Genomic DNA, 57343 nt, shown 5'->3' with positions numbered 1-57343 from the left:
AATAATGCGACATTACAAGACCCAGAAATGGTCTTTGTAACATTCTCAAATATTTTATTCCATCCGTACATTACAGGATTTTTATTATCAGCTATTTTGGCTTCGATTATGAGTAGTATTTCCTCACAATTACTTGTTATTTCAAGTGCAGTAACGGAAGACTTTTATAAAACATTTTTCCGTCGTAACGCAAGTGACAAAGAACTTGTATTTATCGGTAGATTATCAGTATTAGTAGTAGCTATGATTGCAGTTGTTTTAGCGTATCATCCAAGTGATACAATTTTAACACTTGTAGGTTATGCTTGGGCTGGATTTGGTTCAGCATTCGGACCAGCTATTTTATTAAGTTTATATTGGAAAAGGACGAACAAGTGGGGCGTTCTTGCAGGTATGATTGTTGGTGCAGTAGTTGTTATAGCATGGGTACAAATTCCAAGTTTAAAAGCAATTATGTATGAAATGGTACCTGGATTCTTCTGTAGTTTATTAACTGTTATCGTTATAAGTTTATTAACGAAAGAACCCGTTAAGGCAGTTCATCGTGAATTTAATGAGATGGAGGCAGTACTGGAAGAAGAAACGAAATGATTTGCAAAAAGAGTAAACGATGAATAGCGTTTACTCTTTTTACATGTAAAATGAAAGTAAGGACTTATTGACAATAAAAAATAAGTAACTTATAATAAATCTTGATTTCGAGATAAATAACATTCATAATAAAAATTTATGATGGTTATAAATCGAACAAATATTTTTTAGAATTTATCTTGAATTCAAGATAAATTAGTTGGTTAGGCGCAGATACGTAATTTTATAATTAATATCTCGAATTCAAGATAAAATTGCAATGACAGATTTTACTTTGTAGTATGGACAAAATGAATAATGAATTTAAATGTAAAACAATTTTTATAATGAAATAAAAAAGGAGTGGAAGAAATGGAAAAGAAAACAATGGGAATCCATCACATTACAGCGATTGTAGGGCATCCGCAAGAAAATGTAGATTTTTATGCTGGGGTATTAGGGTTACGTTTAGTGAAACAAACAGTGAATTTTGATGATCCAGGAACGTACCATCTTTATTTTGGAAATGAAGGAGGAAAACCTGGAACAATTATTACGTTTTTCCCATGGGCAGGTGCTCGTCAAGGTATTATTGGGGATGGTCAAGTAGGAATTACGTCTTACGTTATACCAAAAGGTGCAATGGAGTTTTGGGAAAATAGATTAGAAAAATTTGATGTTTCGTATACAAAAATGACTCGTTTTGGAGAGCAGTATTTAGAATTTGATGATCCGCATGGTTTGCATATAGAATTAGTTGAAAGAGAAGAAGGTGAATTAAATAATTGGAGTTTTGGAGAAGTTACACCAGAAGTAGCAATTAAAGGTTTTGGAGGTGCTGTTCTTTTATCTACACAGCCTCAAAAAACAGCTGAATTGTTAGAACATATTATGGGTCTTGAGAAAATTGGAGAAGAGGGTGAATTTGTTCGATTCCGTTCTTCTGCTGACATTGGGAATATTATTGATTTGAAATTATCAACAATCGGTCGTGGCCAAATGGGCGTTGGCACAGTTCATCATATCGCCTGGAGAGCGAGTGACGATGCTGATCAGCTAGACTGGAAAGAGCATGTATCGCGTTTTGGATATCACGTAACTCCTGTACAAGATCGAAATTATTTTAACGCGATTTATTTTAGAGAACATGGTGAAATCTTATTTGAAATTGCAACAGATCCTCCTGGTTTCGCTCATGATGAATCGTTAGAGTCGATGGGTGAGGAATTAAAGTTACCGGAACAATATGCACAACATAGAAAACAGATTGAACAAACGCTTTTACCATTTGAAGTGAGAAATTTAGATTAAAGTGATTGAAGGGGGAACAGAATTATGATGAAACATGTTTTTCAAAAAGGAAAAGATACGTCAAAACCAGTGTTGTTATTACTTCATGGCACAGGTGGTAATGAATTAGATTTACTACCACTTGCAGAAATAGTTGATCCGGAATCGGCGGTATTAAGTGTTAGAGGAAATGTGCTAGAGAATGGGATGCCGCGTTTCTTCCGCCGATTAGCAGAGGGCATTTTTGATGAAGAGGATTTAATTTTTCGTACGAAGGAATTAAATGAATTTTTAGATGAAGCGGCTAAAGAATATAAATTCGATAGAAATAACATTGTAGCTATCGGTTATTCGAATGGAGCAAATATCGCAGCAAGCTTATTATTCCATTACGAAAATGCATTGAAAGGTGCTGTGCTTCATCACCCAATGGTACCTAGAAGAGGAATGCAATTAGCAAATTTAGCAGGGAAATCTGTGTTTATTGCAGCTGGGACAAATGACCCAATTTGTTCATCAGCAGAATCAGAGGAATTGAAGGTACTATTAGAAAATGCAAATGCGAATGTAACAATGCATTGGGAAAATCGAGGGCATCAATTAACGATGGGTGAAGTAGAAAAAGCAAAAGAGTGGTATGACAAAGCATTTAAAAAAAGAAGCATCTGCTAACGATTAGCAGATGCTTCTTTTTTATTTAAGACTGGATTGCAAGATGAGATGAAGAAAGTGGTAGCTCAATATCAACAATCGTACCTTTATTTAATTCGCTTGAAATGTGTAATCTACCATGATGTTCTTCAATTATTTTGTAACACATCATTAATCCTAGTCCTGTACCTTTTTCTTTTAAACTATAAAAAGGTTCGCCTAGACGGGAGATACGATCTTCTGGAATGCCGCAACCTTCATCGATAATTCGTATTAAGATGAAATTATCCTCTAATGGTTTTGTTTGGATGAAAATATTTCCGCCATTTGGCATCGCTTCTATCGCATTTTTTAATATGTTTATAAAAACTTGTTTTAATTGGTTACCGTCACATTGAATATCATATACGTAATCAAAATGATCCATGATGATATGAACGCTATGCATAATTGCAGTCGGTAAAATAAATGTAACTACCTCTTCAATTAAAGTTTGTATGTTACAAGTTTGGATAGATAATACTTGTGGCTTAGACATCGCCATAAATTGACTCGTGATGGATTCCATTTGTGAAATCTCACTTAACATAACATCGATATACCATTGTTGCTCCTCACTTATTTCAGGGAGGAGCAACGTTAGAAAACCTTTTAGAGAAGTGAGTGGATTTCGAATTTCATGGGCAATTCCAGCTGTCAGTTGTCCGACTACTGCGAGCTTCTCAGATTTTCGTAGTAACTTTTCAGTTTCTTTTAGCTCAGTAACATCTCTCCCCATTACGATAAGACCTTTGCGAGAACCGTCAGGATGATAAAGCGGAACTTTTGATATACTTAAGATTAGATCGAAATCATCTCTATGTATAATAAATTCCTCGCCATGAAGAATTTGTCTTTGTTGCCATGCTAGTTCATCGATTTCTTCACAATGTAAAAAAGCTTCTCGGTATGCTTCATTATATTGAATGAGTTCGCTATCTTTTTTCCCGTGGTAAGGTACATGATGGAAATTGAAGCAAGAAAGTGCGTAGTCATTTGCCTCAAGCCAGCGCCCTTCATGATCTTTAAATATAACAAACGCAGGCATGGAGTTTACTAATGTACGTAATCTCTTCTCACTTTCTTTTAGCATATTCTCAATTCTTTCTGATTTTTCAAGCGGCTTCATAATAGCATATACGCCAGTAAGACGATTTTGAACAAAAATAGGAACTAGTTTTGTCACAACATCTAATAAGAATCCATTTTTATGATAAATAGATAAGATATATTCTTGTTGATTATCCGCTTCAGTATTCTTTATATTTTGTAATACTTGCTCAGAAATATGGGCTTCTAAAATAGAGGTAATATTTTTCTGTTCTAATTCTAAAGAAGTGTAACCTAATATTCTTTCGGCAGAAGGATTTATATGTAGGATAACTCCTTCTAAATTTAATGAAATAATACTATCAGGATTGTGTTCGAACAGAGATGCGTACATTTCTGTTAATGAACGATCTTGTATATGGTTTCGTAAACGTCTAGAAATGTTCGGATGACGTTTTTTTTGAGTTGGTGAATATTTTTTACGACTCATAATAGTTCCTCCGTACAAATAGCATCTAAAAAGATTTGTCTATTCATAACTATAATATAGGTATAACCTATATTTCTATAAAAAATAAAGTTACAGAATTGAATTTATTTTCTTTTTTTACTAAAAACATATAATGCAGTAATAAGAGAAGCTTATATCGTTTTATTATTTCTTTGTAAGTTACATTGAAATGCTTTCGTTATAACATAAGGGTAGAGGAGGGGATGGAACATGAAAAATTATATTAGAGGGATTGATCACGTGCAAGTAGCTGCACCTGTAGGGTGTGAAGAAGAGGCGCGTGATTTTTATGGGAATACGATTGGTATGGAAGAAATTCCAAAGCCAGAAGAGTTGGAAAAACGAGGTGGATGTTGGTTTAAATGTGGAAATCAAGAAATCCATATTGGTGTCGAGCGGAACTTTACACCACATAAAAAGGCTCATCCAGCTTTTTATGTGAATGAAATTAATGAATTTAAGCAAACACTTATAGAGCAAGGTGTTAAAGTGATTGATGATTATGCACGGCCAGATGTAATTCGATTTTACGTGTCAGATCCATTTGGAAACCGAATTGAGTTTATTCAAAATAAAGACTAGGTGGATTCCCACCTAGTCTTTAACTTCTTCTGAAAAGTCCTAACACTTCTACAGTTTCTGTAATATTCACGAATGCATTCGGGTCGATTTCAGAAATTGTTAGTTTCATACTTGCTAATTCTTCACGAGAAACGACCGTCATAAGTACACGCTTTTTCTCGCTTGAATAAGCACCTTCGCCATCAAGTAACGTTATTCCACGTACAACAGTTGAAAGAAGTTGTTTTTTCATTTTTTCTGCTTCATTTGTTACAATCATAAGTGTAACTTTACGATGTTTTGTATGAACAGCATCAATTACTTTACCAGTTACATAAATTGAAAGTAAGCTTGTAAGTGCAACATCCCAGGTGAAGAAGAATCCTGCGATTATTACAACGACTGTATTTAAAACAATAAGGAATCCGCCAAGTTTAATGTCTCGCTTACGGGATAAAAGCATACCGATAATATCAAATCCACCAGTGGATCCATTACAGTTAAAAACAAGACCAATACCAGCTCCGGCGATGACACCTCCGAAGATAGAAGATAACAATGGATCTGTTGCTACGACTTTTACTGGAACGTAGTATAATGCAACAGATAATACAACTACAGAGACAACTGTGTTAAAAATTACTTTTTTTCCAAGACCTATGTACCCTAAAATAAGGATAGGTAAGTTTAATACAAAGTTAATAATGCCTGTGTTTACAGGGGTTACAATCCCTAAAATAATAGCAATTCCGCCAATTCCACTACTTAAAATTTTGTGGGGGATAAGGAAAAGATTAAAGGCAACCGCAATAATAATAGAACCGATAATAACACCAAGGAATCTGACCATTTCTTTCCCGTCCTTCACTGAAAAATTCATATTATTTCAAGATTATATATGATATTGAAAGTTTTGGGTAAAAACAGTTTATTTAGGTAAATTAGATTAATCAAAAGAATTTGAGTATTTTATCGTTTGAAAGGGGATACAGTTTTGAAGATAAAAACATATCAACAGAAAAGCCCGTTGAAGCAAGAATGTGAGGATTCTTATTTTTGTAATGAGAATAAAAGGATGTATGGTGTGTGTGATGGTGCAACACCCCTCGTTCCGTTTCAGGATGAAAAGGGACATAATGGAGCATACATCGCTTCGCATTTATTTGCAAGTTATTTTACTTCATTACGAGAGAATCATAGTTTACGATTTGCAGTTGCAAAAGCAAATGAAGCATTGCAAAGCAAAATGTTGGAATATAAAGTAGATACGAGAAAGAAAGAGCATTTGTGGTGTACATGTATTGCGGCAGTTCAAATAGATGGTGAGACAATTGAATATGCGCAGCTTGGGGATTGTATGATTGTCGCAACTTTTCAAAATGGAACGATGCAAGTATTAACGAAAGACACAGTTGAAGGAATTAGTAAACGAGCAAAAAGGAAAAGGGAAGAGGATCGTAAAAAAGGGTTATCTGTACCAGAAGAATATGTTTTTCAAGATGTGCGAGAACAGTTAAAATACAATCGTTATCTTGCAAATATGCCAAATGGTTATTCAGTTGCAAATGGAATGAAAGAAGCGATACATTATTTACAACATGGTGAATTACATATAGATGAAGTGAGTGGGATTTTTATTTGTTCAGACGGGTTATTCCACCCAGATTGGCCACTAGAACAAACTGTTGCATATATAAGAAAGAATAGTATAAACGAATATGTAGCAATCATTGAAGAGCTAGAAGTGGAAAAGAGAATAAGGCCAGATGATAAAACGATTATTATGATTGATTTTTAAGAGGAGGCAGTTTAAATGGAAATTAAATATGTCAATCTAACATTTCAAGATGAATTAGTTCCTTTAGAAAAAGTAAATCAACTGATTATCCACCATACAGCTGAAGATGGATGGGACGTGTATAAAACGCATGAATTTCATCAAACTGTAAGAGGGTGGAGCGGGATTGGTTACAACTATTTTATCGAAAAGGACGGAACTGTAGTGGAAGGGCGAGGTTTACATATTGGTGCGCACGCGAAAGATCATAACCGTCATACAATTGGAATATGTATGACGGGAAATTTCGATAAATACGATCCTACTCCTGCACAAGTGAATGCATTATATTCTTTATGCAAAATGTTTATGAAACAATTTGCTATAAAGAAAGAAAATATACTCGGTCATAGAGAGTTAGAAGGAGTTACAAAAAGCTGTCCTGGTAATCGTTTTTCTATGGTAGAGTTAAGGAAGATATTATCTTAAATATAGAGGAGTAACAACGATGATGAATATAAAAATACCAAATGATAAAAAAGAAGAGCTTGTAGCGCAAATTCAGCAATTTTTCATGGAAGAAGATTTAGATGAAATTGGACGTTTCCAAGCAGAGCGTTTAATAGAAGAAATGATTAAATTAGTTGGACCATTTGCATACAATCAAGCAATTGGAGATGCAAGAAAGCTTGTAAGTGAGAAATTAACGAATATCGAAGAAGATTTATATGTGCTAGAGAAGAATGAAGGAAAATAAAAAAAGAGCCGAGGGGCTCTTTTTTATTTGAGTGATAGCAAAAAAAACATGGAGAAAACACGGAAAGGACATTGAAAATACACCTTTTATTTTTAGAATATTCTTAGTTTTAAAATACTTCAGAAAGGAAGATTGTAATGAGATTAACGCCAAGAGAAATTGATAAACTGTTAGTAGTTGTTGCGGCTGATTTAGCTTATCGACGAAAGGAGAGGGGACTTAAGTTAAACTATCCAGAAAGTATCGCTATTATTACGTATGAAATTTTGGAAGGAGCAAGAGATGGTAAAAATGTAGCGGAATTAATGGAGCTTGGAAAAAACATTTTAAGTGCTGAAGATGTTATGGATGGTATTGCAGACATGATATCAGATATTCAAGTTGAGGCAACTTTTCCTGATGGAACAAAATTAGTAACTATTCATCAACCAATTCATTAAAGGAAGTGAATGTTATGATTCCAGGGCAATATATCCTTGCGAAAGAAGACATAGTATGTAATGGAAATAAAAAAGCAATGAAAGTCAAAGTGATAAATCAGGGAGATAGACCCATTCAAATTGGATCTCATTACCACTTTTATGAAGTGAATGAGGCGTTAAAATTCAATCGCAGTGTAGCAATTGGACAACATTTAAATATTCCAGCAGGTACAGCGGTAAGATTTGAGCCTGGAGATGAAAAAACGATTGAATTAGTTCCATATTCAGGGGAACAAGAAGTATATGGGTTTAAAAATAAAGTGGATGGCGATATTCAATCTTACACAAAAAGAGGGAGATAGCATGAGTTTTAAGATGTCACGTAGACAATATGCTGATTTATATGGTCCAACTACAGGAGATTCTATTCGTTTAGCGGATACACAATTATTTGCACACATTGATCGAAATTCTACTGTATATGGTGATGAAGCTGTCTTTGGTGGAGGAAAATCAATTAGGGATGGTATGGGACAAAATTCACAACTTACAAGAGAACAGGGGGTTGTGGATGTTGTTATTACGAATGCGATTATTATTGATTATACAGGAGTATATAAAGCGGATATTGGTATAAAAGACGGAAAGATTTCAGCAATTGGTAAGAGTGGTAATCCTTCAGTTATGGATAATATTGATATCATCATTGGAACATCAACGGAAGTAATTTCTGGTGAGCGGAAAATCGTTACAGCTGGAGGTATTGATACACATGTGCATTTCATATCACCACAACAAATTGATACGGCATTGGCTTCAGGCATAACAACTTTAATTGGTGGGGGAACAGGACCGGCAGAAGGGACTAAGGCAACTACAATAACACCTGGATCTTGGAATTTAAGAAAAATGCTAGAAGCAGCAGAAGCTTTTCCTATAAATCTTGGATTTTTAGGGAAAGGAAATAGTTCAAGTTTACCTGCCCTGGAAGAACAAATATTTGCAGGGGCTATCGGATTGAAAATCCATGAAGATTGGGGAGCAACTTCGTCAGCAATTAATCACTCGTTACAGATTGCTGATAAATATGATATTCAAGTCGCTATTCATACGGATACGTTAAACGAATGTGGGTTTGTGGAAGAAACGATAAAAGCTATTGATAATCGTGTTATTCATACGTACCACACTGAAGGAGCTGGAGGTGGGCATGCACCAGATATTATAAAGATTGCTGCGCTGAATAATATTTTACCATCATCAACGAACCCGACCTTGCCATATACAGTGAATACGCTGGATGAACATTTAGATATGCTCATGGTATGTCATCATTTGAAAGCGAATATTCCGGAAGATGTAATGTTTGCAGATTCAAGAATTCGAAAAGAAACAATTGCGGCAGAGGATATTTTGCAAGATCTAGGGGTTTTCAGCATGATTAGCTCTGACTCACAGGCGATGGGAAGGGTTGGGGAGGTCATTATTCGCAATTGGCAAACCGCCGATAAAATGAAAAAGCAGATTGGTAGTTTAGAGGGAGATAAAGAATATAACGATAATAATAGAATTCAACGCTATATAGCGAAGTATACAATTAATCCAGCTATTACACACGGGATTTCAGAATATGTTGGCTCTATTGAAGTAGGAAAGTATGCAGACCTTGTAATATGGGATCCACAATTTTTCGGTGTTAAGCCAGATATGGTTTTGAAAAACGGGATGGTAGTGATGGCATTAATGGGAGACGAGAATGCTTCGATTCCTACCCCACAACCATATTATGAAAAAAAGATGTTTGGTGCATATGGAAAAGCAGTACAGTCAAGTTCGATTACATTTGTATCGAAAGTAGCCTATGAGAATAATATTAAAGAAAAATTAGGTTTAGATAAAGTTGTATTACCTGTTAAAAATACGAGAGAGATTTCTAAGCAAGATATGAAGCTGAATAATGCAACACCAGAAATTGAAGTAGATCCACAGACATATGAAGTTAAAGTTGATGGACAAGTAATCACGTGTGAAGCAGTAGATGTATTGCCTATGGCTCAAAGATATTTTTTATTTTGATATAACGGGGGAGATAAAATGATTATTGAAAAAATTAATAACAACGTATGCAATATGAATGATTTTTCAAATACAAAAAAACATCTTGATAAAATATTGATTTCTAGTGATCTTTTACTGAAGAGAGTTCAGAAATTGTATTCAGAATCTGGTTTTGAAATTGGGGTGTCTTTAGATAGTGGAGAAACATTAAAGAATGGTGATATTTTATATGAAGATGAAAATCGAATTGTATATATTGAAGTATTACCAGAAGAGGTAATTGTAATTACTCCAACATCAATAAAAGAAATGGGAATTATTGCTCATAACTTAGGGAATAGACATTTACCAGCACAATTCGATGAAGGGTGCATGATTTTAGCGAACGACTACTTAGTAGAAGATTTACTTAAAAAGGAAGGTGTTCCTTATCAAAAAGAAAATAGAGTATTACCAAAACCGTTCAAGCATGCTTCGCACAAACATATTTAACCTACTTAACCTACTCCAAATTAGTGATTCGAACTTCCCAACAGGAAGTTTTAGTCACTCTTTTGGATTAGAAACGTTTATTCAAGAGGGACAAGTTACAAATAAAGCCGAATTTTTCAAATGGGTTAATCGATATGTAAAAGTCCAATTAACATACACGGACGGCTTAATTTGCAAATATACTTACGAAGCCATTCAGAATAATGAGGGAGAACAAATTACATTTTTAGATGATTTAATAACAGCACAAACATTGCCTTTTGAATGTAGAAAAGCAAATAGAATGATTAGTAAAAGTACTTCTAAATTATTGTCTGAATTGTTCTCGTTTGTAAATTTAAATATATATAAAGAAAATATTATGGGTAATAAATTACAAGGTCATCCGAGTATCGTATACGGAATATTAGGGGCGGAATTGAAAATGACAATAGAAGAAACGCTCTTAGTTTTCTTATACTCAAGTGTTGGAAGTATAATTCAAAACGGTGTGAGAGCCATTCCTCTTGGACAAACAGATGGTCAAAAACTATTACAAGAATGCCATGAATTGATCTGCGAATCTATTGATAGAATTCAAATACTTTCATTAGAGGATTTTGGATTGAATGATCCTGAATTCGAAATAAATCAAATGCAACATGAAGATGTAAATGTAAGGGTCTTCATGTCATAGGGAGGAAGAATAAAATGATAAAGCCTATTAAAATTGGTATCGGTGGTCCGGTAGGTGCTGGGAAAACCATGTTAGTTGAAAAGTTAACAAAACATCTAAATACAGATTATGAAATTGCAGCAATTACAAACGATATTTATACGAAAGAAGATGCAAAGATTTTATTGAAAACAGGTGTTTTACCAGAAGATAGAATTATTGGTGTAGAGACAGGAGGGTGCCCGCATACAGCAATTCGAGAGGACGCTTCTATGAATTTTGAAGCAATTGAAGAACTCATGATTAGACATAATAATTTAGATGTTATTTTTATTGAAAGTGGGGGGGATAATTTAGCTGCCACATTTAGTCCGGAGCTAGTGGATTTTTCAATTTATATTATTGATGTGGCACAGGGAGAAAAGATTCCGCGTAAAGGTGGACAAGGGATGATCAAATCTGATGTATTTGTAATTAATAAAACGGATTTGGCACCTTATGTAGGAGCTGATCTTGGAGTTATGGAGCAGGATACGAAAAATTACCGACATAATAAACCATACTTTTTTACAAATTTAAAGGATGAGGAAGGCTTACAAGAATTAATAAATTGGATGAGACAAAACATTATGTTAGAAGGACTGAAAAAATGAAATCCCCTACAGGTGTTTTAAACATTGATGTGATGGAAAAGAGACATAAAACCGTACCTATTAAGGTTTATCATAAAGATGCCTTAAAAGTAACGCAGCCAATATATTTGGATGAGTATGGTAGAGTATATTACTATATTATGAATTCTGGTGGAGGCTATTTAAAAGGAGATTTCTATTCTATAAATATAAATGTTCGTAAAGATGCGAAAACATATATAACAAGCCAGTCAGCAACGAAAGTTTACAAGACTCCAAATAGTTATGCTTTGCAAAAATTAAATGTTTATATTGGTGAGAATGCTGTTATGGAGTATTTACCAGACCCGTTAATTATGTACAAGGATGCAGCATATAAGCAAAAAACAAATATATATATGCAAAATAATTCTACATTGATTCTATGTGATTCAGTTACGCCTGGTTGGTCGCCAAATATGGAGAAGTTCACATACCAATATTTTGATTCATTAACAAAAATATATATGGAAAATAAACTTGTAGTATACGATCATCTATTGCTAAACCCTTTCAAAGAGTCGTTAGATCAAATGGGAATATTAAATCAATATTCCCATTATGGTACTTTCATAGTTATTAATGAGAACATTACAAATGATTTAATTGCAGCATTGAAAACATCGCTTTCTAACACTAACAATATGAAAATTGGAATATCTTCTACACCATGTAAAGGCTTTGTCATACGCATACTTAGTCATAATACAGAAGATATGGAGTCTATATTTTTTCAGTGTCATCGTTTTGTTAGAGAGAATTGTCTACATGAAGAATTAACATCCTATCGAAAATATTAAGTAGGAGAAGGGGATACTATGACTAATGTGGGATTATTGTTTGTCGGTGCAGTTCTATTTATGAATTCACTAGCAGCTTTTAAACTCATTGATAGCAAAAGTGTAGGGTGCTTCAATTTATTTGTAGGGGCATTACAAACTTTGACACCATTATATTTATTATTTACAGGAAGTCAATCCGATGAGTGGACTATCCTATCTAATGGAACGATTTTTTTATTTGGTTTTACTTATTTATATGTTGGTCTTACGAATATATTAAAACTTGATTCTTCAGGTGTAGGTTACTATTCTCTTTGGGTTGCTATCATTGCAACGGTTATGGGAATTGTGAATCAATTACATGAGAGTGGTAGTCTGCAAAGTACAATAATTTGGTTCTTTTGGGCATTCCTTTGGTTTTTATTTTTCCTACAAGATGGATTGAAAAAGAAGATTCATATTTATGTAGGTATTGTTTGCTTCGTTGAATCTTGGATTACTGCAACAGTACCAGCTCTGTTAACACTTACAAATCATACCGGCGTGTTAAATAATTTTGTAATTATTTTAGCGACTATTATAACGATTGTAGTTTTTATTATGGCACTTTTCTTTTTCAAGAGTATTCAATTTAAAGTAGAAAGGGTTAGTAACTATGTGGAAAAGTGAACTGAAAAAGGCAACTAACTTTTTTGTTATTATTATATTTCTTCATGTGCTTGGAATTTTCTTATTATTACCGGCACTGTATAACGGTAATAGCATAATCGGAATGGCTATTATTGCATATTCTTTAGGATTGCGTCATGCGTTTGATAGTGATCATATTGTCGCAATTGATAATACTGTTCGGAAATTAATTGAAAAAGGTAAAAACTCACAGGGGGTGGGATTTTACTTCTCATTAGGACACTCTACGGTAGTATTTGTGATGATTGTATTAATTGCTTTAATTGGAAAAACAGCAAAACATGGAATGGAGAGCTTTTCAACTATAGGCGGTATTATCGGTACAATCGTTTCTAGTACATTCCTTATCATTATCGGTCTTACCAATCTGTTGTACCTTATTAAAGTGTTGCGAAGCCACGAGGACAAACAGCCAGAAAATTTAGGGTTTATATACCGTTTCACACAGCGCTTATTTACGTTTATTGATAGTCAGAAGCAATTGTATATGATTGGTTTTTTATTTGGACTTGGTTTTGATACAGCGAGTGAAATTGGATTAATTGCTCTTTCTACAGTAACTGCAACAAGTCAATCTATTCCACTTGTAAGTATATTCGCTTTCCCCATTTTGTTTGCTGCAGGAATGTCATTGATGGATACATTAGATAGTACATTCATGAATACGAATTATAAGTGGGCAATGGAAAATAGTCGAATAAGAAATTCATATAATGTATTAATTACCTCAATATCTGTTATTACGGCTTTTTTAATAGGGGGATATCAACTATTATCTTTGCTTATTGAAAGCTATAATTTACAGGGACCGTTTTGGAATCTCATACAGGTAGTTAATTTTGATTATCTGGGTATATGTCTTGTTGTATTCTTTATTATTTCTCTTATTGTTTTTGTTGTATGGAATAGAAATGCTTTTAAAGAACCGCTTACAAAGAGTATAGAGAAATAAAAATATATCATATGTTATTTGGTTCATTATGTATATAAAGTAAAATAAAAACACGTGAGATGAAAATTCATCTCACGTGTTTTTTATTATTTATGTTCCTTATATTCATGTGCTTTTTCTTTCACATTACCAACTGTATCTTTAGCAGTGCCTTTCACCTTATCCCATTTTCCTTCAGCTTGTAATTTCTTATTGTCAGTTACTTTCCCAACAACTTCTTTTACTTCACCTTTTACCTTATCAATGGCACCTTCTACTTTTTCTTTTAAACCGTGTTCATGCTTAGTCATACATTTCTCCTCCTTGTAGTTTGATTAGAATTCTCTTTTCATAGTGCAAGTTGAATGATGTATCTAGTAATAGCGTAACAAATCTAGTTTGAATATTCAAATGATTAATAGGATAGAAAAGGAATTGTCATAAAATGTTTAAAAATGTAACGGAAGGAGAAAGAAAGTAAATTATAATATGTCTTTTGCAGTCCATATTGATTTTGTATAAGCAATTTTCATATGGGCACGTTCCATGTTATTTTGACTGCCACTACCAAAACGAGCTTGTCCAACTATTAAATGACAGTTTGTCGCTATAGCTTTTTCTATTCGTTTTTGAATTAATGCAGTATGACAGCCTTTACGCTGAAATTCTGGCAAAGTAGCAGAAGCAGCTAATGAAGCAATCCCATTATTTATGTACAGGACACCAATGCCTGCAGGAGTATTTTGAACTTCAGCTATGAAAAAATACCATCCTGGTTCATTGTAAAGAATTTCATTATTTTGGCGCACGCTATCTTTTGTAAAGGATGGCATATTAAATCCACGTACATATATGTCTGCAAAAATATCAAACTCATTTTCTTTTAGTTTGCGTACTGAAATGTTAGAAGGAAGAAGGGATGAATCTTCTTTCGGTTTATTAAATAAAGCGGTATGGAAGCTAGATTGATAAAACCCTTTTTGAGATAAGTATTGAAATAATTCAGTTGTACCTTGTGCTGGGGTAATTTCAAAACGACAAGGGATTTGTAGTGATTCATAATAAGAAATGATTGCATCAATCGCATCTGCATTTGTAATACCTTTTACCGTATTAAAAGCAGGACCAGCAATTATTTTTGATGAAAAGGCAATGGTACTACCGAATTTTTTCATTTGCACTTGCATTGGGTTTTCGCTCATTGTTTGTAGTCTTTCTAATCTAGAAGAGAGCATATCAATTTCTGCATTTTCAATTTCTGTTGCTATATCGAGTGTCATAATAGTAGTTATAAAATTCCTCCGTTAATAAATATATTTCATAGTACATATACGATTTTTGTTTTGAGATTCCTGTTGAAATGTGAGAGAATAAGAGGTTTTTTGGAAGGGAAATGGAAGTGAACTGTCGAAGGGAGTGGAAACAGATTAAAGGTGGTGCTCTCATGAAACAAAAAGCCGTGCAGACATGCTCTAATTGTGGTTCTCAAAACATAGGAGAAGGTGAGTTTGTCGGATATGCACAAATACGGAAAAAGGAAACGATGTTCACATCTTCACCGGTGGATGCTTATATTTGTACAGATTGCGGGAATATTCTTTTATTAAAAGTACGACATTATGAAAAGTTTAAGCAGAAGCCGTTATGATTATTGAGTAGTGGTTTTATTGGGGTAGTTAATAAGAGTAATATTTTACATATATATGAGTATGCCTCAGGTAAAGAGATGAAAACATATACTGTACATAGTTCGTTATATGACACATAAAAATATATAGAAGAAATTGTGAGGCAATAGGAGGAAGAAAAAACAGCTCCTCTTGGAATATTTCATATTTAAAACTCCTTTAAATGAATAAAGGAGTTTTTTGATTTTTTATAACAATAATTACCTTTAATTGTTATAATTGGTTATTGAGGGAGGGTGGTTTATTAACGACATAATCATAGAAGAAAAATAGCTAAATCGTATATGAAAACCGCTATATAACACAATTGCAACCGTAAGTTGACAAATTGCAACCGCAGGAAGATAGAGATAAGGGCAATGTTTACATACAATTTAGTTAAGAAAACGAAGGGGGACACACATATGGGATTTGGTGAGAAGCTTTTTAAATTAAGAAAAGAAAAGGGTCTTTCTCAAGAAGCATTAGCCGAGAAATTAAACACAACAAGGCAAGCGGTTAGTAAATGGGAAAACGGTCAAGGTTTTCCTGAAACTGAAAAGTTAATAATGATTGGAAATGTATTTGAAGTATCACTTGACTATTTATTAAAAGAAACTGCTGAGCAAAGTAACGAAAAGGAAAATGGTTATTATGTAAGTAAGGAAATGGCGGAAGGGTATGTAGTGTATGGGCAAAAAATTTCTAAATATATTGCGTTAGGGTTTAGTTTGCTTATTTTATCTACAATACCGTACTTGTTATTTAAAGAAAATGCAACAATGTCTACGTTTCTTGTCATTATCATTGCGGTGCTTGGGATTGGAGCAATGATGGCACCTGTAACGATAGAAGAGAGTCGATACAATGTATTGAAAAAGGAAGAACTACTATTTGATCAAAACTTTCTAAAAGAATTGACCAAAAGATATGTGACTATTAAGAAGAAGTATGCTGTAGTAATAATCGTTGGATTTTGTTTTATAGCAGCAGGAGCGCTACCTTTTTTATTTGAGAAAAAGCATATCACTTCAGGAGAATTAGTACAGTATCACCCTTATTGTGTTGTACTTATTGCTATCGGAGTTTATCTTTTTGTTCGTGTGTTAGGAGTATTAGAGGCGTATCGAATTTTAGTAGAAAATAAAGAATATAGTAATCGTCTTATTTTTAAACTGAAAAAGAAAATAAGAGAAAAAGTGGATAATTTGTAATAGGAGAAAACATATTTTTATTAAAAGTTAAGATAGGAGTGTAATAATGTCAAATCTTTTAGAAATTGAAAATTTAAGTAAATCATTTGGAAACAAAGTTGTTTTAAGAGATGTTTCCTTCAATGTACCATCTGGGTCAATCGTTGGGTTCATTGGTGATAATGGAGCAGGGAAATCAACAACCTTTAAAACAGTACTAGAATTAATTTCTAAAGATAGCGGTACAGTAAAAATATTCGGTGAAGAAAATATAAATAAAGATATTAAGATTAAGGAAAAGATAGGAGTCGTATTTGATGCTATGAATCTACCGGCTCATCTTACAATAAAGCAACTACATAAGGTTTTTGAAAAGATGTTTGAATCTTGGGACCAAGATAATTTTTATAGATTAGTTAATACTTTCTCTTTACCTACTAATGAGAAAGTAGGTAAATTCTCGCGTGGGATGTCAATGAAACTAACTATAGCTGTTGCGCTGTCTCATAATGCCGAATTATTAATCCTAGATGAAGCGACCGGGGGGCTTGATCCTTCATCTAGGGAGGGCGTGTTAGAGGAATTAAAAAGTTTTGTGAGCAAAAGTAATGGTGGTATATTACTTTCTTCTCATATTATGAGTGATGTAGAAAAAATAGCCAGCCATCTTATCATTGTGAAAGATGGAGAGATTTTATTGAACGAGGAAAAGGATAAAGTTTTGAAAAGTTACTCCATTGTAGATGTTGATGAGGAACAACTAGCTTTAATTAACAAAGATATAGTTGTAGCCAGAAGGAGCCATGGTTCTTATTTCAATGTACTCGTATCAGATGTACATAAATTACCAAGTGGTATTGCTCATAGAACCATCTCAATAGAAGAAATGAGTGTCTTATTAACGAGGAGTGAAAAATAAATGAGAGGTTTATTATTGACAAACTATTACCTAGTGTATCGAACTTTCTTTATGTTCATGGGAATAGCGATATTGGGAGCCGGATTCGTTTTTTATTTTGGTGATGCTTCAATGTACCGTTTAATCGCTACGTTCATTATCTTATTTGCTACAATTCCTGCACTTGAAGTTATTAAATATGAGAGTAAGTCAGGTTATGAAAAGTATGTACTTACTTTACCAGTTACTAGAAGTAATATTGTGGAAAGCCACTACTTTTTCTATTTTTTAGTTGTAATTATTGGCACTTTATTATCATATGGCATATTTTATGTATATGGTTTAGTTTCAGGCACACCAATTGATGATGGTATATTTAAGAGTGTTTCTTTAGGGACTTTCATCATTCTTAATGCCGGAGCAATAGCCTATCCACTTCTCTATGTTTTTGGAGCAGAAAAATCTGATGCTATTACAATTGGAGGCGCATGCGGGGGGCTTGTTATTTATTTTGGATTACAAAGTGTAATTGGGTATCTAATAGAACAATTTCCTATATCAAATTTAAATGAATCTGTATACGTTTCAATTCTATATATAATATTTGGCGTTATCATATATACCTTTTCTTTTTTTATTTCGGTATTTATATATCGTAAGAAGGAATTTTAGTATATTTTCTCATAGTATTTTCTGAATTATTTCCAAAGAAATAATTCAGAAAATACAGAAAAATGTCGTAATTATTTACAGAAGTCTGTTATAATAAACGAAAAAAATGAAAACGCTTTAAAGGGGGATAAAACCATATGATGATGAATGTACCGCTAACAATTAGTTCTATGATGGAAAGAGCAGAAAAACTGTTTTCAAAGAAAGAAATTGTTTCACGGACACATGATACAGTTACGACATTAACGTATAAGCAGTTAGGTGAAAGGACGAGAAGGCTTTCTAGTTCGTTAAAAAAATTAGGAGTTAAAGAAGGCGAGCGTATAGGAACGTTAGCGTGGAATCATCATCGACATGTGGAAGCATATTTTGCTATTCCTGGTATTGCTTCCGTTTTACACACAATTAATATTCGTTTATCTCCTCAACATATTTCATACATTATTCAACATGCAGAAGATCGCATTCTACTTATTGATGAAGATCTCGTACCACTCGTTGAAAATATTCAATCACAATTATCAACTGTACAAGCCTACATTATTATGACTGATAAAGATGAACTTCCCAATACTACGCTAGAACCTGTATATCATTATGAAAAGCTATTAGAAGAAGGCGATCCAACTTTCCAATTTGTAAAAGATATTGATGAAAATACACCTGCTGGTATGTGTTATACGTCAGCGACTACAGGAAACCCAAAAGGTGTTGTATATACGCATCGTAGTACTGTATTACACTGTATGGCACTCGGCTTAGCGGATACAGCTGCTTTATCGGAAAGTGATGCGGCGATGGCAATTGTACCGATGTTCCATGTGAACGCTTGGGGGCTTCCTTTTGCAGCTACTTGGTTTGGAACTAAACAAGTTCTGCCAGGACCAATGTTTACTCCAAAAATTTTATTAGAGATGATTCAAGCTGAAAAAGTAACGATAGCAGCAGGTGTGCCGACAATTTGGCTCGGTGTATTACAAGAATTAGAAAATAATAGTTACGATTTATCTAGTATAACGAGAATATTATGCGGTGGTGCTGCTGCACCGAAAAGCGTTATTAAAGCATTTGAACAAAAATATAATGTTCCTTTCGTACATGCATATGGTATGACTGAAACAAGCCCACTCGTAACACTTGCACGTTTAAAAAGTTATGAAACAGAATTATCATATGAAGAGCAATTAGAAATCCGCTCAAAACAAGGATATCTTGTCCCTGGTGTCGAGATGAAAGTAGTCGGTACAAACGGTGAAGTGAAGTGGGATGGTACTGAGATGGGAGAGTTATGTTTACGAGCACCTTGGATCGCTGAAAGCTATTATAACGATGATCGTACTGTCGAAGGATTCCGAGACGGTTGGTTATATACTGGTGATGTTGTTACAGTTGATGAGGAAGGCTGCGTGAAAATTGTTGACCGTACGAAAGATGTTATTAAAAGCGGAGGTGAGTGGATTTCTTCAGTTGATCTTGAAAATGCATTAATGGCACATGATGCTATATTTGAAGCAGCTGTCGTTGCGGTTCCTCATCCGCAGTGGCAAGAGCGACCAATTGCCTGCGTCGTTCAAAAGAAAAATAGTACAGTAACAAAAGAAGAAATATATGAGTTTTTAAAACCACAGTTTGCGAAGTGGTGGTTACCAGACGATATTGTATTTATGGAAGAAATACCGAAAACATCTGTTGGGAAGTTTTTAAAACAGGCGCTTCGGAAAGAACTTGAGCATTTGCATAAAGAGAAATAATTGAAAAAATATTTGTAAACCTATATTTAAAACAAGTTGACAAAGACTAAATAGAAAGATAATATAACTCCTATAATATGTTACCCGAAAAGTGTTTTAAGTTTACAAATAGGAGAAGCAAATATGAATACAAAAAACTTAGTTTTCGTCGCTTTATTTAGTTCTATTATGGGAGTGTTAGGGTTAATACCTCCAATTGCTCTTGCTATTACACCAGTTCCAATTACATTACAATCACTTGGTGTTATGCTTGCTGGTGGATTGTTAGGATCACGTCTTGGTGCGTTAAGTCAGCTTATTTTCTTACTTATTGTAGGAGTTGGAGCACCATTACTTGCTGGTGGACGCGGTGGCCTTGGTGTATTTCTTGGACCAAGTGCAGGATATTTACTTGGTTACATCATTGGGGCGTTTGTTATTGGTTATTTAATTGAGCGTTTACGTGAAGTTTCTATTATAAAAGTATTATGTATTAATATAATTGGTGGTATTTTCGTAGTTTATGTATTTGGTATTACTGTACAAGCATTCTTAATGGATGTTTCTGTATGGGAGACAATGAAAGTGAGTGCTGTGTTTTTACCAGGGGATTGTATAAAAGCAATTATTGCGGCAGTTCTCGTAACAAAATTACATCGTTCATTGAAACATATTATTACGCCCACTTTAAAGAATGGAAAATATACAAATGTGGGATGATAAAGGGAAGAAACACGTACATTGCGTGTTTCTTTTTATTATTTTTGTAAAGAAAGGACGTCTCATATGAGTGTTACAAAAGAATACAAAAAGCATGCTTCTTTACAACCAAATAAAATAGCGATAAAGGAAAATGATAGAGTTTTAACATATAAAGAGTGGTTCGAATCAGTTTGTAAAGTAGCAAGCTGGTTAAATGAAAAAAAATCGAAGAATAAAACGATAGCAATCCTATTAGAAAATCGTATAGAGTTTTTACAACTATTTTCTGGTGCCGCTATGGCCGGGTGGGTTTGTGTTCCGTTAGATATAAAGTGGAAACAAGATGAGCTCAGAGAAAGAATTGAAATCAGTAATCCGGATATGATTGTGACAGAACGATATAAGGTAAATGATTTATTGCATGAAGAAGGAAGAGTAATTGAAATTGATGAGTGGAAAAGAATGATAGAGAAATATCTTCCTACACATTCCACTGTAGAAAGTTTACGAAATGCTCCCTTTTATATGGGATTTACATCAGGATCAACTGGAAAAGCAAAAGCATTTTTACGTGCACAGCAATCGTGGGTTCATAGTTTTGATTGTAATGTACATGACTTTCATATGAAAATGGAGGATTCGATTTTAATAGCTGGGACGCTCGTTCATTCTCTTTTCTTATACGGGGCAATAAGTGCATTATATGTAGGACAAACGGTGCACATTATGAGAAAGTTCATTCCGAATCAAGTATTAGATAAGTTAGAAACTGAAAATATATCAGTTATGTATACAGTTCCGACAATGCTTGAATCTTTATATAAAGAAAATAGATTAATAGAAAATAAAATGAAAATTATTTCATCAGGAGCGAAATGGGAAGCTGAAGCGAAAGAAAAAATAAAGAATATATTTCCTTATGCGAAAAGATATGAATTTTATGGTGCATCAGAGTTAAGTTTTGTAACAGCACTAGTCGATGCAGAAAGCGAAAGAAGGCCAAATTCAGTAGGAAAACCTTGTCATAATGTGCAAGTTCGAATATGTAATGAAGTAGGCGAAGAAGTACAAAAAGGTGAAATAGGAACTGTTTATGTGAAAAGTGATCAGTTTTTTATGGGATACATAATAGATGGGATTTTAACACGGGAGTTGAATGCAGATGGCTGGATGACAGTGCGAGATGTAGGCTATGAAGATGAAGAAGGCTTTATATATATTGTTGGTAGAGAGAAGAATATGATTTTATTTGGAGGAATCAATATTTATCCAGAAGAAATAGAAAGTGTATTACATGAACACCCAGCTGTTGATGAAATAGTTGTAATTGGTGTGAAAGATAGTTACTGGGGTGAAAAGCCCGTCGCGATCGTAAAAGGAAGTGCTACGAAACAACAATTAAAGAGTTTTTGCTTACAACGATTATCCTCGTTTAAAATACCGAAAGAATGGCATTTTGTAGATGGAATACCTTATACAAATAGTGGGAAAATCGCTCGTATGGAAGCAAAAAGTATGATTGAAAACCGGGAGAAAACATATGAATAAGGCAGTTATTGTAGAGGCGAAAAGAACACCTATCGGTAAGAAGAATGGGATATTAAAAGAGTATGAAGTTCAGCAATTAGCAACGCCGCTTCTTACGTTTTTAAGTAAAGGGATTGAGAGGGAAATAGATGATGTCATATTAGGTAATGTTGTTGGGCCAGGAGGGAATGTTGCGAGACTATCTGCTTTAGAGGCGGGACTTGGCTATCATATTCCTGGTGTAACGATTGATCGGCAATGTGGTGCTGGTTTAGAAGCAATTCGAACTGCGTGTCATCTCATTCAAGGCGGGGCAGGTAAGTGCTATATCGCCGGGGGAGTAGAGAGTACAAGTACGTCACCTTTTCAAAAAAGAGCACGATTTTCACCTGAAACAATTGGTGATCCTGACATGGGAGTAGCGGCTGAATATGTTGCGGGGCGTTATAACATAACGAGAGAAATGCAAGACGAGTACGCTTGTCTTAGTTATAAGCGGACACTGCAAGCGTTAGAAAAAGGATATATACATGATGAAATATTTTCTTTTAATGGATTATTAGATGAATCTATAAAGCCAGAAATGAATTATGAACGAATCATTAAAAGAACAAAGCCCGCATTTTTAAAAAATGGTACAGTAACGGCAGGTAATTCATGTGGTGTAAATGATGGGGCATGTGCTGTTCTTGTAATGGAAGAGGGACAAGCTCGGAAATTAGGTTATAAACCTGTCCTTTGTTTCGTTCGTAGTGCTGTAGTGGGAGTGGATCCCAAACTTCCAGGGACTGGTCCGATATTTGCGGTGAACAAATTATTAAACGAAATGAATGTAAAAGTAGAGGACATTGATTATTTTGAAATAAATGAAGCATTCGCCTCAAAAGTTGTTGCTTGCGCAAAAGAGTTACAAATTCCGTATGAAAAAGTAAATGTAAATGGTGGGGCAATTGCGCTCGGTCATCCGTACGGTGCATCTGGGGCTATGCTTGTAACACGTTTGTTTTATCAGGCACAAAGAGAGTCTATGAAATATGGAATTGCTACATTAGGAATTGGAGGCGGGATAGGGATTGCGCTATTATTTGAGAAAGTAGAAGACTAGCGAGGTAACTAGTTTTCTACTTTTTGAGGAACATAAATGTTGCTACCAGGCTTCGCTTTCATTTCGTTCCAAGCAGCAATCGCATCAGCTTTTGCTTTCCCTTTATTATTTGGATCTTCGAAAAAGTCATGAGTAAAGCGATTGTATTCAAATTGTGCACCGATAGTTGTTTTGTATGTAGGGTCTTTTTTTCGTTCGTTTTCTTCATGCCAAAAAGCTACCGCGTCTTCATATGTTTTTCCAACATTCTCTTTGAAAAATTTTTGAAGAGCTACTGTAAAGCGGAAGTTTGTTCCGATTTTTTCTTTGAAAAAAGCACGAACATCTTCGCTACAGCGGTGATTGTTAGTAATAATCGTTTGAAGAGAAAGGTCTTTATACGATAGGGAATCTTTAGTAACCTTTTGAACAGAGCTGTTTTTTAAGACTTTCCCCGTAGTTAAATAATGTGAGATACAATCGGTTATTTCAATCTTAGAGCCGCTAGCTGGCAACCCATTCTCACGACAAAATGTTTGGAGTTCTGCTTTTAACCAATAATAGTTTTGGAAATCTTCAAGTGATATAGACTTTGTTAAAGGTGGACGCATGAATGTAACAACTACTTTCTTCCATAATTTTCTTCAATTATAAAACGTATGTTCTTTTTATGGAAGGGTTAATTTGTAAATATAATGGGAAGAGGAGATTACATATGGAAAATGTAATGCAAGTTCGTGTTACGGGAATTTTAATTGAAGGTGAAAAATTATTGCTAGTAAAGCAAAAAGTTGCTAATAGGAATTGGTCTTTACCTGGAGGAGTGGAGAATGGTGAAATGTTAGAAGAGGCGATGATTAGAGAAATGAGAGAAGAAACGGGATTAGAAGTTAAAATTAAGAAGCTACTCTATGTTTGTGATAAACCGGATGCCAGTCCATCTTTATTACATATTACATTTCTACTTGAAAAGCTTACAGGAGAAATTATGTTACCCTCTAATGAATTTGATCATAATCCAATTCATGATGTGCAAATGGTGCCGATTAAAGATTTAAGTCATTATGGTTTTTCGGAAACTTTTATAACTCTTATAAGTGAAGGTTTTTCAAATGCAGGGAGTTACCAAGGATTGAAACAAAATATTGGTTTGTAAGTATAGAGTAAGGATAGCTGTTAGCTATCCTTACTAAAAATGCTTTACACCGCCGACTGTAAAGAAGAAACAAGCTGATTTAAAAATTCATCTCCGCTCATAATTGCTTTCCCGCCACCGCGAGCACTCTTCTTATTTCCGCCACCTTTTCCTTCGATTGTAGGAAGAGCGTCTTTTAAAAGAGCATTCATATCGAGTGATACTGATTTTCCGCAAGCGAGAATACATTGTAGTTTGTCATCATTTTCGATGACGAAATACGTAATTGCATGCTCTTGTTGTTCTGTAATAATAGCGGAAAGCTTTGCGATTTCTTGCATAGAACGATTTGTAAATACTTTAGAAATAAGTATGTCAGCATGAATTTTTATAGGCTGTAGAAGTAGTTCATTTGCCTCTGCAAATAATAATTTTTCATTCATTGTTTGTATTGCTTTTTCGTTTTCTTTTTGAGAAGTAAGCAGTTGTGCCACTTTTGCTGGAATATCAGTTTCGCTACTGTTTAATTGTTTAGAAACATCTTTCATAATTTGTTGCTGTTGTCCCATTAATTTAAGTGTACGCCAACCAGCGATAAACGTTAAGCGTATACCACCTTTATTGCGCTCCCATCCTAGTACTTGAATAGGACCAACTTCACCAGTTCGTTTCGGATGCGTTCCACCACAGCCGTTGTAGTCAAAGTTTTCGATAATAACAACCCGTATATTTTCTGTCATATTCGGTTCTTTACGAAGTGGCAACGTTTTCGCTTCTTCTAAGTTCATCCACTGGATGCGGATTGGATGGTTTTCAAAAACAATTTTGTTTGCAATTTGTATTGCTTTTTCAACCATTTCTGCATGAAGATTTTCTGTTTCTAAATCAATTGTTACTGTTTCTTTACCAAGATGGAATCCAATTGTAGGCATGTTAAAATGGTCCCAAAAAGCAGCAGATAAAATGTGCTGAGCTGCATGTTGTTGCATATGATCAAAACGGCGCTCCCAATTGATTTTACCTTCTACGTCTTCTGTATGTAATTGTTCTGCAATGTAGTGACGAATTTCTCCGTTTATCTCTTCTACATTGATTACATTGATATCATTTAATGTACCAGTATCATATGGTTGTCCGCCACCTGTCGGATAAAATGCTGTTTCATTCAAAACAACGTATAAGTTACCGTCTTTATCATAATCTTGCTTTATAATTTTAGTAGTAAAGTCTTGCTTATAAGCGTCAGTGTAATATAATTTGTGCTCCAATTTTCTTTCTCCTCTCGCATTAACTAGTTTCATTGTAATGCAATTGAAATTAGTTTCCTAATATTTCAGAAGAAAGAAACTATTTTTAGAATTTTCTTGCTATAATAAGGGAAAGAAAATGCGGGGGTGGAATAAATATGTTATATGAAAACGGTGTAGATAAACTGCTTAGTTTAAGTAGAAATATTTCCGAATTATATCGAGAATTAAACGAAATGACCCGGATTTTAACGGATTGTAATCGAGAAAGTGTGAAGTTTGATCGATTATATGTAAAAGAGTTACTTTGGAAGAAAGAAGATGTAATAGAGAAATATGACCAGCTACTTGTACAACTTTGTATTAACGAATGCTTTGATCTAAAAAGTGTCATTACAGGGGAATATAAGTATACATATGAAGAAGTAGAAAACATAGTTTTACAATTTAATGAAAAGTATAATGTCGCAATCTTAATTAAAGATGTGTGTAAAGAATTACAGTTCACATATGGAATTGATATGGACATAACGAGAACAACTCGGGTATCAACAGCTCAAGTATAGAAAAAGGAAAAGAAAGCAGATCCTTTGCTTTCTTTTTTTTGTGAAAATAGAGAGAGTAGGTTTAACGATGAAGGGGAAGTTACAGCATATTCATCCGCTTGGAATGAGTATTATTTTAGGGACATTGTTTGCTAGGTTTGCAACTTCAATGAGTATCCCTTTTTTAGCGATTTATTTAACGACTGTTAAAGGTGTGTCAGCTGGAATGACTGGTGCTATTATAGGAACGAGTGCACTTGTTGGTGTTTTTGCTAGTTTTATCGGAGGGAATTTATCAGATCGATTTGGCCGGAAAACGATTATGCTCTGGTCCATGATCGTTTGGATTTTTGTGTTTATAGGTTTTTCACTTGCGGATCATGTTTTAAGTTTCTTTTTATTAAACGCTTTAAATGGATTATGTAGGTCGTTTTTTGAGCCAACATCAAGAGCATTATTATCAGATTTAACAAAGCCTGAGTATCGGTTACTCGTCTATAACTTACGATACGGTGCAATAAATGTTGGAGTTGCAATTGGACCAATTGTTGGATTACAGATTGGAAGTGCAAAATCAACAATTCCTTTTTTAGTAGCAGCTGGGGTATATATTCTATATACAGCTATATTAGCGTTCCAATTTAAGAAGTATCCAATGGAAAAAAAGAAAGTGAGTACAGAAAAACCTGTTACAATGCTAAATGCAATGCGTATATTGCGAAAAGATATAGTATTTTTAGTTGCTTTAGTCGGTATTATTTTGAGTAATTGCGGTTTTTCACATTTAACGACGACAGTATCTCAATATTTTGCAAATGCACATATATTTGAGGATGGAGTGAAGCTATTCTCATATATGCTCGCTTTAAATGCAATTGTTGTAGTGATCATCCAATACCCTGTTATTCAAATGTGCAAAAAGTATACTCCGTTAACATCAATTATGGTGGGGACTTTATTTGTGAGCGGAGGATTATTTGGCTTTGGAATAGTAGAATCTATGCTAAGTGCTGCCGTTTGTACAATTATTTTTACAATTGGAGAAGTCTTAATGTTTTCGATGACCGATGTATTTATTGATGATATTGCTATTGCGCATCTAAAAGGAACATACTTCGGTGCGATGGGCTTTTCGGGAATTGGAGCAGTAATAGGTCCGTGGTTTGGAGGAGTACTTCTCGATTACTACGGCTACCAAAATGGGTTTGTAGTATTTTCAGCACTAGCTATATTTTCAACTGTGGCATTTCCTGTGCTTTTAGTTACAAAAGGTTTATCGAAAAAAAGATATGATAGAAATTCTAATATAGAAATGCATGTGAAATAACATAAGCCCCAGTAACCACTGGGGCTTAGTTTGTATTATATTAACTCTTAATTTGAAAAAAGAACTTTCTTTTCATGCTTATCAGCAACTTCATTTTTGGAAATATGAATGGCTAAAAATCCGTTTTCTAAGCAGGCTAGCATCTTTTTATAAATGATAGTAGTAGGTAAAGGGATTGTTCGTTTTAAGGAAATGTTTTTATGAAGTATGCATATAGCTAGGCCTGTCTCTAACTTTTTAATGAGTACATTTTGTTCAGTGACATTTTGTACATCTGTTTCCAAAATATATTCTTCTTCGGTTTCGCAAAGGTCGATGTGAATTTGATTTGGAAAGCTAAAGTTACTATAAGAATCGGAACAAAATTGATCCATCCATTCTTCGAAACCATCAACATGAAAAAGACAATTCTTCTTTTTCTTGCCCATGTAAGACACCCTCCGTAAAATATCAATTCATATCATGTTATGCATGAATGAAACAGAGGTGAAGAATAAATGATGAAATACAAACATTTTATGTTGAATGTGCACGGTATGTGAATATTTTTTATTACATATCATGATGTGCATGTTTTTTTTGGCGTGAATGGTTACGGTTTTTTACTTTATGAGATCCGCTTAATGGCTCAGGTTGTCCTTTTTTTTCTTTAGATTCACGATTATTTTTGCTCATTGTATGTGACACCTCCTCTTTCTTTTTAGAATGAGAGAAGTTGACGATTTTATACGAGAATGTTTTTAGAAAAAAAGGTAAAGATAAAGGGGACTAACTATTATAGAAAGGGGATTATATAATGCCATATCATAAAGATAAGCAACAAGCCTTTCAAGCGGCACAGCAAGGAGTTACACAAGCAGAAAATGCATTTAATAATATTGTGAAAAATGACCCTAACTACGGTCATGATTTAAAAGAGTTACGCCAAGAGGTTCAGGAAGCATATGAACAAATTCAAAATGCACTAGAGGTAGCTTCAGAAACACAACGTCCACAACTTGAGCAATATGAAAATAATCTCCAAAATATAATGCGAAATGTAGATCAATTAGAAAAGTAAATGAGGTTGTTGTCTATTCGACAACCTTGCTGCTTTAGTGAACGTTATGCTAAAACAGAAAATTTTTCTATTAGTTTTTTCTTTGCTATGTGCAGTACATATATTTCAAGTGGAAAAAGTGGAAGCGAAAATGTTGCTCAGAAAAGAGTTAGAACCAACTGGTTATGTAACATGGGAAGTACCTAATAATGAAAAAATTATTGCAATTACATTTGATGATGGGCCAGATCCAACGTATACACCACAAGTTTTAGATTTATTACGTCAATATAAGGCTGAAGCGACATTTTTTATGATTGGATTTCGAGTTCAGCGCAATCCATATTTAGTGAAGCAAGTGTTAAAAGAGGGACATGAAATTGGAAATCATACGATGAATCATTTGTATGCGAGTAATTCGTCAGATGAAAAATTAGAAAATGATATTTTAGATGGAAAGAAATTTTTTGAAAAATGGGTGAAAGAACCTTTGCTATTCCGTCCTCCTGGTGGATATATTAACGATGCTGTATTTAAAACAGCGAAAGAAGCTGGTTATCAAACTGTTCTATGGTCATGGCATCAAGATCCACGTGATTGGGCAAATCCAGGGGTTGAATCCATTGTAAATCATGTAGTGAAAAATGCTAAAAGTGGCGATATTGTATTGTTACATGATGGAGGAAATGATCGTAGTCAAACGGTAGCAGCGCTAGCAAAAATTTTACCTGAGTTGAAAAAGCAGGGCTATCGATTTGTAACGGTTTCGGAATTACTACGTTATAAACATTAGAAAAAATCCCAAAAGGAAATAGACCTTTTGGGATTTTTCTTTACTGGTTCTTTTTACGTTTCTTGTTATTTTGTCGCTCTGCTGGAGTTAAAGGCTCGTTTGCAAATTCTTCATTGTAACCAGTTCCTTGTCCTTGTGCAGATGCAGCATTCATTCCTGAAATAGTATGATTTGCTTTTCTTTTACCCATTTTACTTCACCTCTATAACATTTTTTGTATGTTGAATGATGAGCAGTTCATAGTATGTATGAACTGTAAGTAAACCGCTGATAGAGCACTTTACTTTATGATAATAGTATTCATAAGGAGCATGAAAGCTATTCAAATTTAGAAACATAAAGAAAACTTATGATAATCTATAAGTTTCTTATTATTTACTTATTTAGAAAGTTGTAATAAGATATTATCGTAAGGTATTGAAAAGTTTGTCTACATTTTATATTCAGACAACTTAGTCACGTTTAACAGGGGGGAAACATAATGGTCAAACATAATCCATTTCAATCACGTGCAACTTTTGAAGTAGATGGAAAAACGTATCATTATTATGATTTGAAAGCGCTTGAAAATGCAGGGGTTGGCAACGTATCTCAATTACCATATTCCGTGAAAGTTTTACTTGAATCAGTACTTCGTCAAGTAGACGGACGTGTAATCACAGAAGAGCATGTTACAAATTTAGCGAAATGGGGAACGAAAGATGTGCAAGATATCGATGTTCCATTTAAACCATCTCGTGTAATTTTACAAGATTTCACTGGTGTTCCAGCTGTTGTTGATTTGGCTTCGCTTCGTAAAGCAATGGCAGACATGGGTGGGGATCCTGACAAAATTAATCCTGAAATTACTGTAGACCTTGTAATTGACCACTCTGTACAGGTTGATAGAGCGGGTACGGCAGACGCGCTTGCATTCAACATGGACTTAGAGTTTAAACGTAATGAAGAACGTTATAAATTTTTAAGCTGGGCACAAAAATCATTTGATAACTACCGTGCAGTTCCACCAGCTACAGGCATTGTACACCAAGTAAACCTTGAATATTTAGCACCAGTTGTTCATGCTGTGAAAAATGCTGAAGGTGACTTAGTTGCATACCCAGATTCATTAGTTGGAACAGACTCACATACAACAATGATTAACGGTATCGGCGTTCTTGGATGGGGCGTTGGTGGTATTGAAGCAGAAGCAGGAATGCTTGGACAGCCTTCATACTTCCCAGTACCTGAAGTAATCGGTGTGAAATTAACTGGCACACTTCCAAGTGGTACTACAGCAACAGACGTTGCATTAAAAGTAACACAAGTATTACGTCAAAAAGGTGTAGTTGGTAAATTTGTTGAGTTCTTTGGTAATGGACTAAAGAGCATGCCTTTAGCTGACCGTGCAACAATTTCAAATATGGCACCAGAATACGGCGCAACTTGTGGATTCTTCCCAATCGATGATATTTCATTAGAATACTTACGTTTAACAGGTAGAGATGAAGAGCAAATTCGTATTGTTGAAGAATACTGTAAAGCGAACGGTTTATTCTATACAGCAGACAGTAAAGATCCAATCTACACTGATCTTGTTGAAATTGATTTAAATACAATCGAATCTAACCTTTCTGGACCGAAACGCCCACAAGATTTAATTCCACTTTCAGATATGAAAGATGCGTTCCACAAAGCTGTTTTAGCACCAGTTGGAACACAAGGACTTGGATTTAATGAGCAAGAGTTCGATAAAGAAGTGAAGGTTACATTAGAAGATAAAGAAGTAACGATGAAAACAGGTGCAATTGCAATCGCTGCAATTACAAGCTGTACAAATACATCAAACCCATACGTATTAATCGGGGCAGGTCTAGTTGCGAAGAAAGCAATTGAAAAAGGACTTGTAGTACCTGAGTACGTAAAAACATCATTAGCACCAGGATCTAAAGTTGTTACTGAGTACTTAGATAAATCCGGTTTAACAACATATTTAGATCAATTAGGTTTCCAAACAGTTGGTTACGGCTGTACGACTTGTATCGGTAACTCTGGTCCATTAGCGCCAGAATTAGAAGAATCAATTGCAGCAAACGACTTACTAGTAACATCTGTTTTATCTGGTAACCGTAACTTTGAAGGTCGTATTCATCCTCTTGTAAAAGCAAACTACTTAGCATCACCACCACTTGTTGTGGCATATGCACTTGCAGGTACTGTTGATATTGACCTGAAAAATGATGAAATCGGTAAAGATACAAATGGCAATGCTGTTTACTTCAATGATATTTGGCCATCAGCTAAAGAAATTGAAGATGTAGTTCAAAGCGTTGTTACATCTGAACTGTTCAAGAAAGAATATGCACAAGTATTTAACAGCAATGAGCGTTGGAATGAAATCCAAACTTCAAACGAAGCTTTATATACTTGGGATAATGATTCAACATACATTCAAAACCCACCATTCTTTGAAGGTTTATCTAAAGAGCCAGGTGAAGTTGAAACGTTATCAGGTTTACGCATAGTTGGTAAATTTGGTGATTCTGTAACAACAGACCATATTTCACCAGCAGGTTCAATTGGTAAGCACACACCAGCTGGACGCTACTTATTAGAAAACGGCGTACAACCAGTTGACTTTAACTCTTACGGTTCTCGTCGTGGTAACCATGAAGTTATGATGCGTGGTACATTTGCAAACATCCGTATTAAAAACCAAATCGCACCAGGAACAGAAGGCGGATATACAACATATTGGCCAACTGGTGAAGTAACATCTATCTATGATGCTGCTATGAAATATAAAGAAGATGGAACAGGTCTTCTAGTTGTTGCTGGTAAAGATTACGGTATGGGAAGTTCTCGTGACTGGGCTGCGAAAGGTACTAACTTATTAGGTATTAAAGCAGTAATCGCAGAAAGCTTCGAACGTATTCACCGCAGTAACTTAGTATTAATGGGTGTATTACCACTTCAATTTAAAGAGGGCGAAAGTGCTGAAACATTAGGTCTTGTTGGTAACGAGTCATTTGAAATTCAAATCGACAAATCAGTTAGACCACGCGATCTTGTAAAAGTAGTTGCAACTGATTTAGATGGCAACGAAAAACAATTTGAAGTAGTAGCTCGTTTCGATAGTGAAGTTGAAATTGATTACTACCGTCACGGTGGTATTCTGCAAATGGTTCTTCGTGAGAAAATTGAAGAGTCAAAAGTGTCGAACTAAATAATTGAAATGAAAAATAAGGAAGCTAACAATAGTTAGCTTCCTTATTTTATGGAAAGGGATGAAACCATATGGTTTCATCCCTTTCTTTTTACTATAAAAATGGAGGGAACATCATGAAAGAATATAAAAGAATATTGTTACCATTACGACAGGAGAAAATATTAGTTATAGCAGCCATTTGTAGTGGAATTATAGCTGCTATTTTAAACTTGTCGCGTCCAATCTTCATGGGGGTAATTGTAGACAATCTTATTCAAAGGGAGTTAAAAAGTGCCTATTTATATATAGCTTTGTTTGCGGGTAGTCGCTTTTTAATGTGGACGAACAATCTTCTATTTGATTATATAAGTTCAAAAGCGAGTCAACATATATTACAAACGAAACATATAGAATTATTGCGTCACTATTTCTCATTACCGTTTGAAGAGAGTGAGAAGATCAAGCAAGGGGAGTTAGAAACTTGGGTCGTATCTGATATTCCGAACTTGGTCAGATTATATGGCTCTATATTAATAGAGTATATACACGCTATTGCCCAATTTATTGGAGCTTTCATAGCACTACAACATATAGATATACAGTTTATATTGTGGGTAACTCCGTTTTTATTTTTAAGTGCAATTGTTCCAATACTGATGGGAGAAAAGGTAAGGGATATTGCAAGCATTGCTCAAAAAAATCAATCGAGTGTTGTAGAGATGGTGTCACAGTTTGTAAAGGGTATACAAGATCTACGTAGTTTACAAAAAGAAAAATGGGCCATTCGCTTATTTAAAGGAGTAACGGCACAATCTTATAAATCGGAAGTAAAGAAGACGATGATGCAACATAGCATTGGAGTAGTTGGAACAGTGATTGAAACAGGAGCATATATTGTTGTTCTCATTGTAGGCGCGCAAAAAATAATGAGGGGAGAAATAGAAGTTGGTTCACTTGTGGCAGTGTTAGCGACAATTGAGATGCTATTTTTCCCTGTCCGTTATGTGGGTGATTTGTTAATGATGACACAAGTAGCAGTCGCTTCGGCAAATAGAGTTTTTTGTTTTTTAGATAAACGAGCGGCAGATAGTAATGTAGAAAGAGCAATGGGGATGAGGATAGCAAATGTTTCATTTCAGGAGAATGATGGAGAGAAATTTAGAATTCATAATATTGATTTGCACATTCGTCCTGGTGAACTCGTTATTATTGTGGGAGAAAGCGGTGCAGGAAAAACAACGCTTTTAAAGTTAATAACGAGTTTGTATAAACCATCTAATGGTAGCATTGCTTATTATGGGAATGAAGCTCGTATGACTACAGTGTGGCAAGAACCACGTTTTTTCCGAACGACGGTAAATGAGAATATGTATTTCGGGGGAGAGGGTTTAGGAAATCAGTTAGAAAAAAACATGGAACTTGTAAATGTGAAGCGGCTTATTAGAGGATTAGCAGAAGGGATTCAAACTGTACTACATAAAAGCGGTGAAGAGTTTTCGGGAGGAGAAAGAAAACGTCTCGCACTATTACGAGTGATTGTTTCAAACCCAAATCTTATTATTTTAGATGAACCGACTGCAGGGTTAGATCCGGACAATCAAGAATTGATTTGGAATATGATTGAAGGGCTAGGAAGAGATGTAACGAGAGTTGTGACTACGCATGATGTGAAGAGGGCAATGAGAGCAGATCGAGTTGTTGTAATGAAGAATGGAGTTATTATGGAATGTGGCGATCCTAAAGAGTTATTAAATTGTAATTCATTGTTTAAAGAAATGCTAATAAAAAGATAAGAGCTATGTAGTGCTCTTATCTTTATTCAGTATTATTAAGTTGGTCCGTGTAGGACTCAGTATCGTTAGCGCTAAACTCTTTGACTAGAGTAAGTTGATTTGTATGTGGATTATATTTGAAAATCTTAATTGTATGTTCACTACTTAGTGATGGATTATATTCTTGAATAGCGAATGTATTTTCCGCAATTTGTGTCATATTACTGGTGGGAATATTTTCTATGGAATCATGATTTGTAGAAATTTCAACGACTTTTTCACTGTTGAAAAATAAAAGAACGATTACTAAAACAACTAAGGATATTCGTATATAACGAAGTTCTTTACTTATAGGATGTTCTCCCAACATAATCATCCTTTCTATAACTACTGTATAGTAGTGGTAGTAGTCGTCGTGAAGAAAGTAAGAACACCAAGGCCAGCTAATAGGATAAATGAGATTAAAGCGATATAGAGGCAAATACGTCCCACTCGCCTTTTTTCAGGATCTTTACTGAAGAGCGAGATGATCCAAGTGATAATGCCGATTGGGGAAAATATAAAACTAAGAATATATAATAGTATTTTTTCAAATAAATTCATAAAAACATCCTCCTTTTTGACATTTCTATATGTGCCGTTTTCTTCTTATTAAAGCTGCCGTTATGTAGGAAAGTACAGAATAAACAGTACTAGAAACGATCCAAGCATCAAAGCTTTGTAAAGCTAGGTGTATGTCAAATTCAGAGACGATAATGAAAAATATAAAAGGGACAGTAAAAGAAGTAATAATAGCAGCCAATTTAAATTTGTATAGCAAACTGCTCAAACAAATACATAGTAATAGTAAAGTGAACGGGTTGATTAGCAATTGTAAAATACATATCACCTCGCCGGTTTCATATGTATTTCTAATTATATGGTGAAAAGGAAAATATTTCATGTGAATTACGAATATTTTGATTATTTAGACTGTGAATATTTCCAAGCTTGTCCGTATAAGCTAAAATAAGGTATAGAGTATTTTAGTGATTAAGTTATAAGAAGATAAATACGTTAGGGTGATATAACATGTGGCGGAAGCTTACGATTATTGTAGTGTTACTTTGTTTAGCGGGATATGCAGCTTATGAACAGTTTGGTAAAAAAGAGCAGGTGGTACAAGGGGAGCAAGAACAAAGTGAAGCTGCTATGAAAGAGATGATTGCAAGTAATGGTATTGAAATAGGGAAGAGTGCGCCAGACTTCGAATTAACGAAGTTAGATGGAACGAATGTAAAGCTATCAGATTTAAAAGGAAAGAAAGTGATTTTAAACTTTTGGGCAACGTGGTGTGGACCTTGCCAACAAGAAATGCCGGATATGGAGGCTTTCTATAAAGAACATAAAGAAAACGTAGAAATTTTAGCAATCAACTATACGCCTTCAGAAAAAGGTGGGGGGGAAGAAAAGGTAAGCAATTTTGCTAAAGAAAAAGGAATTACTTTTCCTATTTTATTGGACAAGAACATTGATGTGACAACAGCGTATAAAGTAATTACGATTCCAACTTCGTATTTTATAGATACAAAAGGTGTCATTCAAGATAAGTTTATTGGGCCGATGACGCAAAAAGAGATGGAGAAAAGGGTTGCTAAATTAAAATAATGGTGAAAAGGTAGAGGTGGAGAGTTCCCATTTCTGCCTTTTCTTTTTCAAGTAGTAATAACTTCATGATATGATGTAAGAAATATAATCGTTTAGAGATAAAGGAGTGTATGGAGTGGGGAATGTATCCTTACCGTTAGATTATGTTGTAATTGATTTTGAAACAACAGGATTTAACCCTTATAATGATAAAATTATTCAAGTTGCAGCGGTGAAATATCGTAATCATGAACTGGTAGATCAATTTGTTTCATACGTGAATCCAGAGCGGCCAATTCCGGACCGAATAACGAGTTTAACAGGCATTACTAATTATCGTGTTTCAGATGCACCGACGATTGAAGAAGTGTTACCTTTATTTTTAGCATTTTTACATACAAATGTTATTGTGGCCCATAATGCTTCTTTTGATATGCGTTTTTTGAAAAGTAATGTAAATATGCTGGGGCTGCCTGAACCTAAAAATAAAGTAATTGATACTGTATTTTTAGCGAAGAAATACATGAAGCATGCGCCTAATCATAAACTTGAAACGTTAAAACGAATCCTTGGAATTCGTTTAAGTTCTCATAATGCATTTGACGATTGCATTACGTGTGCTGCTGTTTATCAAAAGTGTGCAGCTATTGAAGAAAAAGGGAACCGAAAAGTAAATAAGGCTGTGCTTGATGAAACTGCGGTATACGAAGCGGTGAAAGAAATGCTTGTATGTAATAAACGTAATGTAGAATGGCTACGTTGTATGAACGTAGGAAGTTATTTAGATATAAAAGCTTTTTATCCAGTTATGAGAGTAAAGGTAAAAGGGCGAAAAAAATATGTATTAACAGAGATATTAGAAGATGGTGTGAAAGAAATATGTACAAGCTTAAAATGCGAACCAGCGTTAAAAAGTGAAGTTGGTAATACGAGAATTATGCTTAATAGCTTAGAGGATGTTATGAAATTAGAAAGTTATATTTTAGAACAGTATGATTTTGTATTACAGGCGCTTCATGATTATAAAGAAAATGAAATGAATGCAGATGAAAAGTTGAAAGAGTATTTAAACGTTATGGTATAAAAACTCCGTGTGCAATATATTGTACACGGAGTTTTTTTAGGAGTACTAAAACATAAAATTTTCTTACAAATCTGATTAAAGAGTTTTTCGTTTGCTCATACTATGTAATAAGAAAGCGAAGGAGAGAGGGTGAACAACATGAGAAGAAGTCGCCGTAAATCGTTTGAAGAACTTGTAAATGAAAATAAACAACAATTATTAAGCGATCGTGATGCAATTGATCGCATTGAAGAGCGCATTGAAAAACGTTATGAAATGAAACTTTTTAAGCAAGCTGAATAATTCTTAACACTAGTACGATACTAGTGTTAAGGAGGCGATAGTAATGGGTAATCCGAAAAAAAATTCAAAAGACTTTGCACCAAATCATATTGGAACACAATCGAAAAAAGCTGGTGGAAATAAAGGAAAGCAAATGCAAGATCAAACAGGTAAACAACCGATTGTTGATAACGGTTAAAAAGGAGAATGTTATCATTCTTCTTTTTTGTGAGGAAATGAAAGATGAGTTTTTAGCAGTAATATGAAAAAAAGGGCTGACTTTTGTCAGCCCTTTTTCGTAATCGTAAAATTTTCAACGAGTAAACGCCAATTTTGTGGGAATGGTAAACCGATTTTCCAGTAACTAATACCACCTATACCTTGTTCTTTCATTAAATTGAATTTACTTTGAACAGACCGTGAATCTTCAAACCAAACTTCGTGTTGCACGCCGTTTTCATCAAAATAATTAAAATGAGGAGCTTGGGCTGTGAAATCATAACGAATAGGAACATTATATTTACGAGCTAGTGCAACAGCTGCGACGGAGCTAATTGCTTTTGCGGGTGGATTTCCTTGTTTAAATGGAAGTTTCCAATCAAACCCGTATAAATTTTGCCCCATCATAATTTTTTGTGGAGGCATTTGAGATTTTGCATATTGAAGTACTTCTTTCACCGGACCGATAGGAGAAATCGCCATCGGTGGCCCGCCTTGCCATCCCCAGTCATAGGTCATAATGACGACGAAATCAACAATTTGCCCTTGCGCTTTATAATCGTGAGCTTCGAAAAATTTTCCCTTTTGATTTGAACTTGTTTTCGGTACGAGAGTTGTGCTCAATGTGTACCCGCTAGGTAAGCGTGTTTTTACATTTCGTAAAAAGCGATTATACGCCTCGCGGTCTTCAGGTGCTACACTCTCGAAATCGAAATGAATGTCTCGCATGCCATATTTTTCAGCTGTTTGCAAAATGTTAGTAATAAATTTGTTTTGAATCGTTGCGTCGCGTAAAATAACCGATGTTAGATCGGCACTGAAATTACCATTTTCAATATTTGTAATAACGAGCATAGGGATTGTTTTACCTTGCGTTGCAATATTAGCGATTTTAGCTGTTTCAGTAGGTTCTTTTAATGTGCCATCTCTTTTTGCTTCAAAACTAAAATAAGCTAAGTATGTTAAAAATGGATTGATGGCACGTGTAGCATTAACTAAACTCTCTTTAATCGGTATAGTTGAAGGTTGTAAATAAGCGATGGATTCTACAGCTCGTTTTGTGCCTTTTGGTACATATAATTGTTGTCCGACATGGAGAATAGATTTTAAAGATAAATTATTAACTTTAGCTAAACTAGCGAGGGGGACATTATATGTTTGAGAAATTCGATATAGGCTGTCACCAGGCTGTACATAATAATTATTTCCTTTCGTATTAACGATAAGTGCCTGACCAACAACGAGCGTTTCAGCTGGATTTAGTCCATTGTCTTTTACTATTTCGTCAGGTGTTGATCCATATTTTGATGCCAAGCTATATACGCTATCACCACTACGGACAGTTACAATTTGAATCATATGCTGGCTCCTTTCAGTAAAAGATTCACTGTTTTTATTTTATTTTTGATGTTACTGTATTATGATTAAATGTATGCAAGGTAGCAGAAGTGAAAGAAGGCGAATACATATGTTTGTAGCAGAACATGAAGTTGAAATCCGTTATGCGGAAACAGATCAAATGGGTGTTGTTTACCATTCAAACTACTTAGTGTGGCTTGAGTTGGGTCGCACGAAACTTATACAAGATTTAGGTTTTTCATATGTTGAAATGGAGAAAGAAGGAATTATTTCTCCTGTGTTAGATTTACAAATTTCATATCGTAAAGCGATGCGTTATGGAGAAAAGGCAATCGTAAAAACATGGGTAGATACTGTGAGCCCACTTCGCGTTGTATATGGATATGAAATATATAATGGTGATGGTGATCTTTGTATTACTGCAAGTACGACGAATATTTGTGCGAAAAAAGAAGGGTTCCGCCCTGTATCATTTAAAAAGTTATATCCTGAGTGGTATGCGAAATATGAGGAAATTAAGAAAAAATAAAAAAGCGTGGCAGAAGCCGCGCTTTTTTATTTTTCATAATTAAATTGTGGGAAGTCGTCACCTTCGTCAAGTGTAACAGATAAATTATGTCCATCGAAGAACCATTCATCATCGCCTTCAATAAAGAAATTAATACCTTCTTCTTGAATTTGAACAGCAGGGTGTGCAGGATCATCTTTACGAATACCTAAAGAAAGTCCTTTTTGCACAGTACTGCAACCACCGTATTGTACGAAAAAGCGTAGTGTTTCATTTAATTGTAAGTTTAATTCATTTTTATACCATTGTGCTGCTTCTTTTGTTACGGAAAGATTCATGTATAGTTCCTCCAAGTTATGTTGCTTTTTCTTTAGTATAAAAAATAACGCAAAAAGACGCTATTAATATGCTTCACGTTTTCTTTTTGCGTTATGTGGGTTACGATCTTATTTTTGCTTTTTTGAAAAGTTTGCTTTTGGTTCAGTTTTATTTATAATTCGTCCGATATTTGCACGGTGTTTATAAATAACCATACCTGCTAATAAACACATCGCAATAATGAAGATTTTATCCCCGCTAACAATGGATGCAATAACAGCAACAACTGCTGTTACCATAGAAGAAAGTGATACGTATCTTGTTGTAAATAAAAGGGTGAAAAATACAACAGCCAATATTGCAAAAACAACTGGTGAATAGCATAATAGCACCCCAGCAGAAGTTGCAACTGCTTTACCACCACGGAATTTCGCGAAAATCGGGTAGACATGTCCAAGAACAGCCGCTAACCCGAACCATAGTGGGTGAATATCTAATCCGAAAATCATTGGTAGACTTGTTGCTAATGTCCCTTTTAAAATGTCAGCAATTGTAACGGTAAAACCTGCTTTTTTCCCTAATGTACGGAATGTGTTTGTTCCGCCTAGATTACCGCTCCCATGCTCACGAATATCGATTCCGTAGCCAATTTTTCCAACAACTAGTGCAAATGGAATCGAGCCAAGCAAGTAGGCAACGATAAATAAAAGATATGTAGTAACCATAAGTTCAGTCTCCTTTATTCAAATGTGTTGATAAAGGGTAAAAAGAGTTTTTCCCGTATATTGTACCATACATTTGTAAAGAGCACATTTCTTTTTTGTAAATGAAAAATTCATTATTTCGTGAAAAAAATTTCACAGTAATGTTACATTTCTCACAGAAACAGCAAGACTATATGTAGTAACATTTTAATCAAAAGACAACAACATATTGGTGGAGGGTTATAAATGTTACAAAATAATACACGTGGAGAAGAATTAATGAAAGTGTTCGAGACGATAGTCCACGGCAATGAACAAGATTTAATGCAAGAAAATGCAAATGTAGACGGCCGCTCTCCAATGGGTGTAATGGGAACGTTCGCATCTGAGAGTGCAAAATATTATGCTGTTGAGAATTTATTGTCAGATCAAGTGAAAAAAGCGATAAATGAAAATATATTATATCCACATGATTTAGATTTTTATGCGACAGGAACGACGACTTGTTCGCAAATTCCGTTAGCGCAAATGCTTGCTAACGGTTTTCATACTGGACATGGACATATGAGACAACCACAAGACATTAAAAGTGCATTGGCTCTTTCGTCTATTATTTTTCAAGCGAATCAAAATATGCAGCATGGCGGTCAATCGTTTGCACTCTTTGATATTGATTTAGCGCCTTATGTACGAAAAACAATTGAGAGACATAAAAAACGATTACAATCATATCCACTTACGAAAGAACAAATAGAAGAATTCGCATGGAAAGAAACGGAAAATGATACGTATCAAGCGTGTGAGGCTTTCGTTCATAATTCGAATAGTATGCATAGTAGGGGCGGAGGACAAGTACCGTTTATTTCTATTAATTACGGAACAGATACATCAAAAGAAGGAAGAATGTTAATTAAACAACTATTAAAAGCGACACAAGCTGGACTTGGTAAAGGCGAGACACCGATTTTTCCGATTCAAATTTTCAAGATGAAAAAAGGTGTAAATTTTGAAGAAAGTGATCCGAATTACGATTTATTTGAATTAGCATTAGAGACAACTGCAGAGCGATTATTCCCTAACTTTTCATTTTTAGATGCTCCGTTTAATGCAGTGCATTATGATGGAAGACCAGAAAGTGAAGTATGTTACATGGGATGTCGTACCCGTGTTATGTCTAATATACATGGAGAAGAAACAGCGATTGGTAGAGGGAATTTATCATTTACGTCTATTAATTTAGTGAAATTAGCGTTAATTAGTGGTTCAAAAGAAGCATTTTTTGAAGCGCTAAACTACTATTTAGATTTAGGAATTAAGCAGCTATTAGAAAGATTTGTGTATCAATGTACGAAGCGAGCAAGAGATTTTCAGTTTTTATATTCACAAGGTGTATGGCGTGGTGGAGAAACGTTGCAGCCTGAAGACTCCGTAGCTTCGATTTTAAAACAAGGGACGTTAAGTATTGGTTTTATCGGTCTTGCGGAATGTTTAGTAGCTTTAACAGGAAAGCATCATGGGGAAGATGAAGAATCATGGAAACTTGGGTATGAAATTATTTCCTTTATGAGAGATAGAATGGATAAAGCGACAGAAGAACATCAACTGAATTTCTCGATAATTGCAACTCCAGCAGAAGGATTATCAGGAAAGTTTGTGAAAAAAGATAGAGAAGAATTTGGCGTGATTAGCGGTATAACGAACCATAATTACTATACCAATTCATTCCATATTCCAGTTTATTATAACATTCAAGCGATAAATAAAATCCGTTTAGAAGGCCCGTTCCATGCTCTCTGTAATGGAGGACACATTACGTATATTGAACTAGACGGAGCAGCGATGCATAACAAAAAGGCATTAAAACAAATTGTACAAGCCATGGCAGAACATGGCGTTGGATACGGTTCAATTAATCATCCTGTTGACCGTTGTAAGTGCTGTAGTTATCACGGGGTTATTGGAAATGAATGTCCAAGTTGCGGGAATGAAGATGAGGCTAATATAGAAAGAATTCGCCGTATAACAGGCTATCTTGTAGGAGATATGTCGAAGTGGAATAGTGCGAAACGTAGTGAAGAGATAGATCGGGTGAAACATAAATGAAAGTGCTGAATATTATTCATGATAGTGTAGTAGATGGAGAAGGATTGCGGACAGTCGTGTTTTTTGCGGGCTGTCCGCATCGTTGTGTCGGTTGCCACAATCCAAAATCGTGGAATATTTGCAACGGAACGGAAATGACAGTAGAAGAAATTGTGAAAGAGATTGCAAGTAATCCATTAACTGATGTAACATTTTCAGGTGGAGATCCATTTTTTCAAGCTGCTGAAGTGAAAAAGGTAGCAAAAATCGTGAAAGATTTGAAAAAAAACCTATGGATGTATACAGGTTATACGTTAGAAGAGATACAGAGTTCTCAAAATAATGATATGATAGAGTTGTTACATTATGGGGATGTTTTAGTCGATGGAAGGTTTGAAATTGAGAAAAAAGATTTAACACTTCCATTTCGCGGAAGCTCCAATCAACGTATTATTCGATTGAAAGAGTAAAAAGGCGGGATAGATTATATGAATAAAACAGTATTGCTTGTTGAAGATGAAAGAAGATTACGTGAAATTGTTAGTGATTATTTTCGTAATGAAGGCTTTGAAGTAATCGAAGCAGAAGATGGAAAAAAAGCGTTAGAGTTATTTGCAGAGCATGAAATTGATTTAATTATGTTAGATATTATGTTACCGGAAATAGATGGATGGTCTGTTTGTAGACGAATTAGAAAAGAATCAGCAGTACCAATTATTATGTTGACAGCGCGTTCGGATGAGGATGATACATTGCTAGGTTTCGAATTAGGTGCAGACGAGTATGTAACGAAACCATTTAGCCCGAAAGTGTTAGTAGCTCGTGCAAAGACGTTATTGAAACGTGCGGATGGCGCGGTAGGAGTAGCGGAAGAAAATGCTATGTCTTTAGCTGGAATAGAAGTGAATCGTCTATCTAGAACTGTTTTAGTAGATGGAGAAGAAATTATATTGACACATAAAGAATTTGAACTTCTCGTTTATTTAATGGAGAACAAAGGAATCGTATTATCACGTCAACATTTATTAGACCAGTTATGGGGATATGACTATTACGGTGATGACCGAACGGTTGATACCCATATTAAAAAACTTCGAAATAAGTTAGGAGATAAAGCGAAGCATATCAGTACTGTTATTCGAGTTGGTTATAAATTTGAAGAATAATCTAGAACGATTTGTGTAATTTAGCCTAGGAAAATGGCGATTTTATACTCTCTTTTGAAGGTAGAATGTACAAAAAATACTTTTCTTGTCTACAATGTTAGATAGGAGTATTTTTTTAATTGGATTTCACGATGAGTTCACAAGAAGGACACAAAACGTGACTATACTGAAAATACGAATTCACCAGAGAGGGGAAATAAAACATGGGATATTACGACGGACCAAATTTAAATGAAGAGCATAGTGAAACGAGAGAAGTGAGAAAATCAGGTAGTAAAAAAGGCTATTTCTTCACAGGTTTAGTGGGAGCTGTAGTCGGAGCGGTTTCGATTAGTTTTGCAGCACCATATATGCCATGGGCTCAAAATAATGGAGCACCAGTATCATCATTTAGTTCGGATTCAAAAGTAGAAGGTACTGTAGTTCCTGTTGTAAATAAAGCGAAAAATGAAACTGATTTACCTGGTATGATTGAAGGAGCGAAAGATGTTGTTGTAGGTGTTATTAATATGCAACAAAGCGTTGATCCATTTGCAATGCAACCGACAGGTCAAGAACAACAAGCTGGTTCAGGATCAGGTGTTATTTATAAAAAAGCAGGAAATAAAGCATATATTGTAACAAACAACCACGTAGTAGATGGAGCGAATAAACTTGCTGTAAAACTAAGTGATGGTAAAAAGGTAGATGCAAAGTTAGTAGGGAAAGATCCTTGGTTAGACTTAGCTGTTGTTGAAATTGATGGGGCTAATGTGAATAAAGTTGCAACTTTAGGTGACTCAAGTAAACTTCGTGCGGGTGAAAAAGCGATTGCAATCGGTAACCCACTTGGATTTGACGGAAGTGTAACGGAAGGTATAATCAGTAGTAAAGAACGTGAAATCCCAGTTGATATTGATGGGGATAAACGCCCAGATTGGCAAGCACAAGTTATTCAAACAGATGCAGCGATTAACCCTGGTAACAGTGGTGGTGCATTATTTAACCAAAACGGTGAAATAATTGGGATTAATTCAAGTAAAATTGCACAACAAGAAGTTGAAGGAATTGGATTTGCTATTCCAATTAATATTGCAAAGCCCGTTATTGAATCTCTTGAAAAAGATGGAGTAGTAAAACGTCCAGCTCTTGGAGTAGGTGTTGTTTCGTTAGAAGATGTGCAAGCTTATGCAGTCAATCAATTGAAAGTACCGAAAGAAGTAACTAATGGTGTTGTATTAGGTAAAATTTACCCAATATCACCAGCTGAAAAAGCTGGTTTAGAGCAATATGATATTGTAGTAGCATTAGATGATCAAAAAGTAGAAAATTCACTTCAATTCCGTAAATATTTATATGAAAAGAAAAAAGTAGGCGAGAAAGTAGAAGTTACATTCTACCGTAACGGTCAAAAAATGACGAAAACAGCTACTTTAGCAGATAATTCAGCTACAAAGAATCAATAATCGAAATAAAAGAAAGTCTCTTTCATATTGAAAGAGACTTTCTTTATCGGCTATACTAAAGGAATAGGAGGGATTAATTATGACAATTGAAAACCCAACTCGTACGGAAATTGGTGAAGTGTTAAAGAAAAGCAAAACAATTGCGGTTGTTGGATTATCAGATAAGCCAGAACGTACATCGTATATGGTTTCAAAAGCAATGCAAGATGCTGGATACCGCATTATTCCAGTTAATCCAACAGTAAATGAGGTGCTTGGAGAAAAGGCAGTTTCTTCACTAAAGGATATTAAGGAACACGTTGACATTGTAAATGTATTTCGTCGCTCAGAGTTTTTAATGGATGTTGCAAAAGAATTTGTCGAGATTGATGCAGATGTTTTTTGGGCACAATTAGGAGTACAAGATGAAGATACATATAAACTTTTAAAAGAAAAAGACTATACTGTAATAATGGATCGTTGTATTAAAGTAGAACATGCGATGACAAAATAGTATAGACTTAAAGTTAGAAAGATTGATTCAGCCCTCATTATAGATAAGTAGGGCCGATGAACGAGGTGTTCATCATGAGATTTTTTAAAGGCTGTTTTTGGGGATTGTTATTTGTAATCCCATTTTGGATTTTGATCATTTGGATCATAATAAAGGTTTGGAATGTGTAATCTTGGAATACATATCCATTTCTCGTTGACAAACGATTATTTTTCTGAAATAGTAGCCTAGAGGAATCCTTGTGAGAAAACAAGGATTTTTCTATTGAAAATGGTGTATAAAAGAGATAAGATAACTTGCCAAAACTATAGTCGAGGCGTTATTCTATAATAGAAACATATGTTCTGATTTTGGATTAGGAAAGGGGCAAGGAGTTTGGCGAAGCATCAGTTCCAATATAATGAAGATGCGATTCAAGTGTTAGAAGGACTTGAAGCCGTTCGAAAACGCCCGGGTATGTATATCGGGAGTACGGATAGCCGTGGATTGCATCATTTAGTATATGAAATAGTAGATAACTCCGTTGACGAGGCGTTAGCGGGATTTGGCGACGAAATTTCTGTCGTAATACATAAAGATAATAGTATTAGCGTTATAGATAAAGGGCGAGGAATGCCTACGGGAATGCATAAACTTGGGAAACCTACACCTGAAGTTATTTTAACTGTACTTCATGCAGGTGGTAAGTTTGGCCAAGGTGGCTATAAAACGAGTGGTGGTTTACACGGCGTTGGGGCATCAGTTGTAAACGCCTTGTCAGAATGGTTAGTAGTAACAATTAAACGTGATGGTAACATTTATGAACAACGCTTTGAAAATGGTGGCATTCCTGCAACAACGTTAGAGAAAATCGGGAAAACAAAAGAGTCTGGTACAACAATGCATTTCAAACCAGATACAACGATTTTTAGTACGACAAATTACAATTATGAAACATTATGTGAGAGATTACGTGAATCTGCATTCTTATTAAAAGGAATGAAAATCTCGATAAAAGACGAACGTAATGATTTAGAAGATATATTTCATTATGAAACAGGAATTGAAGCTTTCGTTTCATATTTAAACGAAGAAAAAGATTCAATTCACCCGGTTGTATATTTCACTGGTGAACAAAACGGGATTGAAGCAGAACTAGCATTCCAGTTTAATGATGGTTACTCAGAAAATATTCTTTCGTTTGTAAATAACGTACGTACAAAAGATGGTGGAACACACGAAGCTGGATTTAAAACAGCAATGACGCGTGTGTTCAATGAGTATGCTCGTAAAGTTTCATTATTAAAAGAAAAAGATAAAAATTTAGAAGGTACAGATATTCGTGAAGGTGTAGCGGCTATCGTTTCTGTACGTGTACCAGAAGAAGTACTTCAGTTTGAAGGACAAACGAAAGGGAAACTTGGTACAAGTGAAGCTCGTTCTTCTATTGATGCCATTGTATCAGAGCATCTAGCTTACTTTTTAGAGGAAAACCCGGATGTAGCTACACTTCTTGTGAGAAAGGCAGTTAAAGCAGCGCAAGCACGTGAGGCTGCTCGTAAAGCGAGAGAAGAAGCACGTAGTGGTAAGAAGAAGAAAAAATCAGAAGGTACGTTAAGTGGGAAGTTAACACCTGCACAATCACGTAATCCTCAGAAAAACGAATTGTATTTAGTAGAGGGTGACTCTGCCGGTGGTTCAGCGAAACAAGGACGAGACCGTCGTTTCCAGGCCGTATTACCGTTACGTGGTAAAGTAATTAATACAGAGAAAGCAAAGCTTGCTGATATCTTTAAAAATGAAGAGATTAATACAATCATTTATGCGATTGGCGGCGGTGTAGGAAATGAATTTGATGTTGAAGATATTAACTACGATAAAGTTATAATTATGACCGATGCCGATACGGATGGAGCTCATATTCAAGTATTGTTATTAACGTTCTTCTACAGATATATGAAGCCACTTATCGAAGCTGGTAAAGTGTTTATCGCACTTCCTCCTTTATACAAAGTAAGTAAAGGAAAAGGTAAGAGTGAGGTAATTGAATACGCTTGGTCAGATGAGGAATTAGACGGTGTAACGAAAAAAGTTGGAAAAGGCTATATGTTACAACGTTATAAAGGGCTTGGTGAAATGAATGCGGATCAATTATGGGAAACAACAATGAATCCTGAAACGCGTACATTAATTCGCGTGAAAATTGATGATGCAGCAAGAGCAGAGCGTCGTGTTACAACGTTAATGGGCGATAAAGTAGAACCGCGCCGTAAATGGATTGAACGTAATGTACAGTTTGGTATGCAAGAAGAAGGAAATATTTTAGAAAATGAAATGATTATGGAGACGGAGGTGGAATAACATGCAAGCAGAGAAGTTTCATGACCTCCCGCTTGAAGACGTGTTAGGTGACCGCTTTGCACGTTATAGTAAATATATTATTCAAGATCGTGCACTTCCAGATGCACGTGATGGCTTAAAGCCAGTACAAAGACGTATTTTATATTCTATGTATGTAGAAGGTAATGTACATGATAAAGCGTTTCGTAAATCAGCTAAAACAGTAGGTAACGTTATTGGTAATTATCATCCACATGGAGATTCCTCTGTATATGAGGCAATGGTACGCTTAAGCCAAACTTGGAAAGTACGTAATGTTTTAGTTGAAATGCATGGTAATAACGGTAGTGTTGATGGGGACCCAGCGGCAGCGATGCGTTATACGGAAGCTCGTTTATCACCAATCGCATCTGAATTATTACGTGATCTTGATAAAGAAACAGTTGAATTTGTGTCAAACTTTGATGATACGAGTGAAGAACCGGTTGTATTACCAGCAGCGTTCCCGAATTTATTAGTGAACGGATCTACAGGGATTTCCGCTGGTTATGCAACAGAAATTCCTCCGCATCATCTTGGAGAAGTTATTGACGCTACAATGATGCGTATTGATAAGCCAAATAGTACTGTTGATGATTTATTAACAGTTATGAAAGGACCAGATTTCCCAACAGGCGGTATTATTCAGGGGATTGATGGTATTAAAAAGGCGTATGAAACAGGTAAAGGTAAAATTATTATTCGTGGAAAAGCGGAAGTTGAAACAGTGCGTGGTGGGAAACAACAAATTGTAATCACTGAAATTCCTTACGAAGTGAATAAGGCAAACCTTGTAAAGAAAATGGATGAATTACGTCTAGATAAAAAGTTAGATGGCATTGCTGAAGTGCGTGATGAGACAGATCGTACTGGTTTGCGAATTGTTGTTGAATTAAAGAAAGAAGCAAACGCCGAAGGTATTTTAAATTATTTATATAAAAATACAGATTTGCAAATTCCATATAACTTTAATATGGTAGCAATCAATAATCGCCGTCCAACACTTATGACATTACCGAAAATTTTGGATGCTTATATTGGACATCAAAAAGAGGTTATTACGAGACGTTCGCAATATGAATTAAGAAAAGCAGAAAATCGTCAACATATTGTAGAAGGTTTAAAGAAAGCATTATCGATTTTAGACCAAGTAATCGAGACAATTCGAGCTTCAAAAGATAAGCGTAATGCGAAAGATAATTTAAGTGCAAAATTTGGCTTTACAGAAGCACAGGCGGAAGCAATTGTTTCCTTGCAATTATATCGCTTAACGAATACAGACATTACGGCGTTACAAGAAGAAGCAGATGAGCTTAATAAGAAAATTCTAGAGCTACAGTCAATTTTACAAAGTGAAAAAAGATTACTTCAAGTCATTAAAACTGATTTGAAGAGAGTTAAGAAAACATATAGTGATGATCGTCGCGCTATTATTGAAGAACAAATTGAAGAAATTAAAATAGACGTAGAAGTGATGATTCCACAAGAAGATGTCATCGTTACTGTAACGAAAGAAGGATATGTGAAACGTACTGGATGGCGCTCACATAATGCATCAAATGGCAAAGACTTCGGTATGAAAGAGGGTGACATCTTACTTGAACGATTCGATACGAATACGACTGAAACAGTTCTTTTATTCACAAGTAAAGGAAACTATATATATCTTCCAGTATACGAAATGCCAGATATTCGTTGGAAAGATTTAGGTCAGCACGTTGCAAATATCGTTTCACTCGATCGAGATGAAACAATCATTTGGGCAACGGTTGTACCGAACTTTGAGGAAGAAAAACGATTTATCGTATTTGTAACACGAAATGGTATGATAAAGAAAACAGAATTAAATCAATATAAAGTTCAGCGTTATTCAAGGGCATTCGTTGCTGTAAACTTGAAAAAAGATGATGAAGTTGTCGATATATTTGCGACAGATGGAACGAGTGATATCGTTCTTGCTACACACGGTGCATATGCACTTATTTTCCATGAAGATGAAGTAAGTCCAGTCGGTGTAAGAGCTGCTGGTGTGAAAGCAATTAATTTAAAAGAAGATGACTATGTCGCTTCTGGTAAACCGTTAAATGGTGACAAAGATCAACTTATTCTCGTAACACAGCGCGGTGCTGTAAAACGTCTAAAAGCATCAGAAATTGAAAAATCAACGAGGGCGAAACGAGGTCTTGTTATTTTCAAAGAATTAAAACGTAATCCGTACCGCATTGTCGGTATTGAAATTGTTCGGGACGATGAACTAGTTTACATGAAGACAGAGAAAAACATTGTAGAAGAGATTGATCCGAAAGCGTATCGAAATAAAGATCGGTATAGTAATGGTAGCCTAGTGCTAGATGTTAATGATACTGGTGAAGTAGTAGAAACGTGGACGAAAAAACGACCGGAGTAAAAAAGCATCTTGCTATTATTCATAGCAAGATGCTTTTTTCTAGGCAATTTATTATGTAAATAATAATAATCTTGTTATAATAACTGAATGAAATCGTTCTCATAAAGTGAAACTTTAATCAATGGGGAGTTTCTTCATCCCCACTGATTATTAGTTGAACCAATCGGGCTTTAACAAGCAGTTGATTCCTCACCTAATTCCTTAGCTTTCGCTAAATTTTGAGTTAGGAATCTTACTGCCCGTTAAAGCGGGACAAATGGAGGGGCAACATGAAAAAAATAGGTGTAGGGATTGTAGGATTTGGTTTTTCTAGTACGACATTTCATATCCCACTATTACAAACGATAGAAGAATATGATATTCGTGCTGTATTATCCTCAAAAGAAGAGGTAGTAAAAGAAACATTACCAAACGCTAATGTTGTTAGTACAATTGATGAATTGGTGAAGCGAGCTGATGTTGATTTAGTTGTTATTACATCACCTAATACAACTCATTTTCCATATGTAAAAGAAGCAATTTTAAACGGTAAGCATGCTGTTGTAGAAAAACCATTTGTTGTTTCAATTGAAGAAGGGGAAGAGCTTATTTCATTAGCAGAGCAGCATAATGTAACGTTAAGCGTATATCATAATCGTCGTTTTGATAATGATTTCTTAACAATTAAGAAATTGTTAGGAGAAAACAGAGTAGGGAATGTATACGCATATGAATCGAATTTTGATCGTTTCCGTCCACATGTACGTGATCGATGGAGAGAAAAAAATCTACCAGGCTCCGGTATATTATACGATTTAGGATCGCATTTAATTGACCAAGCGTTATCAATATTCGGGAAACCAGATGAGATAAGTGCAGATGTAATAAAACAACGACCAGGTGCAGAGGTGGATGATTATTTCCACATAGTACTTCATTACGGAGCTAAACGTGTCATTTTACGTAGTAGCAGTTATGTGAAGAAAGCTGGACCGCATTTTATAGTGCATGGAGAGAAAGGTTCTATCGTGAAGTACGGTATGGATTCGCAGGAAGAGCAATTAAAAAATGGAATGAAGCCAGGTGATAACGGTTATGGAGTAGACGATGAAGAGAATTTTGCTACTTTAGAAACAGAAGGAAGCTTAGATCGTATTCCAACAGAAATCGGTTGTTATGACAATTATTATAAAGGGGTACGAGATAGTATATTAAATGGTGAGAAACTACCTGTAACAGCACAAGAAGGTTTAGATGTTATTAAACTGATTCAATTAGCGATTGAAAGTAGTGAAAAGGGTAGAGTCATTTCTATAAAATAAAAAGACACGAAATTCGTGTCTTTTTTATTAGGAATATGTGAATATGATTAATTATTTAGTCTAGTCGTTTATCATACATTAATTGGATTTGTATGCCATAAGGATCTTCAATAATACCATATGCTTCACTAAATATATTTTTTTCTAGCGGAGAGATTATTTTCACATGCTTATCGGAAATTAAATTATTATAAAACCTTTGTATTTCTTCTAAATTAGCGCTTTGAATGCAAAGTGACATGTTATTTCCAACGTTATAACGTTCATTAGACTTCATTGTATCTTCTGCTATCATTAGCTTTGTATTCCCAATTTGTAAAACAGAGTGAGCAATATGATCTTTATTTTCACTTGTAATTTTAAAAGAACTATCTCTTTTCGCCAGTTCTTCATACGTAACAATCATTAACTTTTTGGCTTCTAAATGACGTGTATAAAAGTTAATCACCTCCTTTGCTTGCCCATTCATTGAAAGAAAAATAGCTATTTCTAATGTCATAAATATATAACTCCTTTATTAGTTGATAATTATAATATAGATTAAAAAGGTTTCAATACATGACACCTTTTTTGGAGGGAAATATGAAAAAAACTGAACGAATAAATGATATGCTTATTTTCTTAAATAATAAAAGATATTTTAATTTAAAAGATTTAATGGCTAGATATGATATTTCTAAAAGTACCGCGTTGCGAGATATTCAATCATTGGAAGAAATAGGTGTACCCATATATTCTGAACTAGGTAGAAATGGAAGTTATAAAATTATAGAAAATAGTGTGTTATCGCCAATTTATTTTAGTGTGGATGAAATGTATGCGTTATACTTTTCAATTCTTACGCTAAATGGATACAAGACAAAACCATTTAATGTAGAAAGTATTGCGCTTGAAAATAAATTTAAACATGTATTACCTGATAATGTGAGTAAAAATATTTCAATCATGGAACGAACGCTTTCCTTTGAAGTAACAAATCATAGTAATTTTAGTCCGTTCTTAAAAGAAATTTTACAGGGAATTTTTGCTGAGCGAGTTTATCATTTAACATATTTAAAAAAAGGTGAGGAGCAAGCATTGGTTGCCCAATTTATTCGAGTAGAATCTAAATTTGGCCAGTGGTATGCTAAAATCTTTAATTTTGAGACAAATAATGTTCAAATAATTAGATGTGATAAAATTCTTTCTATTGTGGAAACGAGCAATATTAATCCAAAAAATCTTGAAGAATTATTAAGTTATCTTACTACTTTTCACAGAAAGCCTGATGCAATTGATTTTAGCGTCATTGTTAATCAAAAAGGAAAGGACATTTTTGATAAAGAGAATTATCCTTCCATGAGGATGCAAAAGGAAAATGAAAATTACATTATAACAGGCTATTTTAACAAGCAAGAATTTGATTTTATTTCAAATTATTTTCTGAATTTCGGTGAAACGATTATCTCAATTCAGCCTGTTATGCTAAAAGAGTTAATCTATAATAAGGTGTTATCTATAAAGCAGCATTTAACTTCTTTAAGATAAAGTTAGTTTTAGTCATTTTTTGATATGAAAAAGCCCTTGCGATTTAAATATCCAAAGGGCTTTTTGGTGATTCTATTTGTTCTTTAGAAAAATTATTTTTCTGGGACGGAGAGTCCATAAAAGAACATCGTAACGATATCTTGTATATGTTTTTCACGATCTCCTTCAAGAAGTTGTGCCCCAAAATCATCACCTAATTTAGTAAACATTTGAATGTAAAGTAACATCATTTCTTTAGTAAGGTGTGGATTAATTTCGTTTTTGCGCTGAGCTTGTTCTAATATTTCTAAATACCAGGGCAGGATTTTTTCATTTTGATAACTATAAATAAACTTACGGAGTTCTTCGTCCCTTTGCATCATTTGTAATAACATATCAGGTTGAAATAACCCGCCAGTATTCATTTTTCTTACAATCATTTTTTGCATCATATCATGAAAAGGTAATTTTTCTTCTGCAAGCTCTTTATAATATTGAAATTCAGATATGATAAATTCTTGTATAAGCTCCCTAAATAAAGCATCTTTACTTCCGAAATGATTATAAATTGTAACTTGAGAAACGTTTGCTTCTTTTGCGATATGTTCTATTTTCACTTCATTAAATCCACGTTCTGAAAATAATACGAATGCTGCTTCTTTAATGGCACGCTTTTTCTTTTCTTTTACTCTTTCAAAGCCGTTCAATGCAATCACCTCACTTAAAATATACAAGAAAAAATAATGGAAAACAATAATTTTGAAATATGGACTAATAAATATTTCAAAAAGTTGTTGCGAATATGAAAGATGAGGAGTACAATAATTTTGAAATATCACATATTAAATATTTCAAAAAATGAGGTGGAATTATGATTTCAGTTCAAGATGTCACAAAACAGTTTTCGAATGGAAAAGGTTTGTTTCATATTACATTTGATGTAAAAAAGGGAGAAGTATTTGGTTATTTAGGACCGAATGGTGCCGGGAAATCAACGACGATTCGTAATTTAATGGGATTTATAAAACCGACAGCTGGTAAAGCGACAATTTTTGGATTAGATTGTTGGAATGAAGCAGCGAAAATTCAAAGGGAAGTTGGTTATTTACCGGGTGAAATTTCTTTTATTGAAGGAATGAACGGATTAGAGTTTTTAAAATTAATGCAAGGAATGCGTGGGTTAAAGGATACGAAAAGACGAGATGAACTGATAGAGCGCCTGCAATTTGATGTGAAAACACCGATTCGCAAAATGTCTAAAGGAATGAAGCAAAAAGTAGGGATAGTCGCTGCATTTATGCACGATCCAGAGGTGTTAATTTTAGATGAACCAACATCTGGACTTGATCCACTTATGCAACAAGTATTTATAGATTTAATATTAGAGGAAAAGCAAAGAGGAAAAACAATCCTAATGTCATCACATATTTTTACTGAAATTGAGAGAACTTGTGACAGAGTAGCTATTATTAAAGATGGTCGACTCGTAACGGTTGAAAATATTCACGATTTACAAGGAATGAGAAGACAGGTGATAGATGTAACAGTATCATCACAAGAAGAGATTGAGTCCCTTACAAAGTGTAATTTGCAATTTGAAGCGGTAAAAGGCAGAGAGGCATCTATCATTGTACAAGGAAATTATCAAACTGTTTTACAAACACTTTCAAACTATAATGTAACGGCACTTCAAACGAGAGCGATGGATTTAGAACATTTATTTATGCATTATTACGATAAGAAAGAAGGGGTAACGCATGAATAAGCAATTGTTTTTAGCTAGTTTGAAAGAAACACAAAAAAGTATTTTGAGTTATGCGTCTGGCGCGGCTTTATATTTGTGGTTATTAATTTGGATATTCCCGTCAATGGTATCAGCGAAAGGGCTAAATGAATTAATAGCTGCCATGCCTGATAGTGTGAAAAAAATCGTTGGTATGGAAAGTCCAATTCAAAACGTAATGGATTTTCTAGCGGGCGAATACTATAGTCTATTGTTTATTATCATTTTAACAATTTTTTGCGTAACAGTTGCGACACATTTAATTGCTCGTCATGTAGATAAAGGAGCAATGGCATACTTGCTAGCAACACCTGTATCTAGAGTGCAAATTGCTATTACACAAGCTACTGTTCTCATATTGGGACTTCTGATTATTGTATCTATTACGTATGTAGCTGGGTTAGTAGGTGCAGAATGGTTTTTACAAGATAATAACTTAAATAAAGAATTATTTTTGAAGATAAATGTAGTCGGAGGGCTCATATTTTTAGTCGTTAGTGCGTATTCATTTTTCTTTTCTTGTATATGTAATGACGAAAGAAAAGCACTAAGTTATTCAGCGAGTTTAACTATCTTATTTTTCGTATTGGATATGGTAGGGAAGTTAAGTGATAAGTTAGAATGGATGAAAAACCTATCATTATTCACGCTGTTTCGTCCGAAAGAAATTGCTGAAGGAGCGTATAATATATGGCCGGTAAGTATAGGGTTAATTGCCGGAGCACTTTGTATTTTCATAGTAGCAATTGTAGTGTTTAAGAAGAGGGATTTACCGTTATAAAGTAGAAAGTCCACTAGAAAGTGGGCTTTTTTTATTTGTAAATTAAAACTAGTATGTTTATCGCATAACACTTATAAAGGATATTTATCTTTTTAATTACAAAAATATTCAAAAAAATGAACCTTTTTCTAGGTTCATACGTCTAATACATGTAAAGTTAAATTGGAAGTGATGAAGTGAGGATGAAACAGGAGGAGCAATTGTGAAAGTAATCCCTTTATATAAAATGATTATAAAAGAAGAAACGGATGTTTCTTTGGCGAAAAAAGGTGATCATGAAGCCTTTATAGCGCTTATACATACAGAAAAAGTGAAGATGTATCGAATAGCAAAGGCGATGTTACGTGATGAGACAAATATAGAGGATGCGATACAGACAACAATTTTAAAGGCCTATGAAAATATAAAAAAATTAAAAAAAGAAGAATTTTTTCAAACTTGGTTAATTCGAATACTAATAAATGAGTGTAACAATATTATTAGAGCGTATAAAAATGTAATTGTGACAGAAGAGAATGATTACAATATGAGTGTGTGTGATCAGTATGAAGATATAGATTTGTATAATGCGATTCAATCGTTACATGAAGAATTAAGAGCTGTTACGGTGCTTTATTACTATGAAGATATGAATCAAGATAGCATTGCGAAACTGTTAGAAATACCGAAAGGAACAGTGAAATCAAGATTATCACGTGCGAGGGAACAACTACAAAAACGATTAAAGATGGAATAGGAGGTGTAAAGGATGGATAGTGAAAAATTATTTGATGAGAAATTAAAAAAGAGAATAAAAAATGAAAATGTTATAGTACCTCCAGAGTTAAATGAAAAGATTAATGGCACACTACATAATCTTCAGGTAAAAAAGAAGAGTTACAAAATTCATATGATGATAATTAGTGCAGCGGTTTGTATACTTTCAGTGGTATCTATGTCTGAGTTTTCTATACAAAGTTTTGCGCAAAACGGTGGAGTATTTGAATATGTAAAGAAAAAAGCGTTTTCTGATTATGAAAATGAAGAAGAAATAAAATCAAATGTACATTATCCAGATAAAGAAAAGATTCATCAAAAGATGCTAGATTCTATTGATTATTTTAAAAATAGTTCAGGACAATTTGAGGAATATTCTAGCTCATCAAGAATTGCTACAACATATAAGTATGCGATTGATACGGAAAAACAAAGAGGTATCTCTTCGAAAGAAGATAAACTAGCGAAAAAACGAACAATTATATATAACGAGGGCAAGAAAAAAGAGTTTGATGATGAGAAGTATACCTATAAAGAGACAAAATGGAACCCGAAAGAAAGAAACAATGAACTATTAAAATTAAATCCTACGGAAAGGTTATTGAGAAAATCAGGTGAAAAAAAGCGATATGATGATGAATATGTAGGACTAGCTAAATATAGTATTCAATCAGAATTCGCAGATTTGTTAATTCGATATAAAGATTGGAATTATAAAGAAACGAAATATCTTGGATTAGATTGTTACAAAATTGAAGGAG

At 34.6% G+C, this 57343-nt stretch carries 65 protein-coding genes (2 of these 65 cut by a window edge); 49 read left to right on the top strand and 16 right to left on the bottom strand.

All coding sequences use genetic code 11. The features are described from left to right. The 3 genes from putP to MHI26_RS18540 form a co-directional block, all read left to right on the top strand. Nucleotides 1–591: the final stretch of a sodium/proline symporter PutP gene (gene putP / locus MHI26_RS18550; RefSeq protein ID WP_061665797.1), read on the top strand. 888 nt of this gene lie to the left of the window's left edge; the window shows 591 of its 1479 coding nt (coding positions 889–1479); its start codon lies off the left edge, out of view; the stop codon is at nt 589–591. Nucleotides 592–942: 351 nt separating this feature from the next. Then, nucleotides 943–1881, top strand: coding sequence for a ring-cleaving dioxygenase (locus MHI26_RS18545; protein WP_061665796.1), 939 nt, complete (start codon nt 943–945; stop codon nt 1879–1881). A gap of 24 nt (nt 1882–1905) precedes the next feature. Next, nucleotides 1906–2532, top strand: coding sequence for an alpha/beta hydrolase (locus tag MHI26_RS18540; RefSeq protein WP_061665795.1), 627 nt, complete (start codon nt 1906–1908; stop codon nt 2530–2532). A gap of 25 nt (nt 2533–2557) precedes the next feature. On the opposite strand, the gene MHI26_RS18535 is transcribed toward MHI26_RS18540, so the two are convergent. Further along, nucleotides 2558–4090 carry a BA3702 family sensor histidine kinase gene (locus MHI26_RS18535; protein WP_061665794.1) on the bottom strand — a complete coding sequence of 511 codons (1533 nt, stop codon included), beginning with the start codon at nt 4088–4090 and terminating at the stop codon, nt 2558–2560. 231 nt (nt 4091–4321) lie between these two features. Between MHI26_RS18535 and MHI26_RS18530 the strand changes: the two genes are divergently transcribed. Further along, on the top strand, nt 4322–4693 hold the full coding sequence (locus MHI26_RS18530; RefSeq protein ID WP_000800782.1) for a VOC family protein: 372 nt from the start codon (nt 4322–4324) through the stop codon (nt 4691–4693). A 19-nt stretch (nt 4694–4712) separates the two neighbouring features. On the opposite strand, the gene MHI26_RS18525 is transcribed toward MHI26_RS18530, so the two are convergent. Then, complete coding sequence (locus MHI26_RS18525; protein WP_000251348.1) at nt 4713–5522, bottom strand: YitT family protein; 810 nt, start codon at nt 5520–5522, stop codon at nt 4713–4715. Nucleotides 5523–5648: 126 nt separating this feature from the next. On the opposite strand from MHI26_RS18525, the gene MHI26_RS18520 reads away from it, so the two are divergent. From MHI26_RS18520 to MHI26_RS18465, 12 genes are all read left to right on the top strand, one after another. Next, nucleotides 5649–6470, top strand: coding sequence for a protein phosphatase 2C domain-containing protein (locus MHI26_RS18520; RefSeq protein WP_061665793.1), 822 nt, complete (start codon nt 5649–5651; stop codon nt 6468–6470). 15 nt (nt 6471–6485) lie between these two features. Next, complete coding sequence (locus tag MHI26_RS18515; protein WP_000404192.1) at nt 6486–6938, top strand: peptidoglycan recognition protein family protein; 453 nt, start codon at nt 6486–6488, stop codon at nt 6936–6938. A 19-nt stretch (nt 6939–6957) separates the two neighbouring features. Further along, on the top strand, nt 6958–7206 hold the full coding sequence (locus tag MHI26_RS18510) for a DUF2164 domain-containing protein (RefSeq protein ID WP_000981064.1): 249 nt from the start codon (nt 6958–6960) through the stop codon (nt 7204–7206). A gap of 137 nt (nt 7207–7343) precedes the next feature. After that, nucleotides 7344–7646 (top strand): urease subunit gamma, encoded by a 303-nt coding sequence (locus tag MHI26_RS18505; protein ID WP_001241327.1) that lies wholly within the window; start codon nt 7344–7346, stop codon nt 7644–7646. A gap of 14 nt (nt 7647–7660) precedes the next feature. Next, nucleotides 7661–7990, top strand: a complete 330-nt coding sequence (locus MHI26_RS18500; RefSeq protein ID WP_000612160.1) for an urease subunit beta — start codon at nt 7661–7663, stop codon at nt 7988–7990. Between the two features lies 1 nt (nt 7991). Next, on the top strand, nt 7992–9704 hold the full coding sequence (ureC, locus tag MHI26_RS18495; RefSeq protein ID WP_000008666.1) for an urease subunit alpha: 1713 nt from the start codon (nt 7992–7994) through the stop codon (nt 9702–9704). An 18-nt stretch (nt 9705–9722) separates the two neighbouring features. Continuing rightward, nucleotides 9723–10178: an urease accessory protein UreE gene (locus MHI26_RS18490; RefSeq protein WP_000582804.1), complete on the top strand. Its 456-nt coding sequence runs from the start codon at nt 9723–9725 to the stop codon at nt 10176–10178. Continuing rightward, nucleotides 10156–10854, top strand: a complete 699-nt coding sequence (locus tag MHI26_RS18485) for an urease accessory protein UreF (protein WP_000946572.1) — start codon at nt 10156–10158, stop codon at nt 10852–10854. The genes MHI26_RS18490 and MHI26_RS18485 overlap by 23 nt, the downstream gene beginning before the upstream one ends. 14 nt (nt 10855–10868) lie before the next feature. Then, nucleotides 10869–11486 (top strand): urease accessory protein UreG, encoded by a 618-nt coding sequence (gene ureG, locus MHI26_RS18480; protein ID WP_000594927.1) that lies wholly within the window; start codon nt 10869–10871, stop codon nt 11484–11486. After that, nucleotides 11483–12304 (top strand): urease accessory protein UreD, encoded by an 822-nt coding sequence (locus MHI26_RS18475; RefSeq protein WP_061665792.1) that lies wholly within the window; start codon nt 11483–11485, stop codon nt 12302–12304. Before ureG ends, MHI26_RS18475 begins: the two co-directional genes overlap by 4 nt. A gap of 18 nt (nt 12305–12322) precedes the next feature. Then, complete coding sequence (locus MHI26_RS18470; RefSeq protein WP_000185991.1) at nt 12323–12955, top strand: AmiS/UreI family transporter; 633 nt, start codon at nt 12323–12325, stop codon at nt 12953–12955. Next, a complete protein-coding gene (locus MHI26_RS18465) occupies nt 12942–13928 on the top strand; it encodes a HoxN/HupN/NixA family nickel/cobalt transporter (protein ID WP_000265976.1) in 987 nt (328 codons plus the stop codon). Before MHI26_RS18470 ends, MHI26_RS18465 begins: the two co-directional genes overlap by 14 nt. A gap of 86 nt (nt 13929–14014) precedes the next feature. Here the strand turns inward: MHI26_RS18465 and MHI26_RS18460 are convergent, their stop codons facing one another. Then, the gene (locus tag MHI26_RS18460; RefSeq protein WP_000160424.1) at nt 14015–14218 is read right to left on the bottom strand and encodes a CsbD family protein; all 204 of its coding nucleotides are present in this window, start codon (nt 14216–14218) and stop codon (nt 14015–14017) included. 171 nt (nt 14219–14389) lie between these two features. Continuing rightward, nucleotides 14390–15199 carry a GNAT family N-acetyltransferase gene (locus tag MHI26_RS18455; RefSeq protein ID WP_061665791.1) on the bottom strand — a complete coding sequence of 270 codons (810 nt, stop codon included), beginning with the start codon at nt 15197–15199 and terminating at the stop codon, nt 14390–14392. 152 nt (nt 15200–15351) lie between these two features. Between MHI26_RS18455 and MHI26_RS18450 the strand changes: the two genes are divergently transcribed. From MHI26_RS18450 to MHI26_RS18415, 8 genes are all read left to right on the top strand, one after another. Then, nucleotides 15352–15555: a hypothetical protein gene (locus MHI26_RS18450; protein WP_000810192.1), complete on the top strand. Its 204-nt coding sequence runs from the start codon at nt 15352–15354 to the stop codon at nt 15553–15555. Nucleotides 15556–15999: 444 nt separating this feature from the next. Then, the gene (locus MHI26_RS18445; RefSeq protein ID WP_061665790.1) at nt 16000–16788 is read left to right on the top strand and encodes a helix-turn-helix domain-containing protein; all 789 of its coding nucleotides are present in this window, start codon (nt 16000–16002) and stop codon (nt 16786–16788) included. 46 nt (nt 16789–16834) lie between these two features. Then, nucleotides 16835–17686 carry an ABC transporter ATP-binding protein gene (locus MHI26_RS18440; RefSeq protein WP_061665789.1) on the top strand — a complete coding sequence of 284 codons (852 nt, stop codon included), beginning with the start codon at nt 16835–16837 and terminating at the stop codon, nt 17684–17686. Next, nucleotides 17687–18337 (top strand): ABC-2 transporter permease, encoded by a 651-nt coding sequence (locus MHI26_RS18435; protein WP_061665788.1) that lies wholly within the window; start codon nt 17687–17689, stop codon nt 18335–18337. Nucleotides 18338–18474: 137 nt separating this feature from the next. Further along, a complete protein-coding gene (locus MHI26_RS18430; protein WP_061665787.1) occupies nt 18475–20088 on the top strand; it encodes a long-chain fatty acid--CoA ligase in 1614 nt (537 codons plus the stop codon). 123 nt (nt 20089–20211) lie between these two features. Beyond that, on the top strand, nt 20212–20787 hold the full coding sequence (locus tag MHI26_RS18425; RefSeq protein ID WP_061665786.1) for a biotin transporter BioY: 576 nt from the start codon (nt 20212–20214) through the stop codon (nt 20785–20787). Nucleotides 20788–20853: 66 nt separating this feature from the next. Next, the gene (locus tag MHI26_RS18420; RefSeq protein WP_000117305.1) at nt 20854–22317 is read left to right on the top strand and encodes an acyl-CoA synthetase; all 1464 of its coding nucleotides are present in this window, start codon (nt 20854–20856) and stop codon (nt 22315–22317) included. Next, nucleotides 22310–23401 carry an acetyl-CoA C-acyltransferase gene (locus MHI26_RS18415; RefSeq protein ID WP_001030512.1) on the top strand — a complete coding sequence of 364 codons (1092 nt, stop codon included), beginning with the start codon at nt 22310–22312 and terminating at the stop codon, nt 23399–23401. The genes MHI26_RS18420 and MHI26_RS18415 overlap by 8 nt, the downstream gene beginning before the upstream one ends. Nucleotides 23402–23409: 8 nt before the next feature. Here the strand turns inward: MHI26_RS18415 and MHI26_RS18410 are convergent, their stop codons facing one another. Beyond that, complete coding sequence (locus MHI26_RS18410; protein ID WP_061665785.1) at nt 23410–23991, bottom strand: DUF6434 domain-containing protein; 582 nt, start codon at nt 23989–23991, stop codon at nt 23410–23412. Nucleotides 23992–24095: 104 nt separating this feature from the next. Here MHI26_RS18410 and MHI26_RS18405 point away from each other — a divergent pair, with 104 nt between their 5' ends. Continuing rightward, complete coding sequence (locus MHI26_RS18405) at nt 24096–24536, top strand: NUDIX hydrolase (protein ID WP_061665784.1); 441 nt, start codon at nt 24096–24098, stop codon at nt 24534–24536. A gap of 44 nt (nt 24537–24580) precedes the next feature. Here MHI26_RS18405 and MHI26_RS18400 read toward each other — a convergent pair whose 3' ends face one another. After that, complete coding sequence (locus tag MHI26_RS18400) at nt 24581–25783, bottom strand: alanyl-tRNA editing protein (protein ID WP_151547426.1); 1203 nt, start codon at nt 25781–25783, stop codon at nt 24581–24583. A gap of 137 nt (nt 25784–25920) precedes the next feature. On the opposite strand from MHI26_RS18400, the gene MHI26_RS18395 reads away from it, so the two are divergent. Both MHI26_RS18395 and MHI26_RS18390 read left to right on the top strand, forming a co-directional pair. Next, nucleotides 25921–26328 carry a hypothetical protein gene (locus MHI26_RS18395; RefSeq protein WP_000965149.1) on the top strand — a complete coding sequence of 136 codons (408 nt, stop codon included), beginning with the start codon at nt 25921–25923 and terminating at the stop codon, nt 26326–26328. Between the two features lie 67 nt (nt 26329–26395). Then, entirely contained in the window at nt 26396–27634 is a 1239-nt protein-coding gene (locus MHI26_RS18390; RefSeq protein WP_061665782.1) for an MDR family MFS transporter, read from the top strand. A 47-nt stretch (nt 27635–27681) separates the two neighbouring features. Here MHI26_RS18390 and MHI26_RS18385 read toward each other — a convergent pair whose 3' ends face one another. Next, nucleotides 27682–28062, bottom strand: a complete 381-nt coding sequence (locus MHI26_RS18385; RefSeq protein ID WP_000516757.1) for an Hsp20/alpha crystallin family protein — start codon at nt 28060–28062, stop codon at nt 27682–27684. 124 nt (nt 28063–28186) lie between these two features. Then, the gene (locus MHI26_RS18380) at nt 28187–28309 is read right to left on the bottom strand and encodes a small acid-soluble spore protein P (RefSeq protein ID WP_000042142.1); all 123 of its coding nucleotides are present in this window, start codon (nt 28307–28309) and stop codon (nt 28187–28189) included. 121 nt (nt 28310–28430) lie between these two features. On the opposite strand from MHI26_RS18380, the gene MHI26_RS18375 reads away from it, so the two are divergent. Further along, nucleotides 28431–28694 carry a hypothetical protein gene (locus tag MHI26_RS18375; RefSeq protein ID WP_001146295.1) on the top strand — a complete coding sequence of 88 codons (264 nt, stop codon included), beginning with the start codon at nt 28431–28433 and terminating at the stop codon, nt 28692–28694. A 46-nt stretch (nt 28695–28740) separates the two neighbouring features. Continuing rightward, nucleotides 28741–29466 (top strand): polysaccharide deacetylase family sporulation protein PdaB, encoded by a 726-nt coding sequence (gene pdaB / locus MHI26_RS18370; RefSeq protein ID WP_061665781.1) that lies wholly within the window; start codon nt 28741–28743, stop codon nt 29464–29466. Nucleotides 29467–29506: 40 nt separating this feature from the next. Here the strand turns inward: pdaB and sspO are convergent, their stop codons facing one another. Continuing rightward, nucleotides 29507–29656: an acid-soluble spore protein SspO gene (gene sspO, locus MHI26_RS18365; RefSeq protein ID WP_000518057.1), complete on the bottom strand. Its 150-nt coding sequence runs from the start codon at nt 29654–29656 to the stop codon at nt 29507–29509. A gap of 291 nt (nt 29657–29947) precedes the next feature. Here sspO and acnA point away from each other — a divergent pair, with 291 nt between their 5' ends. Further along, a complete protein-coding gene (acnA, locus tag MHI26_RS18360; RefSeq protein ID WP_000238554.1) occupies nt 29948–32671 on the top strand; it encodes an aconitate hydratase AcnA in 2724 nt (907 codons plus the stop codon). Nucleotides 32672–32787: 116 nt separating this feature from the next. Then, entirely contained in the window at nt 32788–34446 is a 1659-nt protein-coding gene (locus MHI26_RS18355; RefSeq protein WP_061665780.1) for an ABC transporter ATP-binding protein, read from the top strand. A 22-nt stretch (nt 34447–34468) separates the two neighbouring features. Here MHI26_RS18355 and MHI26_RS18350 read toward each other — a convergent pair whose 3' ends face one another. Together MHI26_RS18350 and MHI26_RS18345 are read right to left on the bottom strand one after the other, a co-directional pair. Then, complete coding sequence (locus MHI26_RS18350) at nt 34469–34801, bottom strand: YmzC family protein (protein ID WP_098472321.1); 333 nt, start codon at nt 34799–34801, stop codon at nt 34469–34471. An 11-nt stretch (nt 34802–34812) separates the two neighbouring features. Beyond that, on the bottom strand, nt 34813–35028 hold the full coding sequence (locus tag MHI26_RS18345) for a hypothetical protein (RefSeq protein ID WP_001047913.1): 216 nt from the start codon (nt 35026–35028) through the stop codon (nt 34813–34815). 468 nt (nt 35029–35496) lie between these two features. Between MHI26_RS18345 and MHI26_RS18340 the strand changes: the two genes are divergently transcribed. From MHI26_RS18340 to sspN, 4 genes are all read left to right on the top strand, one after another. Then, nucleotides 35497–36072, top strand: a complete 576-nt coding sequence (locus MHI26_RS18340) for a TlpA family protein disulfide reductase (protein WP_000269065.1) — start codon at nt 35497–35499, stop codon at nt 36070–36072. A gap of 115 nt (nt 36073–36187) precedes the next feature. Beyond that, nucleotides 36188–37135: a 3'-5' exonuclease gene (locus MHI26_RS18335; protein ID WP_000528752.1), complete on the top strand. Its 948-nt coding sequence runs from the start codon at nt 36188–36190 to the stop codon at nt 37133–37135. A 138-nt stretch (nt 37136–37273) separates the two neighbouring features. Then, nucleotides 37274–37417 carry an FbpB family small basic protein gene (locus MHI26_RS18330; RefSeq protein WP_001254699.1) on the top strand — a complete coding sequence of 48 codons (144 nt, stop codon included), beginning with the start codon at nt 37274–37276 and terminating at the stop codon, nt 37415–37417. Nucleotides 37418–37460: 43 nt separating this feature from the next. Then, complete coding sequence (sspN, locus tag MHI26_RS18325) at nt 37461–37595, top strand: acid-soluble spore protein SspN (protein ID WP_000527987.1); 135 nt, start codon at nt 37461–37463, stop codon at nt 37593–37595. A gap of 86 nt (nt 37596–37681) precedes the next feature. Here the strand turns inward: sspN and MHI26_RS18320 are convergent, their stop codons facing one another. Beyond that, entirely contained in the window at nt 37682–38974 is a 1293-nt protein-coding gene (locus MHI26_RS18320; RefSeq protein ID WP_000614855.1) for a glycosyl hydrolase family 18 protein, read from the bottom strand. A gap of 109 nt (nt 38975–39083) precedes the next feature. Between MHI26_RS18320 and MHI26_RS18315 the strand changes: the two genes are divergently transcribed. Then, nucleotides 39084–39503 (top strand): acyl-CoA thioesterase, encoded by a 420-nt coding sequence (locus MHI26_RS18315; RefSeq protein ID WP_000495808.1) that lies wholly within the window; start codon nt 39084–39086, stop codon nt 39501–39503. Nucleotides 39504–39529: 26 nt separating this feature from the next. On the opposite strand, the gene MHI26_RS18310 is transcribed toward MHI26_RS18315, so the two are convergent. Together MHI26_RS18310 and plsY are read right to left on the bottom strand one after the other, a co-directional pair. Beyond that, nucleotides 39530–39820 carry a HesB/YadR/YfhF family protein gene (locus MHI26_RS18310; protein ID WP_001054441.1) on the bottom strand — a complete coding sequence of 97 codons (291 nt, stop codon included), beginning with the start codon at nt 39818–39820 and terminating at the stop codon, nt 39530–39532. Between the two features lie 108 nt (nt 39821–39928). Next, complete coding sequence (gene plsY / locus MHI26_RS18305) at nt 39929–40525, bottom strand: glycerol-3-phosphate 1-O-acyltransferase PlsY (protein WP_000258974.1); 597 nt, start codon at nt 40523–40525, stop codon at nt 39929–39931. 225 nt (nt 40526–40750) lie between these two features. On the opposite strand from plsY, the gene MHI26_RS18300 reads away from it, so the two are divergent. The 8 genes from MHI26_RS18300 to MHI26_RS18265 all read left to right on the top strand — a co-directional run bounded on the left by MHI26_RS18300 (nt 40751) and on the right by MHI26_RS18265 (nt 51756). Beyond that, nucleotides 40751–42607 carry an anaerobic ribonucleoside triphosphate reductase gene (locus MHI26_RS18300; protein WP_061665778.1) on the top strand — a complete coding sequence of 619 codons (1857 nt, stop codon included), beginning with the start codon at nt 40751–40753 and terminating at the stop codon, nt 42605–42607. After that, the gene (gene nrdG, locus MHI26_RS18295) at nt 42604–43056 is read left to right on the top strand and encodes an anaerobic ribonucleoside-triphosphate reductase activating protein (protein WP_000866404.1); all 453 of its coding nucleotides are present in this window, start codon (nt 42604–42606) and stop codon (nt 43054–43056) included. Before MHI26_RS18300 ends, nrdG begins: the two co-directional genes overlap by 4 nt. 18 nt (nt 43057–43074) lie before the next feature. Beyond that, nucleotides 43075–43752 (top strand): response regulator transcription factor, encoded by a 678-nt coding sequence (locus MHI26_RS18290; protein ID WP_001044680.1) that lies wholly within the window; start codon nt 43075–43077, stop codon nt 43750–43752. A 203-nt stretch (nt 43753–43955) separates the two neighbouring features. Continuing rightward, nucleotides 43956–45197, top strand: a complete 1242-nt coding sequence (locus tag MHI26_RS18285; RefSeq protein ID WP_000542642.1) for a S1C family serine protease — start codon at nt 43956–43958, stop codon at nt 45195–45197. Nucleotides 45198–45276: 79 nt separating this feature from the next. Next, nucleotides 45277–45690: a CoA-binding protein gene (locus MHI26_RS18280; RefSeq protein ID WP_000151394.1), complete on the top strand. Its 414-nt coding sequence runs from the start codon at nt 45277–45279 to the stop codon at nt 45688–45690. Between the two features lie 375 nt (nt 45691–46065). Then, a complete protein-coding gene (parE, locus tag MHI26_RS18275) occupies nt 46066–48030 on the top strand; it encodes a DNA topoisomerase IV subunit B (protein WP_061665777.1) in 1965 nt (654 codons plus the stop codon). 1 nt (nt 48031) lies between these two features. Next, on the top strand, nt 48032–50455 hold the full coding sequence (parC, locus tag MHI26_RS18270; RefSeq protein WP_001147467.1) for a DNA topoisomerase IV subunit A: 2424 nt from the start codon (nt 48032–48034) through the stop codon (nt 50453–50455). 269 nt (nt 50456–50724) lie between these two features. Further along, nucleotides 50725–51756 (top strand): oxidoreductase, encoded by a 1032-nt coding sequence (locus MHI26_RS18265; protein WP_061665776.1) that lies wholly within the window; start codon nt 50725–50727, stop codon nt 51754–51756. Nucleotides 51757–51811: 55 nt separating this feature from the next. On the opposite strand, the gene MHI26_RS18260 is transcribed toward MHI26_RS18265, so the two are convergent. Further along, on the bottom strand, nt 51812–52255 hold the full coding sequence (locus tag MHI26_RS18260) for a VOC family protein (protein ID WP_061665775.1): 444 nt from the start codon (nt 52253–52255) through the stop codon (nt 51812–51814). 59 nt (nt 52256–52314) lie between these two features. Here MHI26_RS18260 and MHI26_RS18255 point away from each other — a divergent pair, with 59 nt between their 5' ends. Continuing rightward, the gene (locus tag MHI26_RS18255; RefSeq protein WP_003307614.1) at nt 52315–53283 is read left to right on the top strand and encodes a helix-turn-helix transcriptional regulator; all 969 of its coding nucleotides are present in this window, start codon (nt 52315–52317) and stop codon (nt 53281–53283) included. 92 nt (nt 53284–53375) lie between these two features. On the opposite strand, the gene MHI26_RS18250 is transcribed toward MHI26_RS18255, so the two are convergent. Beyond that, entirely contained in the window at nt 53376–53978 is a 603-nt protein-coding gene (locus tag MHI26_RS18250; RefSeq protein ID WP_003291871.1) for a TetR/AcrR family transcriptional regulator, read from the bottom strand. Nucleotides 53979–54133: 155 nt separating this feature from the next. Between MHI26_RS18250 and MHI26_RS18245 the strand changes: the two genes are divergently transcribed. The 4 genes from MHI26_RS18245 to MHI26_RS18230 all read left to right on the top strand — a co-directional run. Continuing rightward, on the top strand, nt 54134–55027 hold the full coding sequence (locus MHI26_RS18245; protein WP_061665774.1) for an ABC transporter ATP-binding protein: 894 nt from the start codon (nt 54134–54136) through the stop codon (nt 55025–55027). Further along, nucleotides 55020–55826, top strand: a complete 807-nt coding sequence (locus MHI26_RS18240; RefSeq protein ID WP_061665773.1) for an ABC transporter permease subunit — start codon at nt 55020–55022, stop codon at nt 55824–55826. The genes MHI26_RS18245 and MHI26_RS18240 overlap by 8 nt, the downstream gene beginning before the upstream one ends. Before the next feature lie 202 nt (nt 55827–56028). Further along, nucleotides 56029–56562, top strand: a complete 534-nt coding sequence (locus MHI26_RS18235; protein WP_061665772.1) for an RNA polymerase sigma factor — start codon at nt 56029–56031, stop codon at nt 56560–56562. Nucleotides 56563–56574: 12 nt separating this feature from the next. Beyond that, nucleotides 56575–57343, top strand: the 5' portion of a protein-coding gene (locus tag MHI26_RS18230; RefSeq protein WP_061665771.1) for a hypothetical protein. 230 nt of this gene lie beyond the right edge of the window; the window shows 769 of its 999 coding nt (coding positions 1–769); it begins with the start codon at nt 56575–56577; the stop codon falls past the right edge of the window.

Source organism: Bacillus sp. FSL K6-1218, assembly GCF_038006445.1.
Taxonomy (GTDB): domain Bacteria; phylum Bacillota; class Bacilli; order Bacillales; family Bacillaceae_G; genus Bacillus_A; species Bacillus_A thuringiensis_S.
This window is presented reverse-complemented; position numbering and strand designations above follow the sequence as displayed.

Bases quoted from the DNA above. Each gene is read 5' to 3' on its own strand.
- MHI26_RS18485 (WP_000946572.1), top strand. From the start codon at position 10,156: ATGCTTCGCACAAACATATTTAACCTACTTAACCTACTCCAAATTAGT.
- MHI26_RS18425 (WP_061665786.1), top strand. From the start codon at position 20,212: ATGAATACAAAAAACTTAGTTTTCGTCGCTTTATTTAGTTCTATTATG.
- MHI26_RS18315 (WP_000495808.1), top strand. From the start codon at position 39,084: ATGTTTGTAGCAGAACATGAAGTTGAAATCCGTTATGCGGAAACAGAT.
- MHI26_RS18460 (WP_000160424.1), bottom strand. From the start codon at position 14,218: ATGACTAAGCATGAACACGGTTTAAAAGAAAAAGTAGAAGGTGCCATT.
- MHI26_RS18245 (WP_061665774.1), top strand. From the start codon at position 54,134: ATGATTTCAGTTCAAGATGTCACAAAACAGTTTTCGAATGGAAAAGGT.
- MHI26_RS18285 (WP_000542642.1), top strand. From the start codon at position 43,956: ATGGGATATTACGACGGACCAAATTTAAATGAAGAGCATAGTGAAACG.
- MHI26_RS18470 (WP_000185991.1), top strand. From the start codon at position 12,323: ATGACTAATGTGGGATTATTGTTTGTCGGTGCAGTTCTATTTATGAAT.
- MHI26_RS18415 (WP_001030512.1), top strand. From the start codon at position 22,310: ATGAATAAGGCAGTTATTGTAGAGGCGAAAAGAACACCTATCGGTAAG.
- MHI26_RS18375 (WP_001146295.1), top strand. From the start codon at position 28,431: ATGCCATATCATAAAGATAAGCAACAAGCCTTTCAAGCGGCACAGCAA.
- MHI26_RS18330 (WP_001254699.1), top strand. From the start codon at position 37,274: ATGAGAAGAAGTCGCCGTAAATCGTTTGAAGAACTTGTAAATGAAAAT.
- sspO (WP_000518057.1), bottom strand. From the start codon at position 29,656: ATGGGTAAAAGAAAAGCAAATCATACTATTTCAGGAATGAATGCTGCA.
- MHI26_RS18445 (WP_061665790.1), top strand. From the start codon at position 16,000: ATGGGATTTGGTGAGAAGCTTTTTAAATTAAGAAAAGAAAAGGGTCTT.
- MHI26_RS18505 (WP_001241327.1), top strand. From the start codon at position 7,344: ATGAGATTAACGCCAAGAGAAATTGATAAACTGTTAGTAGTTGTTGCG.
- nrdG (WP_000866404.1), top strand. From the start codon at position 42,604: ATGAAAGTGCTGAATATTATTCATGATAGTGTAGTAGATGGAGAAGGA.
- ureG (WP_000594927.1), top strand. From the start codon at position 10,869: ATGATAAAGCCTATTAAAATTGGTATCGGTGGTCCGGTAGGTGCTGGG.
- MHI26_RS18440 (WP_061665789.1), top strand. From the start codon at position 16,835: ATGTCAAATCTTTTAGAAATTGAAAATTTAAGTAAATCATTTGGAAAC.
- MHI26_RS18465 (WP_000265976.1), top strand. From the start codon at position 12,942: ATGTGGAAAAGTGAACTGAAAAAGGCAACTAACTTTTTTGTTATTATT.
- pdaB (WP_061665781.1), top strand. From the start codon at position 28,741: ATGCTAAAACAGAAAATTTTTCTATTAGTTTTTTCTTTGCTATGTGCA.
- MHI26_RS18540 (WP_061665795.1), top strand. From the start codon at position 1,906: ATGATGAAACATGTTTTTCAAAAAGGAAAAGATACGTCAAAACCAGTG.
- MHI26_RS18475 (WP_061665792.1), top strand. From the start codon at position 11,483: ATGAAATCCCCTACAGGTGTTTTAAACATTGATGTGATGGAAAAGAGA.
- MHI26_RS18340 (WP_000269065.1), top strand. From the start codon at position 35,497: ATGTGGCGGAAGCTTACGATTATTGTAGTGTTACTTTGTTTAGCGGGA.
- MHI26_RS18410 (WP_061665785.1), bottom strand. From the start codon at position 23,991: ATGCGTCCACCTTTAACAAAGTCTATATCACTTGAAGATTTCCAAAAC.
- MHI26_RS18435 (WP_061665788.1), top strand. From the start codon at position 17,687: ATGAGAGGTTTATTATTGACAAACTATTACCTAGTGTATCGAACTTTC.
- MHI26_RS18280 (WP_000151394.1), top strand. From the start codon at position 45,277: ATGACAATTGAAAACCCAACTCGTACGGAAATTGGTGAAGTGTTAAAG.
- MHI26_RS18405 (WP_061665784.1), top strand. From the start codon at position 24,096: ATGGAAAATGTAATGCAAGTTCGTGTTACGGGAATTTTAATTGAAGGT.
- MHI26_RS18450 (WP_000810192.1), top strand. From the start codon at position 15,352: ATGAAACAAAAAGCCGTGCAGACATGCTCTAATTGTGGTTCTCAAAAC.
- MHI26_RS18350 (WP_098472321.1), bottom strand. From the start codon at position 34,801: ATGATTATGTTGGGAGAACATCCTATAAGTAAAGAACTTCGTTATATA.
- acnA (WP_000238554.1), top strand. From the start codon at position 29,948: ATGGTCAAACATAATCCATTTCAATCACGTGCAACTTTTGAAGTAGAT.
- MHI26_RS18525 (WP_000251348.1), bottom strand. From the start codon at position 5,522: ATGGTCAGATTCCTTGGTGTTATTATCGGTTCTATTATTATTGCGGTT.
- ureC (WP_000008666.1), top strand. From the start codon at position 7,992: ATGAGTTTTAAGATGTCACGTAGACAATATGCTGATTTATATGGTCCA.
- MHI26_RS18260 (WP_061665775.1), bottom strand. From the start codon at position 52,255: ATGACATTAGAAATAGCTATTTTTCTTTCAATGAATGGGCAAGCAAAG.
- MHI26_RS18545 (WP_061665796.1), top strand. From the start codon at position 943: ATGGAAAAGAAAACAATGGGAATCCATCACATTACAGCGATTGTAGGG.
- MHI26_RS18320 (WP_000614855.1), bottom strand. From the start codon at position 38,974: ATGATTCAAATTGTAACTGTCCGTAGTGGTGATAGCGTATATAGCTTG.
- MHI26_RS18500 (WP_000612160.1), top strand. From the start codon at position 7,661: ATGATTCCAGGGCAATATATCCTTGCGAAAGAAGACATAGTATGTAAT.
- MHI26_RS18290 (WP_001044680.1), top strand. From the start codon at position 43,075: ATGAATAAAACAGTATTGCTTGTTGAAGATGAAAGAAGATTACGTGAA.
- MHI26_RS18345 (WP_001047913.1), bottom strand. From the start codon at position 35,028: ATGAATTTATTTGAAAAAATACTATTATATATTCTTAGTTTTATATTT.
- MHI26_RS18240 (WP_061665773.1), top strand. From the start codon at position 55,020: ATGAATAAGCAATTGTTTTTAGCTAGTTTGAAAGAAACACAAAAAAGT.
- MHI26_RS18430 (WP_061665787.1), top strand. From the start codon at position 18,475: ATGATGATGAATGTACCGCTAACAATTAGTTCTATGATGGAAAGAGCA.
- MHI26_RS18395 (WP_000965149.1), top strand. From the start codon at position 25,921: ATGTTATATGAAAACGGTGTAGATAAACTGCTTAGTTTAAGTAGAAAT.
- MHI26_RS18300 (WP_061665778.1), top strand. From the start codon at position 40,751: ATGTTACAAAATAATACACGTGGAGAAGAATTAATGAAAGTGTTCGAG.
- MHI26_RS18515 (WP_000404192.1), top strand. From the start codon at position 6,486: ATGGAAATTAAATATGTCAATCTAACATTTCAAGATGAATTAGTTCCT.
- parC (WP_001147467.1), top strand. From the start codon at position 48,032: ATGCAAGCAGAGAAGTTTCATGACCTCCCGCTTGAAGACGTGTTAGGT.
- MHI26_RS18390 (WP_061665782.1), top strand. From the start codon at position 26,396: ATGAAGGGGAAGTTACAGCATATTCATCCGCTTGGAATGAGTATTATT.
- plsY (WP_000258974.1), bottom strand. From the start codon at position 40,525: ATGGTTACTACATATCTTTTATTTATCGTTGCCTACTTGCTTGGCTCG.
- MHI26_RS18530 (WP_000800782.1), top strand. From the start codon at position 4,322: ATGAAAAATTATATTAGAGGGATTGATCACGTGCAAGTAGCTGCACCT.
- MHI26_RS18255 (WP_003307614.1), top strand. From the start codon at position 52,315: ATGACACCTTTTTTGGAGGGAAATATGAAAAAAACTGAACGAATAAAT.
- MHI26_RS18310 (WP_001054441.1), bottom strand. From the start codon at position 39,820: ATGAATCTTTCCGTAACAAAAGAAGCAGCACAATGGTATAAAAATGAA.
- MHI26_RS18355 (WP_061665780.1), top strand. From the start codon at position 32,788: ATGAAAGAATATAAAAGAATATTGTTACCATTACGACAGGAGAAAATA.
- MHI26_RS18265 (WP_061665776.1), top strand. From the start codon at position 50,725: ATGAAAAAAATAGGTGTAGGGATTGTAGGATTTGGTTTTTCTAGTACG.
- MHI26_RS18535 (WP_061665794.1), bottom strand. From the start codon at position 4,090: ATGAGTCGTAAAAAATATTCACCAACTCAAAAAAAACGTCATCCGAAC.
- MHI26_RS18490 (WP_000582804.1), top strand. From the start codon at position 9,723: ATGATTATTGAAAAAATTAATAACAACGTATGCAATATGAATGATTTT.
- sspN (WP_000527987.1), top strand. From the start codon at position 37,461: ATGGGTAATCCGAAAAAAAATTCAAAAGACTTTGCACCAAATCATATT.
- MHI26_RS18385 (WP_000516757.1), bottom strand. From the start codon at position 28,062: ATGGGCAAGAAAAAGAAGAATTGTCTTTTTCATGTTGATGGTTTCGAA.
- MHI26_RS18510 (WP_000981064.1), top strand. From the start codon at position 6,958: ATGATGAATATAAAAATACCAAATGATAAAAAAGAAGAGCTTGTAGCG.
- MHI26_RS18420 (WP_000117305.1), top strand. From the start codon at position 20,854: ATGAGTGTTACAAAAGAATACAAAAAGCATGCTTCTTTACAACCAAAT.
- MHI26_RS18380 (WP_000042142.1), bottom strand. From the start codon at position 28,309: ATGAGCAAAAATAATCGTGAATCTAAAGAAAAAAAAGGACAACCTGAG.